We start from the raw sequence: 57,671 nt of genomic DNA, 5'->3' as shown, positions 1-57,671 counted from the left end.
CTCGCCGTTGAGCTGGACTAGATGTGCGCCGAAGCTGTCGCGAACCTCCGTCATGATCTCTTCGCCGTGGCGGAGCCGTTGTCAGTGAAGACGCCTCGCCGGTGTTTCGGTGGGAAGGCCAGGTGAGTGTGGAGGCTGTGAGCCACGTTGCGGTCTCGACGAATATCGGGGACTCCGCTCGCGGTGACCTGCGTCACACGATAATATGTTCGACTGTGAAACTGGTGGTGCAGGTGAAGCTCCTGCCGACGCCCGAGCAGGCCGAGGCGCTGGAGGCGACCCTGTACCAGCTCAACCAGGCCGCCAACCAGGTCTCCCAACTCGCCTTCGACATCCAGACCTTCGGCCTGTACGCCCTGCGCCGACGGTCGTGCGCGTTCGCTGGACCGGCCGACCACATCGCCGCGCTCAACGTCTCCCGGCGGGCCGGCGTGGTGTGGGCATTCGTCAACATGCCCAACGAGCCCGCCGTGGCAAGCGGGCTCAGTGCGTCCCGAGCCGATCAGCCAGACCGGACCGCGAGACGCAAGCCCAGGGCTTCAACCCTAGGTCGTTGACCGTAGCAAGGATTCTCCATGCGGCAGGCCGGTCAACGGCGGCTCGGCGGTGGGCGATGCGCAGGGCGCTTAGCGGATCGTTAGCGCTGCTTGCCAGGGTCGGCTGATGAGACATACGCGGATTCTCGCCCGCGTGGGCGCGGCGTTAGCCCTGGTCGTGCCGCTCTGCGCTGGGGCGGTGGCGGCTTGGGCCGCGGCGGGCGAGACGATCTTCACGGAGCATTTCAGCAGCCCGGTGGGCGGGCTGCCACCCGGATGGACCGGCAGCGGCAAGATCGTCACCGACACGGGATACGGCGAGCCGCGGTCGCTGCGCATCGACGACACGTCGGCCACCTCCTACCCGGGCGCGCGGAGCAAGCTGATCGCGGTCAAGCCCGAGTCCTTCTACGACCTGACCCTGTACACCCACACCGACCACGCCGGCGACGGCGGCGTCATCCGGGTGATCGTCGAGCAGTTCGCCACCACGCCGAGCCAGGCGGTGGGCGACCGCATCGGACTGCGCTGGCTGGACATCCCGGTGACTCGGACCTGGCGGCTCAACACGCTGAACTTCACCACCGCCGGCCGCGCCGCCTCGATCAGGATCGGGCTGTACCCGGCCTACGTCGGGGTCGAGCACCAGGGGCGGGCCTGGTTCGACGAGCTGACGGTCACGACGGCCGCGAGCGCGACCGACCCGCTGCTGGACGCGACCGGCGACCCGGTGACCGTCTCCTCGGTGGTCAACGACCCCCAGCCGATGTCTCCCGGGATCTTCTGGAACAGGATGCCCGAGGCCCCGGCCGACGCGGCGGTCAGCGAACGGTCGCTGTGGTCCTATCCGCTGCTGCGCCGTCACTTCCTGGCGCTGAACCTGGCCATGCCCCGGGTGGTCAGAGCCGCGCACGACACCATGGAAGCCAACGCGCTGACCACATCGAAGTACGTCCAGGCGCCGAAAACCGGAGACGTGATCACACCAGAGGCCCAGCGAGTGGTCGCCAAGGACATCAGATACCGGCCGATCGTCAGCCCGCACCCGTACAACACCGGCAAATACACCCCGGTCTACTATCCGCGCCGGACTCAGGACTACCTCGCCGACGACGTGGAGGAATCCCTGCTGCCCGTCATGACGCTGACCGGCGACGCCGCCTTCACCGCGAGAGCCGGGGAACTCGTGGCGTTCCTGCGCTATTCACAGTGGACGGCCGACGGCGACAACGACTTCAACCGGCTGGAATACCCGGCAGAATTCACCGCCACTCCGGCCTACCGGGGCGGCTGGGACTCGATGTTCAACTGGAGGTGGCTGGACGCCTACGGCTACACCTGGAAGCTGCACGAGCCCGACCACCACGTCAACGCCGACGTCGCCAAGGCGATGGTGCGCGCCTTCGAACTCACCGGCGATCGAACAGGCCTGGACGCCGCCACCGAGTTCGTGACCCACCAGATCCCGCGCTACGGCTGGCATACCGGTCTGTGGCAGGGCAAGCGCTACTACTGGACCGAGTACAACCCCTCGGGTGGGACCAACCCCAAGCTGGACGCCACCGACAACGTCCAGGCGCTGGTCGCGCGGGCCGCGGCCATGGTGGGTCACCACCGGCAGGACCGGCGAATGCTGGAGTACGCCCGCGGCCTGCTGTGGTACTGCGTCCGCGAGTGGGTCTCCGACGGGCGCTGGTACTACGACGGCGCGGAGAACCCGATGAACCAGCGCGCCGCCATCTCCCACGACATGGCGGTGCTGATCCCGCTGCTCGACACCGCCGCCTACCTGCTCAAGGCCGGCGTAGGACTGGACGACGCGTTGCCGACGCTGACCCGGGCGTACGAGTACTACCAGGAAGCGCGGGTGCACGAGGTCGGCAAGTCGCCGTTCCGTGCCGCGCCGTTCAACCGGATCCACGACGGGCAAGGCGCCAAGCTCGCCCCGGAGTGGGACGGCCAGGCCTGGAAAGTGACCGCCTTCTTCACCGCGAACCGGGCCGGTACCGGGCTGACGGTCGCCGACGTCCCGCCGGCGCTGTCTCCGGCCGGGTCCCTCCCTGGGACATTTCCGGTCACGGTGACCAAGCTGATCCCACCGCAGAGCACCACCGGCGAGTGGACGGCCGAAGAGCACACCTTCACCGCCACCCCCGACCAGCTACGCGCCGGGGTGGCCACCGGGCTGAGCATCCAGCCGGGCGATCTGTTCCGGCTGAGCTATCGGGTGCCGGGCGAGCCTGGTGCGTGGACCTCGATGCCGACCGCGGCGTTCGGCTTCCGGCTCGGCAACGAGACACGCACCGTGCGGACCACGGTGCCCAGCCCGGCGTTCCCCACCGTGGCGACCGCGGACACCTACATCAGCCTGGCGAGCCGGCTGTCGTTGCCCGGGCAGGCGTCCTTAGCGATTGGTTAGCGGCGCTTCGTACGCTCACGCCGTCTCGCGTGATGAGAGGGCCTGAGCATGAGCACTTTCGGCAAACGAGGGTTAAGACATCTAGCGGTCTTATCGGGGGTCGCGTTACTGATCGGTCTGCCTGTTCCGGCCTTGCCGGCACAGGCACGGCCGGTCGCCGTCTCCACCGCGAATTCCACGGTGGCCCCGCCGCCGGCCGGCGGTGAGGACTACGCGTCGGCGGCGGCGCTGGCCTACCGGTGGCAGAAGCCGATCGAGGTGGTTTCCGCGCAGTCCAGCACGACCCGGGAGTGGGCGATGCCCGACGGGTCGTTCAGCGCGGACGTGTATCTGGGCGACGAATGGGCGCCCGGCCCGATCGCCGGCAAGCCATGGAATCGGATCGACCTGACCCTGTCCCGGCGCGCCGACGGAACCATCGGGCCAGCGGTGGACACCCGCGGTCTGAGCCTGTCGGCTGTCCAGCCCGACGAGGCCGAGCATCTGGTGGCCACCCTCGGGGCGGGCACGCAGCAGGTGGGCATCGGCTGGCCGGGCGCGCTGCCGGAGCCGGTGCTGCGGGAGAACCTCGCTACCTACGCCGACGTACGGCCGGGAGTGGATCTGCTGGTGGAGGCCCTGGCATCGGGGTTCGAGTTCTCCATCGTGGTCAAGACCCGCGAGGCGGCGCAGGCGCTGGGCAGCGTCCGGCTGCCCTGGCGTACCGGGGAGTACACCCCGCGCAAGCTGGAGACCGGCGCGATCGAGTTGGTCGCCGCCGATGGGCAGGTCCACGGGGAACTGCCCACCGCCGACATGTTCGACGCCTCGCAGGCCCCGGAGACCGGTGAGGCCAGGCAGATCGGCACCATGGAGATGACACCGGCCGGCAGCGGCACCTCGCAGTCTCTGGTGCTGACCCCGGACACCGCGGCACTGGCCGACCCGGCCACCGTGTATCCGGTGAAGCTGGATCCGCCGGTGACCCTGCGGCCGGCGTTCGACGCGTTCGTGGCCACCAACTACCGCTCGGACCAGTCCGGGTCGAAGGATCTGAAGCTGGGCCATGTGGTCGACCGGGGCCAGTCCATCACCGCGCGCTCTTACCTGCGCTTCGACGGGCTGAAGAAGTACGCCGGGGCCGATGTGGTGTCGGCGGAGCTGTTCCTGTGGAACTACCACTCCTGGTCCTATTCCTGCGACAGCGCGGGCTGGGATGCCTACATCAGCCCGCACGTGGACAGCCGACTGCGCTGGACCAACCAGCCCGATCCCGGCGCCAAGATCGGACATTCGACGCTGACCAAGGGCGACGAGCCGCGCTGCCGCGGCGGCTGGGTCTCCATCCCGGTCAAGAACGGCTTCCAGGCCGGCTTCGACAACGGATGGAGCTCGCTGAGCATCATGCTCAGAGCCTCCAGCGAGTCCAGCCAGCTCGGCTGGAAACGGATGTACTCCTCTCAGGCGCCCAAGAACCGGCCGTACGTGTCGCTGCGGTACAACCGCAAACCGGGCACGCCGAACACCTTGAAGATCTCCGACTGCTACCAGGCGTGCGCCTCCCCTGCCATGGTGCGCGATCACACGCCGACCCTGTCGGCGAAGGTGAGCGACCCCGACGGCGGCACGGTCAAGGCGGTCTACGAGGTGTGGAACTCCACCGCCACCACCCGCAGGGCCACCTCGGGCACCGCGCTGACCGGCGTGGCCTCCGGCGCCGCCCGCCCCTGGAGCGTCACGCCGGCGCTGCCCGACGGCGCGTACAAATGGCGGGCGAAGGCCTGTGACGCCTACGGGTGCGGGGGCTGGTCGGGCTGGTTCTCCTTCACGATCGACACCACCAACCCCGGCCTGCCGCTGGTGTTCTCCACCCCATACGCCGACCGGTCGACCGGCACCTGGAACGGCGGCCCGGGGATCGGCGGCCAGTTCTCCTTCGGCCCCAACGGGACCAGGGACATCGCGGAGTACAAGTACAGCCTGAACAACGGCGCCGTGGTCTCGGCTCCGACCGGGCCGCAAACGGAACGGCTGACCGCCGATCAGCAACAGGTGAGCGCAGACCTCGACGGCTTCGCCACGCCGGCGGGGGCCACGCTGGCCCGTGACACCACACTCGACCACGGCGGCTCGGACAAGGCGTCATTGAAGATCTCCCCGGCCGCCGCTTCCACCGGCGTGCCCGGTGACTCCTTTGCCGGGCTCACCAGGACCAGCGGGTGCATGTGCCAGAGCATGACCACCGGGCACCGGTACATGGCCTCCGGGTGGATCTACGTGCCCGCCGCCACCGGTCTGAACCCGGCCCACGCCTCCCGGGGCCTGCGTATTGTCGGCTTCTACAAGGACGCCGGCGGGGTTTACCACGAGGTCGCGTCCAAGATGCCGACCGCCGTCGGCCAATGGCAGCAGCTGCACGTGGTGTTGACCGTGCCGGCCGGGGCCACCGAGGCGTTCTTCCGCCTCTACAACGGCATGGACTACGGCTCGGGCAAAGCCGTCTACTGGGACCACCTGTCGGTGGTGGAGGCCAAGGTCGTGCCGATCAAGCCGACCAAGGACGGGATGAACGTGCTGCGGGTGCAGGCCTTGGACAAGGCCGGCAACCTGTCCGACCCGCGGACGTACATGTTCCTCGTCAAGGCCAGCGGCGAAGCCTGGCTGTGGGGGCTGGACGAGGGGACCGGCACGACGGCGGCTTCCGTGCCGAACACCCGCCCGGCAACCTTCAGCGGCACCGGATTGTCCTGGACGGAGCCCCGGCTGGGAGACGCGGCCATCGCCTCGACCGGCGAGGGGTACTTGACCACTGGCAGCGCGGTGCTGAACACCCAGCATCCCTCGGGGTTCTCGGTGGCCGCCTGGGTGCGGCTGACCGACACCACCGTGCCACGGCGCACCATCGTGGCCCAGGAGGGGGCCAACGGCTCGATGTTCCGCCTGGAATACCGTCGCGACCTCGACTTCGACGCCGACGGAATCCTCGATCCCGCATGGTGCTTCACCGTCACCGCCTCCGACGCGCCGGGCGCGGCCGAGAGCCGGGCCTGCAGCCGGGAGTTCGTGGTGCCCGGGGACTGGATACCGCTGGTCGGCATCTACAAGATGGACAAGACGCTCGAGCTATACGTCAAGGGCACTCCGGATCTCGGGGGCGCCCGAGCCGCCGGGCCAGCGATCGACGGCTGGTCGGCGACCGGTCCGTTGTCGATGGGCAAGTCCCGCTCCGGCAGCGCCGCGGTGGCTCTCTGGTATGGCGACCTGGACGAGGTCGGGGCATACCAGCGGGAGTTGGTCACCACCGAGATTCTCACCTTCGCCTGCGGTCCCGACCTGAGCTGGTGCCTGGAGCCCTCATCATGAACGTGATCAAGCTGCCCTTATGGGCGCGCAACGCCATCTGCACAGTGGTGGTGGCCGTGGTGACTGTGCCGCTGGCGGGCCAGGTGCCCGCCACAGCCGCGCCGGAGTGGACGGCGCCCAAGGCGCCCCAGGTCAAGGGGTACGCGGTGCGGCCCGTCCATCCGGCGGACCGCCCGTCATGGACCGCCGACGACCATGTCGTACGGGGAGAGCCGAAGATCGCCTGGCCGAAATCCGCCCAGGCCACGGTCGAGCCGGGCCCGGCGGCCGCCGCTGCCCAGCACGGCCGGGCCACCGAGGAGCACAGCGGTCTGGTCCGCGCCGGAGACCTGCCGGTGTCGGTCGCCGTTCCCGCCGGCCGGCCGGGGACCGCTGACGCTTCGGCGGCGCACCAGGCGCCCGGCCGCGTCGCGGTGCAGGTGTATGACCGGGCCGCCGCCCAGGCGGCCGACCTGGACGGAATGCTGCTGTCGGTGGCCCGCACCGAGGCCGCCCAAGAGTCCGATGGCGGCCAGGCGGCAGCCCAGGCCGGCAGCCTCCAGGTGGAGGTGGATTACTCCTCTATCGCCGATGCCTACGGCGGCGACTGGGCCTCCCGGCTGCGCCTCATGCAGGTCCCCGCCTGCGCGCTGACCACACCCGACGCCCCAGGCTGCACCCAGGCCACCCCGCTGAAGACGGCCAACCACATCCAGCAGGGCCGGTTGACCGCAACCGTGCCGCTGGCCGCCGACCAGACGCCGACGGTGCTGGCCGCGGCGGCCGGCCCGGCCGGGGACAACGGCGACTACCGTGCCACGTCGTTGTCACCGGCCGGCACCTGGCAGGTGTCCCAGCAGACCGGCGACTTCTCCTGGAACTACCCGATCGAGGTCCCGCAGGCCCCAGGAGGGCTGGAGCCGGAGCTGGCGCTGTCGTACTCCTCGGGCAGCGTGGACGGCCGCTCCGCCGCAGCTAACACGCAGGGCTCCTGGGTGGGCGACGGATGGGGCCTGTGGCCCGGCTACATCGAACGGCAGTACCGAGGCTGCGGCGACGACAAGGATGCCGTGGGCGGACAGGATCCGAACAACAAGAGCGTGTACGGCGGCGACCAGTGCTGGTTCGACGACAACGCCACCTTGTCACTGAACGGGCAGGCCACCGAGCTGGTCAAGGGCAGTGACGGCACCTGGCACGGGGCATCCGACGAAGGGTGGCGGGTCGAGCGGCTCACCGGCGCGAGCAACGGGGACGACGACGGGGAACACTGGAAGGTCACCACGCCCGACGGCACCCAGTACTTCTTCGGCAAACAAACCGCCTCGGAGGCGGTGTGGACCGGGCCGGTGTACGGCAACCACGCCGGCGAGCCGTGCCACGCGTCGGCCTTCGCCGATTCGGACTGCTCCCAGGCGTGGCGGTGGAACGTCGACCACGTCGTGGACCCGCACGGCAACACGATGGAGTATTTCTACGGCAAGGAGACCGGCGCCTACGGCCGCGAGGGCGATGTGGCCAAGCGCACCACCTACACCCGCGGCGGCTGGTTGTCACGTATCGACTACGGCACCCGTGTCGGCTCCACGGCACCGGCCGCCGGGCGGGTGGTGTTCGACGTGGCCGACCGGTGCGCGCCGGGCGCGACCTGCGACGCCGACCATCCGGCGTCCTGGCCGGACACCCCGTGGGACCAGTACTGCAAGGCCTCGCCGTGCACGGACAAGGTGTCGGTGACGTTCTGGACGCAGAAGCGGCTGTCGCGGATCCGCACCCAGGTTTACAACGGGTCGGGCTACAGCGACGTGGACTGGTACACGCTGCGCCAGGAGTACCTGGATGCGGGCACCGGTGAGGGTAAGCCGATGTGGCTGCGCGGCCTCACCCACACCGGCAAGGTCACCAGCGCGGGAGGCGGCGAGGTGTCCGAGCCGGAGGTGGTGTTCGACCCCGGCCAGGACGCCCTGGCCAACCGGGTGGACGGGCCCGCGGACGGGCGTTCCGAACTGGCCCGATGGCGGATCGACACCATCACCACCGAGTCCGGCGCGCAGATCTCGCCGGAATACTCGGGCGACGAGTGCACCCGCACCGGCCTGCCGGCCCCGCACGCCAACACCAAGCGGTGCTTCCCGCAGTATTACGCGCCCGACGGTGAGGACCCGACGCTTGACTGGTTCCACAAGCGGGTGGTGACCCGGGTAGACGTCTACGACAACACCGGCGGATTCGAGCACGAGCAGACCAACTATGACTATCTGGACGCCCCTGCCTGGCACTACGACGACAGCCAGCTCGTGCCGGCCAAGAAGCGCACGTGGGGGCAGTTCCGCGGCTACAGCAAGGTCCGGGTGCGCCAGGGCCTCGAGTCCGGCACCCAGTCCGTCACCGAGTACCTCTATCTGCGCGGGATGAACGGGGACAAACAGCCGTCAGGCGTCAGGAACGTGGTCGTGACCGACTCTCAGGACGGAACCATCGAGGACCACGAGTCCTACAACGGGTTCCTCCGCGAAGAGATCACGTACAACGGCGTGAACGGGGCGGTCGTATCCGGGAAGATCCACACCCCGTGGCGGCGCGGACCTATAGCGACGTATGGCCCGCTGACGTCCTGGATGACCAGGACGGCCACGACCCGGACCCGCACGCCACTGTCCTCCGGGCGAGTCCGCTGGACCAGAACCGACACCTCCTACAACACCGAGGGTCTACCCACGCAGGTCGACGAGCTGGGCGACGAGGCAACCGCGGCCGACGACACCTGCGAGCGGACCGAATACGCCCGCAACGCCACCGCCTGGATTCTCGACGCGGTCAAGCGCGTGGAGACCGTCGGGGTCAGGTGCTCGGCCACCCCGGCCCGCCCCGGCGATGTGCTGTCGGACCAGCGGATCCACTACGACGACCTGAACGCGGCCTGGGGCACGCCGCCGACCAGGGGAAACCCGGTCAAGACCGAGGAGCTGGCCTCGTGGAACGGCTCCACCCCCGGGTACGTGACCACCGAAAGGACCGTCTACGACGCCGCCGGCCGGGTGATCGAGTCCTATGACGCGTTGAACCGGAAGACCACGACGGCCTACACCCCGGCGCTGGCCGGACCGGTCACCCAGGTGGTCACCACCAACCCGGCCGGCCACAAGACCACCGTGACCAACGCTCCAGCCTGGCAACTGCCGGTCAAGACGGTGGATGCCAACGACGCGGTCAGCGAGATGGTCTACGACGGGCTCGGCCGCCTGCTGAAGGTTTGGACGCCAGACCGGCCGCGAACTACCAAGACCCCCGGCCTGCAGTTCTCCTACGCCATTCGGAGCACCGCTCCGTCGGCTGTGACCAGCCAGATGATGCTGCCGAACGGCGATGCGTACAAGACCAGCATCACCTTGTACGACGGGCTGCTGCGCGAGCGGCAGATCCAGGTCCAGGCGCCGGGCGGCGGGCGGGTCGTCAGCGACACCGTCCATGACTCCCGGGGGCTGGTGGAGTGGACCAGCACGCCCTACTACGACATGTCCAACGCGCCGCCCTCGACGACGCTGGTCACCAGCGTCGGCACCCCGGAGATCCCGGCGATGACCCGCCACGTCCACGACGGAGCCGGGCGGGAGGTCGCCGAGATCTTCCTGATCAATGGGAACGAGCGGTGGCGCACCACCACTGCCTATGGCGGGGACCGGGTCACCGTCACACCGCCGGCCGGCGGCACGGCCACCATGACGATCTCCGATGCCCTCGGGCGCACCATGGAGAGGCGGCAGTACCACGCCCTGGGCTCGGCCGGCTCCGACGACCCGGCCACCTACGACAAGACGAGCTACTCCTACACCGAACGCAACGAGCTGTACAACGTCACCGACGCGGCGGGCAATGTGTGGCGCTACCACTACGACCAGCGCGGCCGAAAGTGGAAGGAGGAGGATCCCGACCACGGCGTCACCACCATGACCTACGACGACGCCGACCAGATGCTGACCTCCACGGACGCCCGGAACGTCACGCTGGGGTACACCTATGACGCGCTGGGCCGCAAGACCTCCATACGCGACGGGTCGGTGACCGGCCCCAAGCGGGCGGAGTGGACCTTCGACACGGCCCCGCACGGCATCGGCAGGCCGGCCAAGTCGATCCGCTACGACGGCACCAGCCAGTACATCGACGAGGTCACCGGATACGACATCGCCGGTCGCGAGACGACCGGCAAGGTGACCATCCCGGTCGCCGAGACCGGCCTGGCCGGCACCTATTCGTACGCCACCACCTACAAGGCCAGCGGGCAGGTCGAGTCGACGACCCTACCCGCCGCCGGCGGGCTGGGTGCCGAGACGGTGGCCTACACCTACGACGATGTGGGCAACCAGACCGGCATCCTGTCCGGCCAGCAGATCTACGTCCGTGCCGCCACCTACGACAAGCTGGGCAACCTGGCCATGCGCGAGCTCGGCCAGCATGGCAAGCGGGTGTATCAGGTCCGTGTCACGGATGAGCGCACAGGCCGGCTGATGATCGCCAACTCTGTCCCCGAGGAGCAGCCCGAGGTCTACAACTACGACTACAGCTACGACGACGCCGGCAACCTGACCAAGATCGCCGACACGCCGAACACCGGGCAGCCCGCCGACACCCAGTGCTTCGTCTACGACTATCTGCGGCGGCTGACCCGAGCCTGGACGCCTTCGACGGGGAGTTGCACCACCGCGCCCACCACGGCGGGGCTGGGCGGCCCGGCTCCGTACTGGCGTGATTTCACCTACGACGTGACCGGCAACCGGCGCAGCGAGGTGATCCACGCCTCCGCCGGTGACACCAAGGCCACCTACACCTACCCGGACGCGGGCGGCGCACGACCGCACGGGCTGTCCCAGGTGCAGACCACCGGGCCGGCCGGCACGCGTACGGACACCTTCGACCACGACGCCGCCGGGAACACCAAGTCCCGCAACGGGACCACGCTGACCTGGGACAACGAGGGCGAGCTCAAGACCTCGGGCGGCGACTCCTACCTGTACGACGCCGACGGCAACCGGCTCATCCGCCGCACCGCCCAGGGCAAGACCCTCTACCTCGGCGACGACACCGAGGTGTTCACCCCCGCAGCCGGCGGCACGGCGACCGCCACCCGCTACTACAACCACGCGGGCGACACCATTGCCGTGCGCACCTCGTCAAGTCTCACCTGGATCATCAGTGACCACCACAGCACCGGCGAGGCGGCGGTGTCCAGCACGAACCTGTCGGTGACGCGGCGGCGCACCCTCCCCTTCGGGGAACTCCGGGGCACGCCTCCCACCGCCTGGGCGGGGAACCGCGGCTTCGTCAACGGCACCCTCGACCCTGGCGGACTGGTCCACCTGGGTGCTCGTGCATACGACCCCGCCCTGGGTCGGTTCCTGTCCGTGGACCCGCTCGTGGACACCGCCGAGCCGCAGACCCTCAACGCTTATGCGTACGGCAACAACGCCGCGCCGACGTACTCCGACCCTGATGGTCTGATGATGGCCCACGACGGTGATGCGGCGGGTGGCGGCGGCAGGAGGTCCTCGCCTCCCGCCCGGCATCCCGTCGCCAAGTGCCGAGGCGACATCTGCTATTACCACGGGTCCACGCCTGGGGCATGGGACAGCATGAAGAAGAAGACCAGGCCGGTTTCCAAGCGGGCACCGGAGAAAAAGGCGGAAGTCAAGCGGCCGTGGTGGAAGAAGGCATGGGATCACACGGCGAAAGGCGTAAAGACGGCCAGTGATTGGATGTACAGGCACAGAGAGGAAATCCTCGACGGAGCCATCCTCATAGGCTCGATAGCGTCCTTGGCCTTCCCGGGACTAGGCGTAGCGGTGTTAGGTCTCAGCCTCATATCCGTCGGATTCAACGCCGCACAGGGGGATATTCCAGGAACACTGTTGTCCCTTCCCGGTATTGGCGTGGCCGGAAAGGCGATGAAAGTGGGCCGGTCTGCTTACAAATCCGGCTATAAACTAGCCACTTTAGAGGACGTAATGTCCCGTTCCACGAAAAAAACCAGTGGCCACTTGGCGCGTAAGCTGACTGCCAGGGGAATCCGCAGGCAACTTCCAAGGGACCTGGCGGCGGACCGTAAATGGACGAAGATCGACAGAGCCTCCAGCGCCGTTGGCACGGCTGTCCTGGGCGTCGACACCGCCCTCTCAGCCGAGTTCGGCGGAGGAAAAGCCTTTGGCGGACGATCGCGCCATGTCTGGACGCGGGAGCCCTGGATGTGACCCAGGAGACGGGTTCGGGCTGTTATATCAGCTGGTGCATGCCTCCCAGCTGACAGGGAGACCATCAGTGATCACGCCCGAACCCGACTCCGCCCCATGCCTGTACTACGTCACCCGTCGGCTGCCCGGCGTTGCGTCACTAAGCGATCTTCGTCGGAAGTCTTACAGGCCACAGACGAGGTCAAGGGCTGGCTGCGGAACAGTTCGTCCTCAAGCCAGCCGAATTGGCCGCGGTAGCGGACTTGGACGTCGCCCAGCTGCGGCCATCTGCTTGACGTGCAGGAAGAGCCGCTTCCAAGACCGCCTCCTACCGGCCCGGTGGTCAGGGTCCGGATCGTGCTGCGTCGATTAGCACGGCAACTCATGGCGGGAAGAAGCACCGGTGCTCTCCGCGCGGTAGATCGCGGCGGCGTCGGTGTCTCCCATGGCGGCGCAGATCGCGGCCAGCACCCCGGTGGTGGCCGCGATGCGGGACGGCGCGTTCACCTGCCGCCAGATGGCCAGGGCCTCGATGCCCGCCGTCAGCGCCGCCTGGGGGTCGCCGCGGTCGCGGGCGAGCCGGCTGAGGGTGTCGAGTGCCTTCCCCGCGGCCCATGGGCTGCCCTGGAGCCGCGCCTGCTCCAGTGCCGCGCGCGTCAGTTCCTCGGCCTCGCCATACCTGCCGTGGGTGGCGTAGACCAGGGCGATGTCGCCTGCGGTGTACGCGTTCGTGTCGAGTCCGCTGTCCTGAATGATGGCCCTGGCCTGGCGCAGGCACTCCACGGCCTCGTCAAAGCGCCACTGCTTGACGTAGGCCAGACCGGAGTTCTTGATCGCCCAGAGCGCGGACAACTTCGCGTCGCAGGCGATGAAGGCGGTCCGGGCCTCCTCGAACAGCGCGTGATAGCCGCCCCGGAGGCCTGCCGCGCGCCGGGTCATGACGAGGCGGTACGCCCCCCAGCCCACGGCCGGCGGGTCGCCCCGCCGGCGTGCCTCCTCGAGTTCGCGAGCCCGCTCGGCCACTTGCCCCGCCCCGGCCTCGTCCGGGCGGTCGCCGCCGCGGCCAAGCTCCGCCCTGGGCCCCGCCCCCGGAGGGGCTTCCGCCGCGAGCCGGGCGTAGGCCAGAAACGCCCGCTCCCCGTAGGCCAATGCCGTGTCGAACCGGTCCTTGTTGGCCTCCACGTCAGTGAGCAGTCCCAGCATGCAGGCGATGCCCGCGCCGTCCCCCGCCTGCTCCGCGGCCCGTAGGCCGTCGTGCAGGATCACCGTCAGCTCGTCATATCGTCCTCGGATGTCGAGATAGGTCGTGGCCCGTTGCGCCAGGGGCCAGGCCACTTGCGGCAATCCCTGATCGGCTGCCTGCCGGACGGCCGCGCCGAGTAGGTGTGCCTCCTCACCGAACCAGCCCATCGGGTCCGACGCGGCGGCCTGGCGGGTTGTGGCAGGGACTCGCCATTCCGGTTCCGGTTCAGGGTCGAGGCCGTACCAGTGCGGGAGGCGGGCGTCCGCGGCGGCGGCCACATCGTGCCAACCGTGCAGCACCCTGCTCAGCGCGGCCCGCCGTTCCTGCTCGGGCTCCTCCTGGAGGGCGAGTTCGCGGGCGACGAGATGGACGAGGTCGTGCAGCCGGTAGCGGGGGCCGGTGATCCCTCTTCCCGCGTGCTCGACGAGGTGGACCTCGACAAGGTCGTCGAGCAGCCGGTCGGCCGCCTCACCTCCGGCGTCCAGCAGCGCGGCGGCGGTCCAGCCGGTGAACTCGGGGGTGGCCGGCAAGCCGAGCCTGCGAAACAGCCGCCGCTGCCCGGTGCCGAGCTGCCGGTAGCTCAAGGCGATGCTGGCGCGTACCGCGACATCGCCGGCCTCCAGCCAGTCGAGGCGGTCCCTGCCGAGTTGGGCGGCCAGGTCGGCGAGTCGGGTCTGCGGGCGGTGCCGCAGCCGGGCAGCGGCGACGCGCAGCGCCAACGGGAGCCCGCCGCAGTGAGCCACGAGCTCGGCCGCCGCCTGCGGTTCGGCGTCGGCTCTGTCGTCGCCGAGGAGTTCGCGCAGCAGGGCCAGACTCTCGTCGGTGCTGAGGACGTCCAGTGGCACGGGACGTACGTCCTCGATCCCGGCAAGGCGGCGGCGGCTGGTCAGCAGCACGGCGCAGCGCGGGTCCGCGGGCAGCAGGGGGCGCAACTGCCTCTCGTCGGCCACGTCGTCGAGCACCACCAGCACCCGCCGATCGCTGACCACATCCCGGTACAGCTCCGCCCGCTCGTCGAGACCGCGCGGCAAGTCCCCGGGCGGGATGCCCAGCGCGCGGAGAAAGCGCGCGAGCGCGGCGCCGGGATCCGTGGGGTTCGGGGAGGTTCCGTGCAGGCGGAGGTAGAGCTGCCCGCCCGGATAGTGGTCACGTACGAGGTTCGCCACGTGGACCGCGAAGGCGGACTTGCCCACTCCCCCGGCGCCGGTCACCGCGACGATCGGCGGCGCCGTCCGGTCCACGCCGGAGGTGAGCAGCTCCTCCACCCCGGCGGCCAGCGGGTCCCTGCCGATGAAGACGGGCGGGGCCGGCGGAAGACGGCGCGGCACGCCCCGGCGGGACGGCCGTCCCTCGACGCTGGGGCGCAATCCGGCCTCCGCGCGCAGGATCCCCGCATGGATCGCGCGCAGGGCCCCGGACGGTTCGAGCCCGAGCTCCTCCGCGAGCAGGTGGTGTCCCTGGCGGTAGACCTCCAACGCCTCCGGCGCGCGTCCCGCGCGGGCCAGCGCGGTCATCAGGTGTCCACGTAAGCTCTCGCGCAGCGGGTGCCGGGCGACCAGCGCATCCAGCTCGTCGAGGAGCTCGGCCGACCGGCCGAGTGCCAGGTCGGCGGCGATGCGCTCCTCGACGGCGGCCAGCCGCAGCTCGTCGATGCGGCCCGCGGCCTCCCGTACGGAGGACAGCCCGATATCGGCGAACGGCTCCCCTCGCCACACGCTCAGGGCCTCGCGTAACGTGGCCGCGCCCGCCGCGGTGTGGCCGGCGCCGATCAACCGCCGCCCGGCGGACACTCGCTCGCGAAAATAGTCGAGGTCGCGGGCACCGGGCGCGATCTCCAGCAGGTAGCCGGGAGCTCGTGTCTTGATGGCGTTCCTGCCGAGCCCGCGCCTCAGCCCGGAGAGCAGGCCCTGTAACTGGACGCGGGCGGAAGGCGGCGGGCGTCCCTCCCACAGCCGGTCGATCAGCCCCTCCATGGAGATCACCTCGCCCGGTCGCAGGAGCAGCAGCGCCAGAACGGCCCGGGCTTGGGGTGGGCCGAGGGTGAGCGGGGCCCCGTCGAGGTCCACCTGTAGCGGCCCGAGCACGCGGAAGAAGAACTGCGGCTGGTCCCCCATGACAGATCCCTCCAGAGCTTGCGAACCGATGCCCGGACCCCGCGGATGTCACGGCTTCGCCGCGTTTCCCTGCTGAACGGAGATCCGCGTCGCGGCCCCCGGGCGACACGCCGTCATCATGATGGCGGCTCGCGGCCATGACAAGCGTCAGTCAGAAGAACGGAGCGTGCACGAGCCCCGGCCGGTTGGGCGTGCCTGTCGATCCGCTAAGCAGTGGGTGGAGCGCCTGCGATCGCGCGGCCCTCTTCAGCTCGGTAGAGCTCGGCGGCCTCGGCATCTCCGAGGTCGTCGCTGACGACGGCCAGGGCGCGCGTGGTGGCGACGATCCTCGACGGGACATTCAGCTGCCGCCAGACGGCGAGCGCCTCCAGGTAGGAGGCCATAGCGGCCTGATGGTCCCCGCGGTCGTGGGCCAGCCGGCCGATCGTGGACAGCGCTCTCGCGACGGTCCACGGATTGTCCTGGGTACGCGCCTGCTCCAGCTCGGCGCGCGCCAGCCGCTCGGCCTCGTCGAATCTGCTGTTGGCGGCGTACACGAGCGCGATGTCGCTGCCGGCCAGGGTGTGCTCACCCAGCTGGAATCTCCGTATGATCGCGCGGGCCTGGGCGATGCACTCCGCGGCATCGTGGAGCCGGCGCCGTTTGAAGTAGCTCAACCCGAGGTTCTTCACCGTCCACAACTCGGACATGCCGGCGCCGCACGCGGCGAAAGCCCCTCTGGCCTCCTCGAACAACGGCAGATAGCCGCCGCTCAGGCCGGCGTTGCGCCGGGCGAAGATCAGGTCGTATATGGCCCAGCCCACCGCCATCGGGTCGCCGCTCCGGCGCGCCTCCTCGAGTGCCCTGGTCCGCCGGGCCACTTCGGGATCGCCGGTGCGGTCCTCGTCGTCGAACACCGGCACCTCGCCGGGTGGCAGCTTGCCGTACGCCTCCAGGGCTCGCTCGGCGTTGGCCAGGGCGACGTCGTACCTGTCCCTGCTGCTCTCCACATCGGCGAGCAGCCCGAGCATGCACGCACTGCCCGGGCGGTCCCCTGCCTGCTCGGCGGCCCGTAGACCGTCCCGCAGGACGTCGAACCATTCGTCGTACCTGCCTCGGATGTCGAAGTAGGCGGAGACCCGCTGTGCCAGCGGCCATGCCACCTGCGGGAATCCCTCGTCGGCCGCCTGCCGCACGACACTGCCCAGCAGGTACGCCTCCTCATCGAACCAGGCCGGCGCGTTGGCCTCCACGGCGGTGCGGATCGCCGCCGGAACCTGCCATCCCGGGGCCGGCGCCGGGTCGAGGTCGTACCAGTGCGGAAGCCGTCCGTCGGCGACCGCGGCCAGGTCGTGCCAGCCGTGCAGCACCCTGCCCAACGCGGCCCGCCGTTCGCCGGACGGCTCCTCCTCGGCGGCCAGCTCGCCGGCCGCGAGGTGGATGAGATCGTGCAGCTGGTAACGAGGGCCCGTGACGCCCCGGTGCGCGGGCTCCACCAGATGGACCGCGACGAGTTCGTCGAGCAGTCGTTCGGCCGACGCCAGGTCGGTGTCCAGCAGCGCCGCGGCCGTCCAGCCCTCGAACTCGGCCATGGCGGGCAGCCCGAGCCGGCGGAACAGCCGCCGGCGCTGCCCGTCGAGCTGGCTGTAGCTGAGCGCGATGCTGGCGCGTACCGCGACGTCACCGACCTCCAGCCAGTCCAGCCGGTCGCGGCCGAGCCGGACGGCCAGGTCCTCGAGCGTCATCTCCGGGCGGTGTCTCAGCCGGGCGGCGGCGATGCGTAACGCGAGCGGCAGCCCTCCGCAGTATGCGGCCAGCTCGCCTGCGGCCTCGGGCTCGGCCGCGACTCTGGCGTCTCCGAGCACACCACGCAGGAGGTCGATGCTCTCCCGCTCGTCGAGCAGGTCCAGCGGCGCCGGCCGTACGTGGTCGATGCCCGCCAGCCGGCGACGGCTGGTCACGAGAACGGCACAGCGGGGATCAGCCGGGAGCAGCGGGCGCAGCTGGCTCTCGTCGGCGACGTCATCCAGCACCAGCAGCAGCGAACGGCCGCCGGCCAGGTTCCGGTAGAGCTCGGTCCGCTCGTCGAGGTCCGGCGGGACGGCGTCCACCGGCACGCCCAGTGCGCGCAGCAGGCGGGCCAGCGCGGTCGCCGGGCTGACGGGACGAGAGCGAGTTCCCTGCAGGTGCAGATAGAGCTGCCCGTCCGGGTAGGCGTCGCGGATCTGGGTTGCGAGGTGCACCACGAAGGCCGACTTACCCACACCTCCGGCCCCGGTTACCGCGATCACCAGCGGCACGGGCCGGGAACGGGCGGTGGTGAGCAGCTCGATCAGCTCTCGCGACTGCGCCTCCCGTCCGACGAAGACGGAGACGTCAGGTGGCAGCGTGTTCGGTACCGGTGACCGTCGCGGCCGGGCCGCCGACGGGGACAGCCCCGGCTCGGCACGCAGAATCCCGGCGTGTACGGCGCGCAGCGCCGCGGATGGTTGCACCCCGAGCTCATCGAAGAGCAGCTTGCGGCCCTCGTGGTAAATCTCCAGCGCCTCCGGCACCCGCCCGGAGCGCGCCAGCGCGGTCATCAGGTGGCCGCGCAGCCGCTCGCGAAGAGGATGTCTCGCGATGAGATCGCCGAGCTCTTCGAGCAGTTCGGGCGAGCCGCCAAGTCTCAGGTCCGCGTCGGCACGATCCTCGATCGCGGCCAGCCGCAGCTCGGCGAGCTGGCCGGCGGCCTCGCGCACGGCCGAGACCTGGATGTCGGCGAACGGCTCCCCGCGCCACAGGCCGAGTCCGGCCCGCAATCTGGCCGCGCCCGCCGCGGTGTGTCCGTCGCCGATCAGCCGCCGGGCTTCGGCGACATGTTGCCGGAACAGGTCCAGGTCCACGGAGCCGGGTGGGATGTCCAGCAGATAACCGGGCGCCCGGGTCACGATCAGCCCCTTCCCGAGCCTGCGGCGCAGGTCGGAGAGCAGCCCTTGCAGCTGGACCCGCGCCGACGGCGGGGGCCGGCCCTCCCACAGCTGGTCTGCGAGTCTCTGCATCGAGATCACGTCGCGCGGCCGGAGCAGAAGGAGTGCCAGCACGGCGCGCGCCTGAGGCGGGCCCAGCGCCAGCGGCATCCCTTCGACGTCGGCCTGTAAGGGCCCGAGAACACGGAACAACGGGCTCACGCTCGGGAACTTACCACCGGGCTTACAAGAGTGAGTTTCGCCGGAAAGTGCAACCTCGGCGCGACACTGCTGGGAGCGACGACGCCTTCCGAGAAGGGAGCCACCGCCCGTTGCCTACGCCCGGCGGAGGACGTCCTCCACCGCGGCCAGCGACAGGGTCTTGTAGCCGACCGAGTCGAACAGCACGGTGATCCGGTCATGCTCGCGGCTCATGACCGTCCCCGGACCCCACTTCTTGTGCGTCACCTTCGCCTGCACGGGGAACCCTTCTTTGCCGGGGTCGGGCACGCGCTCGGACGCCTCACCGTTCTCGCAGGTGTCGCACGAGCCGCACGTCCCGGCGTACGGCTCGCCGAAGTATTCGAGCAGGAACCGGCGGCGGCAACCCCGGGTCTCCGCGTAGCCGCGCATCATGTCGATGCGCGAGTCGTCGACGCGGTGCCGCGCCTTGTCCAGCTCGATCGCGCGCGCGGCGGCCTGCTCAGGCGTCAGCGTGCCGGAGGCGTACCGCAGGTCGCCGGTGTCGGTCACGGAGAGCGCGCCGGCCCGTTCCAGCAGGTTGACGAGTCTGGTGAGGTGGGACGTGCTCACTTTGAGCAGCGCGGCCAGCTCGGCCGCGGGCACCGTGCCGGCGTGCTCGCGCGCCAGCGTCGCCACGCGCAGCAGCGCCTCACCGTCGGCCCGGCCGCCGAGGAAGAACCGGCGCAGGCCCAGATCCTCCTGCCGGTAGAACAGCACCGCCGAGGCCGGCGCGCCGTCCCGGCCCGCCCTGCCGATCTCCTGGTAGTAGGCGTCGGGCGACTCCGGCGGGTCGGCGTGCAGCACGTAGCGCACGTCCGGCCGGTCGATGCCCATCCCGAACGCCGAGGTCGCGACGACGGTGTCCACGTCGCCCTTGGTGAACAGCTCGTGTACGCGGGTGCGTTCGGCGGTCCGCATGCCCCCGTGGTAGGGCTCGGCCCGGCGGCCCCTGCCGGCCAGCGCCGCCGCGTACTCCTCGGTCTCTCTGCGGGTGGCGACGTAGACCAGGCCGAGGCCCTCGCGGGAGGCGGCGTCCTCGACCAGCGCCTCGCTCTTGTCCTCCGCGCGGACGAACCGCCGGACCTCCAGCGAGATGTTCGGCCGGTCGAACCCCCTGACGATCTCCACCGGGCCGTCCAGTCCGAGCGAGCGGACGATCTCCTCGCGGACGTTCGGCGCGGCGGTGGCGGTCATCGCCACCACCGGCGGATGCCCCAGACGCTCGATGACCTTCCCGAGCCGCTGATAGTCGGGGCGGAAGTCGTGCCCCCACGACGAGACGCAGTGGGCCTCGTCGATCGCGATCAGCGACGGCCCGGCCTGCGCGAGCCGTTCGACGACGTCGGGCTTGGCGAGCTGTTCCGGGGACAGGAACACGAACGCCGCGTCTCCGGCCGTCACCTTCTCCAGCCCGGCCGCCACGGAGGAGGTCGAGTTCACCGCCACGGCGCCGCCCGCGCCGGCCTTGAGCAGACCGGTCACCTGGTCACGCTGGAGCGCGATGAGCGGCGAGACGACGATGGTGGGTCCGTCGAGCAGCAGGGTGGGAACCTGGTAGACCGCCGACTTGCCGCCCCCGGTCGGCATGACGAGCAGCACGTCACGCCCGCTGAGTAAGTGCTGCATCGCCTCCTGCTGGCCCGGCCGCAGCTTCCGCCAGCCGAAGCGCTGCCGGGCTGTGGCGCGCAACCGCCGCCCCTGCCGCCCGAACCGGCCCTTCAGCCCCATCCACAATCCCATGCCACCCACCCTTCCATCGGTGGGCGGTCATTACCCGCACTGGCGGACCGCATGCGCCCCCCACTGCGCGATCAGCTTCACGCAGCGGAGCGTGCGCGCACACCGAGCTGGAGGCCGGTGCGCCGGATCGATCGCCAGGGGCGCATATTGCTTGCGATGATCCGTCGGCGTAGGCGAGACTCATCGGCAATCGCGAGGTGGGGCGGAGGGGACGATGAGCACCGCTGGCAAGGGCAACGCCTATCTGGAGCAGGTCGTCGCACAACAGGCGGTGCTCGAGGACGACCTCAGGGCGCGGCGCGGCGCCCCCGTCGGCGAGTCGGCGCCCATGGCGGGCCCGCTGGTCAAGCGCGAGCGGGCCCTCGGTGGTCCGGAACCCGAGAAGGCGACGCCGGGCCCGGTGGACGTCCGGATCACCGGCTTCTGGCGCTGGAAAAACGTGCTCGTCCCACCCAACGCCTTCGTCGTGCACACGCGCCGCGGCCGCGAAAAGCCGTTACACATCGGCCTGGGCGTGTCCTTCCGCTTCAACCCCGCCACGGACTCATTCTTGGTAGTCCCGGGCGCCACCCAGACCATCCTGATCAACGCATACTGCATCTGCCGCGAGCTGCAAGGGGTCTTGGTGCAGGGATATGTGCAGTGGGGGATCCAAACCTTCCCCACCGCCTACCGCAAACTGGACTTCGGCGACCCTGAGGACCCCATGCGCCTGGTCAACATCCAGCTGCGGGAGCAGGCAGAGGCGGCCATCAAGGACAAGGTCGCGACCATGGGCGTCCGCGACGTGCTGAGCGACAAGCAGCCCATCATCGAGGAGCTGACGGCCCGGCTGCGCGCCGTGGCCGAGGGCGAGGACAACGGCGACCAAGGGCTCGGCCTGCGCATCGTCACCGTCCAGATCAAGGAGGCGGTCGTCAGCTCGTCGCGGCTCTGGGAGAACTTGCAGAAGCCCTACCGGGCCGAGCAAGGGCAGATCGCCCGGCTCGCCGAGCTGCAGTCCGAAGAGGCGATCTCCCAGCGCGAGATGGCGGCCGAGCGGCTCAAGGAGACTCAGCGCCTGGAGTATGAGCGAGAGCTCGCCGGCCTGCGGGCCCGCAACGAGGCGTGGCAGTTCGACACCGAGGTCGCTGAGCGGCTGCGGCGTACCCAGCGCAAGCACGACGACTCCAGGGCGGTGGCGGAGCTGGAGACGGAGACGACCCGGCACGCGCTGCGGATGGAGCGCGAACGGCACGCGGAGGAGGCCGAGACCGGCAGGCTCAGGATCGAGCGGGAGCGGGAGCTCAAGCGCCTGGAGCTCGATGGCGAGCTGGAGCTGGCACGCTCCCGGGCGCTGGCCGACCACGAGCGGGCGCTGCTCGACGTGGAGCGGGCGCGGATGCGGGCCGATATCGACAACCAGCAGACACCGGCCAGCCTGCAGGCCAAGCTGATCGGTCTGCTGCCCGAGATCATGGCGCAGCTCCCCAAGCCGGAGGAGTTGCGCATGGTGTCGATCAACGGCAGCGACCGGACCACCGTGTCGGGCCTGCTGGCGGAGCTCGCCGTGGTGGTCGGAGTGTTGCGCTCGGCGATCGACGGCGACAGGCCGGATTCCTGATCACTTCGGCGCGCGGTGGTTGTGCCGGCGCCGCCGGCACAACCACCGCAGCGGATCGTTCGCGGTCAGGCGCCGGCCGTGTCCAGCCGGGCGAGCTGTTCGTCGGTGAGCTTGACGTCGAGTGCCGGCAGGGCCGCCTCGTACTGCTGGAGAGTGCGCGGCCCGATCAGCGGCACGATCGTCGGTGCGGTCTGGTGCAGCAGCCAGGCGAGGACCAGCGCGTTCGGGGTCACGCCGGCCTCGGCGGCCACCTCGGCGACCGCGGCCAGCCGGGCGTCGGCGTCCGGCCCCTGGTACGAGTCCATCGCCCAGTGGCCCTCGCGCTTGACCGGGTCGTCGTAGATGCCCTTGAGGATCGGGGAGTACGCGACGAGGGTCAGGTCGTCGTGCGTCTGCAGGTAGTCCAGCTGCTCGTCGTCCACGATGGAGACGTTCCGGAGCCCGGCGCGGCGCCGCAGGTAGGAGTGCTGCTGCTGGAGCGCGACCGGCGCGGGCCAGCCGTGCTGGGCGCACAACTGGCGGATGCGCTCCAGCCGCCACGTGCGCACGTTGGACCAGCCGATGTAGCGGGCCTTGCCGGCCTGGACGATGCCGGCGAGCGCCTCCAGCGTCTCCTCCAGGGGCGTGGCCCGATCGTCGACGTGCACGTAGTACAGGTCGACATGGTCGGTGCCGAGCCGGCGCAGGCTGCCGTCGATCGCATCGCGCAACGTCTTCGCCCCGGCCCCGACGAACGTCCGGTACGCGACACCCCAGTCCGGCTGATCGTCGACCCAGACCGCGTCCAGGTCGCGAGGGACGGCGCTGCCCTTGGTGGCCAGGAACACCTCCTCGCGCCGGCCGGTCCTGGCCAGCCAGCGGCCGATCAGCTCCTCGCTCTGGCCGCCGTAACTGCCCCGGTGCTCCCACCAGCAGTAGCAGTCGGCGGTGTCCAGGAAGTTGCCGCCGGCCTCGACGTACCGGTCCAGCATCGTGACGGCCTCGTCCTCCGGCGTGACGGTACCCATGATCATGCAACCGAGGGCGAGCTGGCTGATCTGTTCGCCGGTACGGCCAAGCTGCACGGTCTTCACGTGACATCCCCTTCGTCGGCTCTCGAAGCACTTTCCGGCATGCCCTCGACGCTAGAAGCTTGAGCGCACTCCAGGTCAAGCCCGCTCGCGTGCACTTGTGAACCGACCGGTTGACGCGGTAGAAACGTCCGACACATTTTCCAGCCCTTGATACAAGCCTTACGTTGCGAGAGAGCGCTCTCTCAGTCCGGCCGATCTCTGGCCGCCCCTGCAGTGGAAAGGACGAACCGTATGACGACCCAGCCTTTCGGCGATGGGAGTCGCACGCGGCGGCGCCCCGGCCGCCCGCAGATCGGCCGGGCGTTCACGTTCGGTCTCGTGCTGGCGACCGCCGTCATGACGGCGGGAACGGCCACCGCCGCATCGTCGCCCCCCGGCGTCCCTGATCTCGGGCCGAACGTGACCGTCTTCGATGCGAGCATGCCGGTCGGCCAGATCCAGGCGACCCTCGACGCGGCACACGCCGCCCAGGTCGACAACGAGATGGGCACCACGCGCCACGCCTACCTCTTCAAGCCGGGAACGTACGGCACCGCGGAGCACCCCCTCCAGATCAAGGTCGGCTACTACACCGAGATCTCCGGCCTGGGCGCCTCCCCCACCGACGTCGTCATCAACGGCAAGGTCGAGGTCTACAACCGCTGCCTGGCGGACGGCGGAACCGGCAACTGCCTCGCGCTCGTCAACTTCTGGCGCACCCTGTCCAACCTGTCCATCAACGTCAACGCGGCCGGCCAGGACGGCTGCAGGGGGTCGGCGAACTTCTGGGCCGTCTCCCAGGCGGTGTCCCTGCGCCGGCTCGACATCAGCGGCGGCAACCTGTCGCTGATGGACTACTGCACCGCCGGCCCGCAGTACGCCAGCGGAGGCTTCATCGCCGACTCCAGGCTGCCGTCCGTCACGAACGGATCGCAGCAGCAGTGGCTGACCCGCAACAGCGAGGTCGCCGGCTGGTCGAACGGCGTGTGGAACCAGGTCTTCTCGGGCGTCGTCGGCGCGCCGGACGACGCCGCGTTCCCGAACCCGCCCTACACAACCCTCGACGCCACCCCCGTCAGCCGGGAGAAGCCCTACCTGTACGCCGACGCGCAGGGCAGGTACAAGGTCCGCGTGCCCGCCGCCCGGAAGGACACGCGTGGCATCTCGTGGGCCGAGGGCATGACGCCGGGCCGTACCCTGCCGATCAGCGACTTCTTCGTCGCCAAGCCGTCGGATTCGGTGCAGGTCATCAACAACCAGCTCGCGCGCGGCAAGCATCTGCTGCTCACGCCCGGCGTGTACGACATCGCGCGGAGCATCGAGATCAAGCGCCCGAACACCGTCGTCCTCGGCCTCGGGCACGCCACGCTCACCGCCGTCCGCGGCTCGACCCCGATCGACGTCGCCGACGTACCCGGCGTCGTCGTCGCCGGCGTGACCATCGACGCGGGCCTGGAGAAGTCGCCGGTTCTGCTGCGGGTGGGCAAGAAGCACGGGAAGCGCTGGAGCTCGCCGGACAATCCGGCGACCCTGTCCGACGTGTACTTCCGGGTCGGCGGACCGCACGTCGGCAAGACCGACATCGCCCTCGAGATCAACAGTGACAACGTGCTCATCGACCACACCTGGGTGTGGCGCGCCGACCACGGTGTCGAGGGCTTCACCGACACCCAGCGCTGGAACACCAACATCGGCCGCAACGGCGCCGTCGTCAACGGCGACCACGTGACCGCGACCGGCCTGTTCGTCGAGCACTTCCAGCAGTACAACACCATCTGGAACGGCGACGACGGCACGACGATCCTGTACCAGAACGAGCTGCCGTACGACCCGCCGGCCCAGGCGGACTGGATGAACGGCGGCGTCGAGGGCTGGGCCGGCTACAAGGTCGGCGACCGCGTGCGGACACACAGCCTCTACGGCGGCGGGGTCTACGTCTTCAACCAGAACAACCCGCAGATCCACACCGAGAACGGCTTCGAGGTTCCGCAGACCGCGGGCGTCAAGCTGCACCACATCATGACCGTCAACCTCAGCGCCGGGACGATCGACCACGTCGTCAACGGCGTGGGCGATGCGGCCGACACGACCAAGGTCGGCGCGCCGGTGTACGTGGCGGATTACCCGGCCCCGTAGGGCCCGTCCCGGTGGGCCGGAGTCTCCGTGCCCAGGCCCACCGTCACGCTGGACGCTCCAAGCCCGTCTCGCGCCGACGCAGCGTGACATGGTGTTCACGGATGACTGCGCAGGATCGTAGAGTGTCAGGATGACGGTTGAGATCACGTGGCCGGCCAGGCACACGGGACATGACCCGACCATCCAGCACTGACTCATGACAAGGATCACCCCCCATGTCTCAGATCAGTCCTCCCAGTCCTACCGAGGCCGGTAGCGACGGCCAGCCCAGTCTGAAGCGGGTGATGGGCCCAGGCCTGTTGCTGCTGTTCATCATCGGCGACATCCTCGGGACCGGCATCTACGCGCTGACCGGCCAGGTCGCCGGCGAGGTCGGCGGCGCCGCCTGGCTGCCGTTCGCCATCGCCTTCATCGTCGCGCTGATCACGGCGTGCTCCTACCTGGAGCTGGTCACGAAATACCCGGAGGCCGCGGGCGCCGCCCTGTACGTGGACAAGGCCTTCGGCAAACACGCCCTGACCTTCCTGGTGTGCTTCGCCGTGATGTGCTCGGGCATCACCTCGGCCTCGGCGGCGTCGCGGGCCTTCGCCGCGAACCTGGCCGCCGGATTCGGCCTGGACGTCGGAAACGGCGTCATCCTGCTGATCGCCGTGGCCTTCATGCTCCTGGTCCTGGCCGTCAACCTCCGAGGCGTCGGCGAGAGTGTCAAGGTCAACATCGTGCTCACCGCGGTCGAGCTGTCGGGGTTGCTCCTTGTCATCGTGCTCAGCATGTACTTCATCCTCGGCGGACAGGCGGACTTCTCCCGCGTCGTCGCCTTCGAGACCGCCGCCGACAAGAGCGTGTTCCTGGCGGTCAGCGCCGCGACGTCGCTGGCCTTCTTCGCCATGGTCGGTTTCGAGGATTCCGTCAACATGGCGGAAGAGACCAAGAATCCGACACGGATCTTCCCCCGCATGATGTTCACCGGCATTGGGATCACCGGGCTGATCTACGTGCTGGTGTCCATCTGCGCCGTTGCGGTGGTCCCCGTCGGCCAGCTCGCCGACAGTGAAACGCCCCTGGTGACGGTGGTGCAGACCGCGGCGCCCGGGGTTCCGATCGCCGACCTGTTGCCGTTCATCTCGATGTTCGCCGTCGCCAACTCCGCGCTGATCAACATGCTGATGGCCAGCCGGCTCCTCTACGGGATGGGCAAGCGGGGCGTGCTGCCTCCCTTCCTGTCCAAGGTGCACCCCTCCCGGCGCACGCCACATGCGGCGATCGTGTTCACCACCGTCCTGGCCATCTGCCTCATCACGTTCGTCTCGCTGGTTCCCGACAGCCCGGTCGTGGCGTTGCTGGGCGGTACGACGTCGCTGCTCCTGCTCGCCGTCTTCGCCCTCGTCAACGTCTCCGTTCTCGTCCTGCGCAGGGACCAGACCGCTACGGAGCACTTCAACGCGGGCCGCGTCCTCCCCGTGGTGGGCACGATCACGTGCCTCTACCTGGTCCTGCCGTGGTCCTCCGGGCGTCCGGCCGGCCAGTACGAGATCGCGGGGGTCCTGCTGGCGATCGGCGCGATCCTCTGGGTGATGACCTGGTTGTCCCGCAAGAGCAGGGCGTGACCGAGCGGCGACCGGCGCTGCGCCTCGGGCGGGGCGCCGGCGGCGGTCGCCGTGCTCAACTGCACCTTTCGGCCGGTGGCGGCGTCGTGGGCAGGGTGAGGCCGGTCTGGCCGAACCACTTCCGCAGCAGCTTCACGGCCGTGCCGTCCCGCCACATCTTGGCGACCGCCCGGTTGACCGCCTCACACGTGGCCTTGTCGCCCTTCTTCAGCCCGACCCCGTACCTCTCGTCGGTGAACGGGTCCTTCAGCAGCTTGTACTGGTCAGGGTTGTGGCTGGAGAGGCCGGCCAGCATCATGTCATCGGTCGTCACCGCGTCGAGGTCGCCGGTGCCGAGCTTGTACACGCACTCGGCATAGGTGTTCGCGCCGACGAGTTCGGCGGGCAGGCCGAGCTGCCCGTCCGGGGGCGGCTCGACGATCCGCTGGTAGGAGTTGGACCCCGGCACCTGGCAGATGCGCCTGTGCTTCAGGTCGGTCGCCTTGGTGAGGTCGGAGGCGTCGGCCCGCACCATGGTGTCCTGGTGGGCGATGACGTACGGCCCTCCGAAGGTCACGTAGTTCTTGCGGGCCGCAGTGATGGAGTACGACGCGACGATCATGTCCACCGCGCCGTTCTGGAGCATCGCCTCGCGGCTCGCCTGCCGCGACTCCCGCCAGGTGATCTTCACGTCCCGGCCGCCGGCGAGCTCTTTCACGAGATACTTGGCGACATCGACGTCGAAGCCCTCGGGATCGCCATGCCCCTGCTTCAGGCTCAGGTTCGGCTGATCCCACTTCGTGCCGATCGAGACCTGCCCGGTCTCTCTGATCTTCTCGGCAACACTGACATAGGTGTCCGCATGGTCGCATGCGGCCACGCCAAGCGCCGTGACCACGGCGGCGAGCAACGCCCCTGTTCGACGCATCAGCATGGTGGGGGACCTCTATCTGATCTCTTCGGGTCGTGTCCAATCGATAGAGCGTGCCACAGGCGACGCAAAGAGCACCCTGATCATTCGTATCGCTATGTCCATATCGTCCAAATATGCGATGTGCGCAGCCTCGCACGGGGCTGGAGAGTCACACGTGCCTGGTGAGGTTTCGCGGGGGCGCCCTGGATCAGGGGCCGACGACCGGGTGAGAGGCGCCTGGTCGCCGGTCCGGGCAACGAGTCCGGTGCTCACACCTTCCGGCCGACGCCGCCGTAGGCGTCGAGCTCGCGGCCGTTCGAGTGCCAGTGGTTGACCGTCACCACGCCCGGCTCGACCAGCTCCAAGCCCTCGAAGAAGCGTGCGATCTCCTCAGGCGTGCGCTGGATGTAGGCGACGGCGCCGCTGTCGTTGTACTGCTCCTGCGCCTCCACCCCTGCCGCACTGTGCACGTTGGTGCCGTCGTTGAGCGCCAGGTAGCTGCCCGGCGCCAAGGCGTCCATCAGCCGTGCGACGATCGACAGCGCCTCGTCCAGGCGGGCGATGTGGCCCATGATGCCGCTGAGGTTGAGCGCCACGGGCTTGCTGAAATCGAGCGTGTTCGCGGCGGTCTTCAGGATGGTGTCGGTGTCGCGCACGTCCGCGTCGATGTAGTCGGTGGCGCCCTCCGGCGCGCCGACCAGCAACGCACGGGCGTGGACCAGCACGAGAGGGTCGTTGTCGACGTAGACGATCCGCGACTCGGGGGCGATGCGCTGGGCGATCTCGTGGGTGTTGTCCACCGTGGGCAGGCCGGTGCCGACATCCAGGAATTGCCTGATGCCCGCCTCCTCGGTCAAGTACGTGATGGTGCGGACAAGGAACGCCCTCGACGCGCGGGCGAGCTCGACCACTTCGGGGAAGGTCTTCTTGTACTCGTCCCCCGCAATGCGGTCGACCTCGTAGTTGTCCTTGCCGCCCAGCCAGTAGTTCCAGATTCGGGCAGAGTGCGGCACGTTCGTGTCGATCATGGAGTTCTCCTTCCGGGGCTTCCGTCCAGGCACTCGCGCATCGTGCCCTGGGCCTGTCTCGTCGGCCTGTCCTCAAGTCTGCGATCAATTCTGATTCTCGTGGGGGACATTCCGTACAAAGAGACAGTGCTCCTCTTTGAGACGTGATGGAGACGGCATGGTGATCATGTAGCCCCGCGCGGCTCCGATCCGCCGAGACCGGCCCCGCCGGCTCGTATCAGGGACGGCCGGGCGCGCGGCGCTCCCAGCCCGCCGAACGCCAGGCGTCCGCGTGGAGCGCGGGACGCTAGCCGAGCAGGGCGCGGACGTACTCGCCTATCGGCTGGGTGGGGCGGCCGGTGAGCTCGCGCAGGGCGCCCGGGGTGTCGGCGAGCCAGCCGCGGGAGATGTTGACGTCCACGTCGGCCATCACGTCCGGCATCGGGGCCGGCAGACCCGCACCGGCCAGGACTCCCGCGTAGTCGTCCTTCGGCAGGTTCTGGTAAGCGATCTCCTTGCCGGTGACCGCCGAGATCTCGGCGGCCAGGTCGGCCAGGGTCCAGGCGGTATCGCCGGCCAGCTCGTACACCTTGCCCTCGTGGCCGTCCCCGGTCAGCACGGCGGCCGCGGCGGCGGCGTAGTCCGCGCGTGCGGCCGCGGCGATGCGGCCGTCGCCGGCGGCGCCGTACACGGCGCCGAGCTGGGGAGCCATCATGATCGACTGCGCGTAGTTCTCGTGGTACCAGTTGTTACGCAGGAGCGTGTACGCCACTCCGGACGCCTTGATGTACTCCTCGGTCGCCTTGTGGTCGGCCGCGAGGGCCGCTTCGGTGCTGTCGGCCTTGGGCGCGCTGGTGTAAGCGAGCACGGCCCCGGCCTCCTTGGCCGCGTCCACGACCGAGGCGTGCTGCCGCACCCGGTTGACCTCGAGGCCTGAGATGAGCAGCACCTTGGTGGCGCCCCGCAGCGCGTCCTTGAGCGTCTCCGGCCGGTCGTAGTCGGCTTCGCGTACCTCGACCCCGAGGTCGGCGGCCTTCTCCGGAGTGCGCGCCGCCGCGACGATCCGTTCGGCGGGAACGCGCTTCTTCAGCTCCTCGATCACCAGACGACCCAGATGCCCGCTGGCCCCTGTCACCACCATCATGATTACTACTCCCTAGTACCGGCGATTCAGTTAGTACTTTCTATCAGAAAGTGCTGCGAGCGCGTAAGCTGGCACCTATGGAGGAGGATTTCGAGAACCTGGTGGCCGACGTCTTCTCGCGCAGGTGCACCTCGCGCACGGTGCTGGAGACGATCACCAGCCGTTGGTCGATCCTGGCGCTGGCGGCCCTGTACGAGGGGCCTTACCGCTTCAACGCGCTGCGCCGCCGCGTCGACGGGGTGAGCGAGAAGATGTTGTCCCAGACCCTCCAGGCCCTGGAACGCGACGGCATGGTGCTACGGGAGGCCGAGCACACGATCCCGCCCAGGGTCGAATACAGCCTCACCGCACTCGGCCGCGAGGCCGCCGAGCAACTGATCCCGCTGATCTCCTGGGCGGAGGGCCGCATGCCCGAGGTCATGTCGGCACGCGAGGCCTATCAGGGACGCTAGGCCTGGTTCCGCACGTCTCCCGGGCCAGTCGCTTCATGGGTCACAGCGTGGCGCGGCGGCCAAGAGCCGCCGCGCCACAGGTGCGGTGTCGCGGGCGTTCGGTGGTCAGCTCGCGCTGCAGGAGACCGTCGGCCAGGTCGTGTTGCCGTTGTGCTGGATCGTCACACCCCAGTTGTTGCCGCTGCCGTTGGGCCTGGCGGTCAGCACCTGGGCGCTCGGGTAGCTGGCGCTGATGTTCCAGGAAGCGATGATCTTCGCTGGGGACGGCACGTTCATCGTCACGGTCCAGTTGCTCGAGCCGCTGACCGAGACGTTGAGGTTGTACCGGTCGCTCCATTGCTGGCCCGCGGAGAGCGTCGCGGTGCAGCCGCCGCCGGGGTTGCCGCCGCCGGGGGAGCCGCCCACCGTGATATTGGAGCTGCCGCTGCTTTGATATCCCTCTGTTGCGAGGATCATGTAGTCATGGCTGCCCAGGTTCATTCCATAACGGGCCCATGCGTCGAAGTGGTTGCCCGACGTTATGGTGCCGCCCGTCTTCTTGGACTGCCGGACGCTCCAGTACTGATTGAAGGTTCTCGTGCCCTCGATGGAGGGGGCGTTGTATCGCGTCGTCTGGTAGATGTCGTACGTACCACCATCGCTGGTTACCGTGCCCTTGTACGTCCCCGTGGGCCGATAGGTGCCCCAGTTGTCGACGATGTAATACTCCACGAGCGGGTTTCTCGTCCAACCATAGAGGGTCAGATAGGCGTTGCCGGACGGATTGAAGCTGCCTGAGTAATTCACGGCTCTGCGTCCGCCGGGGTTCCAGCCCTTACCGGCCACGAAATTCCCGGTGTTGCGCCATGAGGTGCTGTAGTTGCCGCCGGATCCCAGTTCCATGGAGACGGACCCAGGGCTGTCGGTCCAGAACGAATAGAAGTAGCCGTTGTTGGTGCCCGTTTGATTGGAGGTTATGGGGGCCGCGTTTGCGATGCCGGGCGGCATCGCCAGGGCCACGACCAGTGCGACGGCTAAGGCGCAGGCACGACCTAGGAGCAGCCTGACGCGGCCGCGTGCGCGGCTCTTCGGATGGGTGGGGGCGCCGTTCATGTGCGTGCTTCCTCCTCGTGAAGGCCGACGGGGCGGGCAGTTCGGTCCGGTGGGGACGAAACTATCGGTGCAGTGGCGAAAGTATCGGCCGGGCTCTCTAGCTTGTCAACCAACTCCGATAGCTATAGAGCCCGCGAGAGCACATTAGTCCTGACCAAGTGCGAGATTGACTGCTGAAATTTTCGCGTGTCATCCGAAACTTGCCACCCGAGGCGACGGTATGGGGCGAGATCAGGACCGGTTCGCCTCGCTCATCTGATCCGCAAGCACCACCGAGGGATATCTGGTGCTTTGCCGTACCGACATGCACCGATTTCGCTACTGTCACACCGACCACGCACGAGAGGAGTTCCCGGATGGGACGCTTATCCTGCGTTCTCGCCGCCGTGCTCACCGCGACCTCGCTGCTCCCAGCCCATGCCCTGGCACAATCCGCCCAGAGCGGGGAGAGCACCGCGGCCGTCCTCGTGCCCGCGAAGGTGATCAGAGGGAAGGCGACCTTCTACGAGCTCCAGTCCGGGGCCGGTAACTGCTCCTATCCGTCGCCTCCCGCCGGCAACCTCTACGCCGCGCTCTCCCCGCGCGAGTACGCCGCCGCGGCCGCCTGCGGCGGCTACCTGAACGTCACCGGGCCGAGGGGGACCGTCCGGGTCAAGGTCGTCGACCAGTGCCCGGAGTGCCCGGCGGGGCACATCGACCTGAGCCGTACGGCCTTCTCCCGCGTGGCGAACCCCGGCAACGGCATGGTGGGGGTCACGTACCGCCCGGTCCGCAACCCGCGCGTCGGCAGGCCGCTCTCCTTCCGCGTCAAGGAGGGGTCGTCGCAGTGGTGGCTGGCGCTGCTGGTCATCGACCATGGCAACCCGCTCACGTCGGTCGAGGTGAAGGCCGCCGGCGGCGCGTGGCGCAAGCTGGCCCGGGCCGACTACAACTACTGGATCGCTGAGTCCGGCATGGGCCGGGGCCCCTTCGCCGTGCGGGTCACCGACAACCGCGGCCACCGGGTCACGGCCAAACGCGTCCGTCTGGCCCCCACCGTCATCCAGCGCACCACCACGAGGATGTACTGACGACCCGGCCCTGCGCCCACATGCTGGCCGGCGCCCTCGCAGGAGGTGTACGACGACGAGGCGATCAGCCCATGCCGCCCAGGCGGCCTTCCAGCATCAGCAGGAGCTCGGACAGCAGGGCCGCGAGCTCCCGTTCGCGCTCTGCGGGCAGGCCGGACAGCAGGGCGGTCTCGTATTCGAGCTGCTGGGGCATCAGCCGCATGATGAAGTCGCGGCCACGCTCGGTGAGCGACAGGTGGGCCACCCGGCGGTCCCGGTCGTCGACGCGCCGGGCGACCAGGCCGATCTCCTCCAGGCGCTTGACCCGCTTGGTCACGGCCGCGCCCGAGGCGAACGTCTCGCGGGCCAGCCTGCCCGGCGTCAGCTCACCGCCCACCCTGAGCAGGGCGCACAAGAGGTCGAACTCCGCGCGGTTCACCCCGGCGCGGCCGAGTGGGGCGTCGGTGGCCTGCTGCAGCAGAGCGGCGCAGCGGTTGAGCCTGCCGATGACGGCGATGCTGTCGAGGTCGGCGTCGGGGAGGACCTGCCGCCATTGGCGCAGCACGATCGCCACGGCGTCCTCCACGCTCGATCCTCCCTGTCCGGGGTGTCCGATGGCACTGATCGTACGCGCCCGTCACCCGGGTCGGGCGATCAGCTCGGCCAGCCGGTGGTGACCGGCGCGCTCGGCGGCGGCGATGCGCTCCTGCGGCAGCGCCGCGCTCCACCACTCCCCCGCCGCGATGTCGGCGGCCGCGCAGGTCCACCAGCGCGGCCCGGAGCCGGTCGGCGGTGGCGCGCCATCCCGACCACCCAGGCCACGACCCCGCCCAGCACCCCGAGTCCCAGCTGCACGGGAACGTCGGCCAGTCGCTGCGGCACGAAGGCGGCGCCGGCGGCGACGAACGTCAGAACGACGTTGCCCGGCGGCCCGATCCGCGTCACATCACAGGCCGCCTTGTGCAGCCCGGCCAGCAGCGCGGCCACCGCCACCCGGATGACGACCGAGTCGGTGAGCGCGGCCGTGACGAGCGCGACGCCGGTGCTCGACGACATCCCCGCCACCACCCACCCCAGCGCCCTGGCCCGCGCCGCGTACGGCAGGCCGTGCCCGTACAGGGCGCACATCGCGCCGCCGGCGGCGTACAGGGCCAGGTCCAGCCGGCCCGCCACGAGCAGCGGGAGCAGGACGACGGCCATCGCGGCCACCGCGCTGAGCGCGGGCTTGTGCCAGATGTCACCGAGCGGCGCCAAACGCAGCGCGGCGCGTACGGGCGTGCGGACGCGCCACCGGAACCGGGGCAAGGGGATGGCACTCACCCTCAAAGTTTAACAGATGTTTTACCAGTGAATAATCCACGCGGAGTCGCGCATTCGGCCCGACAAACTCTGGCCCCCGGGCTACCGGTCTGCGAGATGCAGGGCGAGCTGGGTACGATCGCGCAGGCCCAGCTTCCGCAGCACGCTTGAGACGTGGTTCTTCACCGTCCCTTCGGTGATGAACAGGCGGGCGGCGATCTCCCGGTTGGTGGCGCCGGCGGACACCATCCGCGCCACCTCGAGTTCCCGGGCCGATAGCAGTTCCTGGCCGCGGAACGCGCCAGGCACGGGTGTCCGGCGCAGGTTGGCGACCAGCCGGGCGGCGACCGGGCTGCTCAGCACGGTCTCGCCGCGGCTCGCCCGCATGATGGCCGCGACCAGCTCGTCGGGCGAGCAGTCCTTGAGCAGGTAGCCGACGGCGCCGCCACGCAGCGCTCCGAAGATGTAGTCGTCCTCGTCGAAGGTGCTGAGCACGATCGCCGCCACTGAGGGATGCTCGGCCGTCAGCCGGGTGATCAGCTCCACGCCGTCCATCCGCGGCATCCGGGCGTCCACGAGCGCCACGTCGGGGCGGTTCTCTCGGGTCGCTGCCAGCGCGCTCACGCCGTCGGCGGCCTCGCCCACGACTTCGATGCCGTCCTCGATCTCCAGCAGCTTGCGCAGCCCTTGCCGCATCAGCTCCTGGTCGTCGACCAGCAGCACCCGGACCGGGCTCACGCCGGCAGCTCCGCGCGCAGCTCGAAGCCCTTGGCCGCGTTGCCGCTGGTGAGCGTACCCCCGAGGGCCTCGACCCGCTCGGCCAGCGAGCTCAATCCGAACCCATGGCCATGGTCGTGACCCTTGCCATCGTCGGCGACCACGAGCACGACCCTCCCCTTGCCGAACGTCAGTGTGCCTCGTACGGACTCGGCTTCGGCGTGCCGCAGGGCGTTGGTGAGCCCTTCCTGCAACACACGGTAGAGCACCAACTCGGCATCGGGCTCCAGGTGGCGTTCGGCCCCCGTCACCTCGAAGGTGACCGTGAGGCCGGTGCCGCTGAAGGAGTCCGCCAGCCGCTGCAGCGCGGCACTGCCCAGGTCACCGTTGAGGGCGAGCGGGCGCAGCGCGCGTACCCAGCGGCGGGCGTCGGCCAGCGCCGCCACGGTGAGCTCCTTGGCCTGGCGTACCTCCTCCCAGGCGGCTGCGGGCCGGCGGTCGCGGAAGCGCTCGGCGTTCTCCAACCCCACCTTGATCACGGTCAGGTGGTGGCCGATCGAGTCATGCATATCCGCCGCCATCCTGGTGCGCTCCTCGGCCACGGTCAGCTCGCGCACCCGCTCGGCCAGGTGCCGGGCTCGCAGCACCGCCGATGCCATGCCCATCGAGAAAGCGGCCAGCACCGCGACCACCGCCGTCTCGGCCAACGCGTACATGATGGTCCTGCCATAGAACAGCGGCACGACCACGACCGTGATCACACCGAACGCAGCGAGGATGGCAGTGGCGACCCGCATGCCGTACACGAAGGCGAGGTTGGCCACGCCGATGAGCAGCAGGGGCATCTGCGTGCCGACCGCCCCGGTGAGCCCCAGAACGAACGTGCCGGCCAGGAAAGCGGGAGCCACCAGACGACGTCCGCTGCCCGGCCGCCACGGCATCACCGGCCACAACCCGCACAGCAGCGCGACGTCGGCGAAAAACAGAACCCGGTCCCGCGCGCCGCTGGGCATCGCCAGGTTCGTCACGACCGTGGCGCCGAGCACCACCCAGAACACCACGCTGAGGAGAGCCGGACGATCGGGGTCCCGCAACCATGCCATGCGGACAAATCTACGATCCCGCCGAACGCCTGTGATCCCACCTCCGTCACCATGACGTTGGTCATGGCGATCTCTATCCCCGGCCCGATGCGCCCTGGACCTGCGCGTACCTACCGTTCATGGCGTGAAAACCCTCTGGTCCGTTGTCCTCGTCATCGTCGCCATGCTTGCCCAGGCACTCATCGGCTCCGCCCCCGCGTTACTGCTCCTCGGCCAGGCGAACCCGCTGCGACAGCCACTCGGCGCGCTCGGCATCACGCTCACCGCGCTCCTGCTCGCCTACCTCATCCGCCGCTTCCTCGACCGGCGGCCATGGGCGGCACTGGGCTGGCGGAACCCGTCACACATCCTGCTCGGCGTGCTCGCGGGTGCCGTGCCCGCGGTCGCGGCGAGCGGGCTCTCCCTCGCCGTGGGCGCGTCCACCTGGGTGCCGGTCGACGTCTCCCTCTATGCCGGGCTGCCCCTGCTCGCCGTCGTCCTTCTGCTCAATCAGGCCTTCCCGGAAGAGCTGCTCTGGCGGGGCCACCTCGTCGACACCCTGTCGGTACGGCTGTCGCCGCAGGCAGTCGTGATCATCTCCTCGGCCGGATTCGGCGCCCTGCACATCTTCTCCCAAAGTGACGCGGACACCCTCGCCGAAAAGCTGTTCTTCGTGGTCATGGCCACGGCGCTCGGCTTCGCGTGCACGGCGGCGCGGGTACGCGGCGGCGGGCTCTGGATGGCAGTCGGCGTGCACTGGGGCTTCCACCTGGGCATGCGCGTGCTGCCCCTCCAATCGGTGCACTTCGGCGTCACGCTCGTGCTGCTGACCGTCACGCTCGCGCTATCGGGAGCCATACTGCTCAGGGGTCGGGGCTCGATCTCACCTGATCCTCGGGTGAGCAACCGGGTGTCGACCTGACGGAGTCCCGGTCAGGGGCGGCGGAGATGCCAGGCCTCGTCCTCCGGATCGCCGGCAACTCGTCCATCCCTCGCGTCATCCGCCGGCCTCTCACGCACGAAACGTCCGTTGGGGGCACGGACGACACGGGGGCTTCCATGGAGATTCGATCCCTGCAGTATGCCGTGACGCTGGCGGAGGAGCTCCACTTCGGGCGCGCGGCACGGCGGCACCACATCGCCACGCCACCCTTCGGGCGGCACATCAGGCGTCTGGAGCGGGAGCTGGGCCGCACGTTGTTCCAGCGTTCGAGCCGGCGGGTGACGCTGACGCCGGAGGGCGAGCGTTTCGTCGACCGGGCCAGGGCCATCCTCGCCGACATCAACGAGCTGGCCGCCAGCCTGCGCGCGGACGGCGGGATGCCCTACGCCCGCGAGCCGCACCGCCACTCCGGTCCGCCAAGGCCCTGCTCGTGCTGGGGAGCCCGACGCCGGTCAACGTAGCGCTGGACGGCAGAAAGTTTCGGAACGCCAGGCCGGAGCAAGGCGAAAACATGTCGGCCGTCCGGATGCACCTGCGCCTGACAGTCGGCGCTCCCTGGCCCGCCCCTCACGAGTCCGGGTGGGCCGGGAGCCTGGCGCGTCAGGCCAGGACGACGCCCTGTTCCCGGGCGCGGAGAAGATCCCACCCTGTGATCAAGCGGCCATCCCAAAGGATATGACGCGCTGGATCGCTGGAAGAGGGCGTTCAAAGGACTCCACATACTCCTCGGCTTCGGCTCCACGATCATGTCCTCCGAGATCAGCGGTCAACGGCTGGCCGAGTACGCCGCGGAAGGCCAGCTCGTGCTCACGGCCTGGCTGCGAACGGGCCGGGAGATCCAGAAGACCACCAACACGAAATGCCCTCCCCAGGGCCCGGTCATCTGGGCCGGGGCGATGTGGGTGGAGGGAGGTGGCGCGAGTCCCGTGGACGACCATCTTTGGGGCTTCGGCTCGGTGTCTCCCGATCCGGTCACGCGGGACGCGGTCGTGGCCATGTGGACAAGCTGCTGATCAGCGGCCGGTGCGCAGGAGCACCGGACCGAACAGTCCCGTGCCGCGCTGGCCGGGGAAGACGAAATGGGTGGGGCTGACCTCGTCGAGGTACGAGGCCAGGGTGCCGAGGACGAGGACCTCGACGACGTTGCCGCCGTCGTCCAGCTCGACGTCGAAGACGTACGGCGAGCAGACCCTGATCCCGCAGGGCCGGCCGTTCACCGTGACCTCCGCCGTGCCCCTGACCCGGCCCAGGTCGATCACGCCCGGCCCGGCCTGGGCCGTGACGGTGACGCGGTAGCGGACGCCCCCGCTGTACCCCGCCAGGCCGTGATCCTCCCAGTCCCCCAGCCGCATCCGGCCCGGCCCGCAGGTGAACCGGACCGGCCCGGTGAACGCGGCTCCCGACTGCGTGCCGGGCACCGTGGTGAGGCTCAGCTCACGGCAGTCCCGGCTGACCTCGACGGGGACCGTCGCGTCCACCTCGACGCCGGTCACGCCTGGGGGCGGATCCAGGAGGAAACGTTCGCCGCGCGGGCGGCCGCCCGGCACGGCGAACGTGGCCGGCACGGCAGATGGCCGGCCGTCGAGCCAGCAGGTCTCCGGCAGCGGGTGCGGTCGGGGGCGCAGCCAGAGGGCGGCGGGGTCGCCGTGCTGGCGCCGGCGTACCCGGGGCCGGGGCGACCAGCCGGGACCGGAGACGGCCAGGCCGTCGACCAGGACCCAGCCGTCCGACTCGATCCTGATCGTGTTGCCGCCGGGGCGCAGCAGGGAGGACACGTCGTAGCGGCGCACACGCGGGATGTCGGCCTCCGCGTAGGGGTCGAAGCCGCCCTGCCTGCCCGCCTCCTCGCCGTTGACGAGCACCCGGCAGGACGCGGTGGAGGCCACCTGCAGCACCGGCGATCCGCCCGCCGGCACGGTCGTCTCCAGCGGCGCGCCGGCGATCCACTCCGGGCGGGCGGCGTCGGCGGGGTCGGCCGCCAGGCACGCGTAGGCGCGCAGGTCGTGCTCCTCGTCCGGGACGAGCAGCAGCTCCATCAGGTGCTCACCGGGCGGGAGCGGCGAGAGCGTGACGGCGGCGTAGCCGGCGTCGTCGAGTGGCTGCTCCTCGCCGTCGAGCCAGAGGGTCTTGGCGGCGCCCGCGCCGATCGCCAGCCAGGCGGGGGCGCCCGGAGCCACGGTGAGGACGCTGCGGAAACGGGCCTCGCCGCCCGCCGGGACCCGGCCGAACGCGAGGAACTCCACCGGGACGCGCCCCTTGGGGCCGAGCGTCTCCCGGTGGACGGGATCCTTCTGCAGGCCCCGTGAGGTCGACCACACCGAGGGCGTCCACGGGCCGTCGCCGACGCGCTGCTCTCCGCGCGGCCCGAACGTCACGTGGACGGGCTCGCCGGCCGGCGTACGCAGGGTCCAGCGTTCGACGCCCGCGCCGCCGCCGAAGTCCGACCAGGTGTCATCGAGGGTCGGAACGAGCTCGATGTCCCACTCGTCCCCGAGATCCACCTCCACCTGGTACGTCACCGGGGGCGCCGGCGAGGGGTCGGTTCCGTCGAACACCAGGAGCGCGGCGGGCCCGTCGTCGAACGGCACGACCACCTCCACCGTGTCGCCGTCGCGGGTGTGCGGCAACGGGACGGGGTCGCCGCCGGCGAAGGGCCGGGCGAGCAAGGGGGTGCCGGACACGCCTCTGATGGTGACGCGCATGTCGCGGGCGTACCTGGCGGGGTCGAAGTCGATCACGGCGTCCAGCCAGCCGAGCTCCACGCCGCGCTGTTCCGGCAGGGCGACGCCGATCGTGCCGGCCATCGGGAAGGCGGCCGTCAGGAACACCAAGGTGACGTCGCCGGCTTCGCGGACGAGCGCGGGCACCGGCGCCTCCACCCTGCGGGGCAGCCCGGCCAGCGCGTCGCCCAGGTCGGCGGCGTGCTCCACGAAGCGGACCCGGCCCGCGTCGGCGTGGGGCCGCAGGGCGTCGGCGACCGTCCCCACGGCGACCAGCAGCCCGCCGTTCGCGGCGAACTCGCCGAGCCGGGCGGCGACGTCGGCGTCGAGGACGGTGACGGCGGGCATGATGATGGCGCGGTACGCCTCCTCGGCCACGGCCATGCGCCCGCCCTCGACCGCGGCGCGCCGCACCGAGTCCTCGTCGATCACGTCGGCATCGAGGCGGAGGCGGTCGAGCACGCCTGGCTTGGTGGCGAACCACGCCATGTCGCCGACGATCTCCCGGTACACCTCCTGCGCCCGCCGAGCCGCGGCGCCCACCCCACCCGCCTCCGGCGCCGCAGCAGGGGCGCCGTCCAAGGGGGTGCTGTCCAACGGAGCGCCGTCCAACGGGGCGCCGTCCAACGGGGTGCCGTCCAACGGGGTGCCGGACTGGGCGGTGGCGGTGGGGAGAAGGACGGCGATGTCGCAGGCGTGGCGGCCCAGCGACAGCGCCGCGCACAGGCGGGTGACGGCGTCGGCGAAGACCCGATGGTGCCGCCAGTACGGCTGCCGCCAGTCCGTGGACGGCGGGGCCCACTCCCACCAGCCGCGCCGGGTCGTGTAGTAGACCGCATGCGGGTTGTACAGCGTGGCCCCCGCCCGCAGCCACGGCAGCAGCCAGTCGAAGGTCTCCTCCAGCGTGCCGCCCCACCCGCTGGAGTGGAACGCCTCGATCCAGGTGCGCGGCCGCCCGTACAGATGGGCGAGGGAGGAGTGCAGGCGGGCGTCGCCGTGATGGTCGGAGCCGGGCGCGCCGAACCAGCGGTGCGTACGCGCGTAGTCGGCGTACAGCGCCACGCCCTCGACGGGATGCCCGGCCCGGGCGGGATCCTGCTGGTCGCAACCATGAAGGAGCCCGTGCCGCTCGTGCCACTCGCTCAGCGGCCTGAAGAACGCCTCCTCGGCCAGCTCGGCGCGGGTGCGCTGGTACGCGTGCCAGTCCGGCTCGGCCGGCGAGAACTCCGCGCCCCGCCGGGCACGGTACTCCTCGGCGAAGCGGGCCGACCAGGTCGGCAGGGTCGGCAACTCGTCCTGGAACGACCCGGCGATCACCCGCCCGAACCAGTGTCCGACCCGCCGCTCGAACTCGCCGTGCACCCGATCGAGCAGCACCGCGCACGCCTCACGCGACAGGTAGTCGAACCCGCGCAACGTGACCGACCCGTCGGCGCCGAGCCACTGCCCGGCGAACGACGGATGTTCCTGGACCAGCCGGGCCTGCAGGTCCGCGCCGGAGAAGCCGATCTGGTCGTAGAACCACAGGTAGGCCCCCAGCTCGTACGCGTCCGCGCACACCCCGTCGAACAACTCCCACCACGCCTCGGACAGGAACGGCGGGTCGTCGGCGTCGGCCCCGAACGCCGGCCCGGACGGGGCGAGATTGAGCACGACGAGGTTGCGCACTCCCCCGGCCACCAGCCGCTCCAGCTGCCAGCGCAGCCGGTCCCGGCGCAGCGGCTCGCCGCTCCACCACCAGATGGCCGCCGGCGAGTACGCCCGGGGCGGGTCCCGGAAGACGCCGAAGACGTCGGAGGCGTTCACCCTTTGAGCCCGCTCGAGAAGCCCTTGATGACGTAGCGCTGCAACGCCAGGAAGACCACCACGATCGGCAGCGCGCCCAGCACCAGCCCGGCGAAGACGAGGCCGTGGTCGGAGACGTACTGGCCGACGAAGGCGAAGACGCTGACCGGGACCGTCTCGAAGCCGGACCCGCCGAGGTAGACCAGCGGGGTGAAGAAGTCGTTCCAGATGAAGACGGCGTTGAGGATCAGCACGGTGCCGGTGATGGGCCGCAGCAGCGGGAACACGACGCGGGTGAAGGCCGTCAGGTGCGAGGCGCCGTCGATCTGTGCGGCGCTGGCGTACTCGCGGGGCAGCGCCCGGATGAACCCGGTGTAGAGGAAGACCGTGAACGGCAGCTGGATGCCGGTGTAGAAGAGGATCATCCCGGCGTGCGTGCCGATCAGCCCGAGGTCGCTCACCAGCTCGTACAGCGGGATCATGCCGAGCTGGAAAGGCAGCACGATGCCCAGCAGGAACAGGATGTACAGCCCGTAGCCGAGCCGGCTCTGGACGCGCGCCAGGAAGTACGCGGCGAACGAGCCGAGCGCGATGAGCGCGACCAGGCTGACCACGGTGATCACGGTGCTGTTGACCAGGGACGGGCCGAGCGCCGCCGCCGACCACGCGGAGCCGTAGTTGTCGAACGTCGGCGGGTCGGGCAGCGCCAGCGGCGACCGGGAGATCTGCCCCGGGTCCTTCAGCGACAGCGAGACCAGGCTGTAGACGGGGAACAGGAAGGCCACCGCCACCGCGATCATGACGATTTCCAGCAGGAACGTCCTTCTCATGCGGTCACCTCCCGGCGGCGCAGGTAGTAGACCTGGACGAGCGAGACGGCGGCCACGAACAACGCCAGCACCAGCGCGACCGCCGTGCTGTAGCCGAACTTGCCGAAGACGAACGCCTGCTTGTACAGCACGGTCGACAGGGTCTCGGTGGCGTAGCCGGGGCCGCCGTTGGTGGCGGCGAAGACCTGGTCGAAGAGCTTGAGCCCGCCGATCGTGGACAACATCAGGTTGATCGTCACGGCGGGGGCCAGCAGCGGCCAGGTGACGTAGCGGAAACGCTGGAAGGTGCCGGCGCCGTCGATCATCGCGGCCTCGTGCAGCTCCCGGGGCACGCCCTCCAGCCCGGCCAGGAAGATGACCATGGAGTATCCGGCGTACTGCCAGACCACCATGCCGGCGATCGACCACAGCGCGACCGACGGGTCGCCGAGCCAGTCGACGTGCAGGCCGAGCAGGCCGTTGAGCCCGGCGGACGGGTCGGGGTTGTAGATGTACTTCCACAGGAACGCGACCATGACGGGGCTGACCACGACCGGCGAGAAGAAGATCACGCGGAGCAGGGCCCGGCTCTTGAGCCTGGCGTGCACGCCGAGCGCCAGCAGCAGCCCGACGCCGTTCTGGACGGCCACGATGGCCACGGTCAGCAGCAGCGTGTTGCCGATCGAGCCCATGGCCTGCTCGTCGCCCAGCAGGGTGCGGAAGTTGGCCAGTCCGACGAAGGACATGTCCTGGCCGATGCCGCTCCAGTCCGTGAACGCGTACACCACGCCGCTGACCGCGGGATAGAGCACGACCAGCGCGTACACGACGAGCGCGGGCGCGGCGAAAAACCACGGCGGGGCGGCGGCGCTGAAGCGGCGCCGCCGCCCGGCGTGGGCGGGGCGCGCCCGCCCGGCGGTCACAGGGGTCACTTCTTGTAGGCCTCGTCCATCTTCTTCAGCGCCTCGTCGATGGTCGACTTCCCGGCCAGCAGCTCCTGGATGACGGCGAAGTGCACCGGCTGCACCTCGGCGTTGGGCCACCGCTGGTCCATGAACGGCACCGCACGGTCCTTGGTGAACGGCAGGAACGACTCCACGGCCGGGTCGATGGTCGAGGAGGCGTCCTGGGTGAGCGGGATGGCGGCGATCGCCTTGGCCCAGGCGTTGATGCTCTCCTGCTTGCCGAGGTAGTCGATGAACGCCTTGGCCTCCTCGGCGTTCTTGCCCTTGGCGCTGGCCCCGAGGCCGACGACGACACCCGCCGGGATCCACACGGAGTTGGCGTCGTCGGCGCCCGGCACGGGGAACATCGACAGGTCGTCGGGCGAGGAGGCCGCCTTGCGGAAGTCGGGCAGGACCGCCGAGACCTGGATGGCCATGCCGGCCTTGCCGGTGGCCACCATGGACGTCTGCTGCTCGAAGGTGGTGCCGTTGGGGTTGTCGTTGAAGAAGCCGCGCTTCTGCAGCTCCAGGTACATCTCCATGGCGTCGCGCCAGCCGGAGTCGGCGAAGCTGGCCTGCCCGGCGAGCTGCTTGTCGTCGAACGCCGGGTCCTTGGCGTAGACGGTCGAGGGCACCAGCGCGTACGTGATGAGCTGGGTGACCCACGGCGTCTGGGCACCGAGCGCGATCGGCGCCACGCCGGCCTTCTTGAGCTTGTCGCAGACGGCGAGGAACTCGCTCCAGGTCGTCGGCGGCGCCTCGATGCCGGCCTTCTCGAAGACCTTCTTGTTGTAGACGGCCCCGATGACCGACGAGCCCGCGGAGAAGATGTACGTCTTGCCGTCGAGCTGGAAGGCGGGCTTGAACCCGGCCGGGATCGTCTGCGTCCACGCCTGGGCGGACAGGTCGGCCAGCAGCCCGGCCTTGGCGATCTGGGTCATCGACATCGCGCTGCCGTTGCCGGGGTACACCACGTGCAGGTCGGGGGCGTTGCCGGCGCCGAGCTGGGTGCGCAGCGAGGTCTGCACCTGGTCGGTGGGCGCGTACGAGGCGGTGATACGGACCGAAGGCTTGCTCGTCTGGTAGGCGGCCGCGAGCTGGTCCATCGGCGTCTTCTGGTCCGCCACGCCGATGAACTTCAACTCGGTCGCGGCCTGGCCGCCGCCCGTGGTCGCGGTGGTCTCCGGCCTGGTGGAGCAGGCGGTGGCGGCAGCCGCAGCGGCCAGACCGCCCATCATGCGCAGGAACTGCCCGCGGCTCAGCCTCGCGTCGCGCAGAAGGTCGGTCATGTCCCGCCCACCTCCATGAATTGATTGTTAACTTAACAATCATTCTTGTTAAAAATGTTGGATGTGGGGAGGCTACGAGTCGCCCCAGTGGGGTGTCAAGGGTAGGATTTCGCAGCCGTCCAAGAGGGTGAGAGGGCTTTGGTGGATTCGCGTCAGCACACCTCAAGCAAGGCCACCCGGTGGCGGGACATGGCCGACCACATCGTGCGGCGGGGCTCGGCCTCGGTGACGGAGCTCGCCGAGAGCTTCGGGGTGAGCGTGATGACCGTCCACCGGGACCTCGACGAGCTGGAGCGCCAGGGCATGGTGCGCAAGGTCCGGGGCGGGGTCACCGCCCAGGCCAGCAACGTGTGGGAGAGCAACATCGCCTACCGGCTCCAGGCGCACACCGCCGAGAAGGACGCGATCGCCCGGGTGGTGGCGGGGATGATCGAGCCGGGCAGCTCGGTCATGCTCGACGACTCGACCACGGCGCTGGCGGTGGCCCGCCAGCTGAGCGTGCTGGCCCCGCTGACCGTGGTGACGAACTTCCTGGAGGCGATCAGGCTCCTGGCCGGCAGCCCCGACATCCGGCTCATCGCGCTCGGCGGCGAGTACCGATCCACCCACGACTCGTTCCTCGGACTCGGCTGCGTCGACGCGGTCGAAGCGGTGAGCACCGACGTGGTCGTGGTCTCCACCTCGGCCGTCTCCGACCAGTACGCCTTCCACCAGGAGCAGGAGATCGTGCTGGTCAAGCGGGCGATGCTGCGCGCGGGCGCCCGCCGCATCCTGGCCGTGGACGGCTCCAAGCTCGCCCGCGTGGCGCTGCACAGGGTCGCGCCGCTCGACGACTTCGACGCTATCGTCGTGGACGCCGGCGCCCCGGCCGACCTGCTCCAGCGGCTGCGCGACCGGCACGGGAACGTGCACGTGGCACAGATGTAACGCAAATTGGCGTGATTTGTAACTTGAGTCTTGTTAAGAGCTCACCCGCTTGCTAGAAAGTGAGGGCTTTCGACCCCCAGCTCAGGAAGCAGCATGGATCATCCCTCACGTCGATCCTTCCTCGGCCTCGGCGGCGCGGCGTTCGCCTTGGCCTTCTCCACGAACCTGGCCGACCCCTGGACCGCCGAGGCGGTCGCACGCGGCGGCGACTACCCCTTCACGCTCGGCGTGGCATCGGGAGACCCGTTGCCCGACCGGGTCGTCCTCTGGACGCGGCTGGCCCCCAAGCCGCTGGAGCCGCTCGGCGGGCTGCCGTACAACAAGATCAGTGTTGACTGGGAGATCGCCGAGGACGAGGCGTTCGCGCGCCGTGTCCGCCACGGCACCACCTGGGCGAACCCGGAGTACGGCCATGCGGTCCACGTGGACGCCAAGGGCTTGCGGCCGGGCCGCGAGTACTTCTACCGGTTCCGCAGCGGCGGCGAGATCAGCCCGGTGGGCCGGACCAAGACCGCGCCCGCGCCGGGCAGCAGCCCGGAGGCGCTGCGGCTCGCCTTCGCCTCGTGCGCGTCGTGGCAGGACGGCTACTACACCGCCTACCGCCACCTCGCCGACGAGAACCCCGACGTGGTCTTCCACCTCGGCGACTACATCTACGAGTACGGCATCGTGCCGATGGGCGGCAACCGGCAGACCCCGGTGCCCGAGCAGTTCCGGGTGCAGTGCGACACCCTCGACCGCTTCCGCATCCAGTACGGCCTCTACAAGAGCGACCCGGACCTGCAGGCCGCCCACCAGCGCGCGCCGTGGATCGTCACCTGGGACGACCACGAGGTGCTCGACAACTGGGCGGGGCCGAACGGCCCCGGCGGCGAGGTGACCGCGGAGGACTTCCTGGTCATCCGCGCCAACGCCTTCCGCGCGTTCTGGGAGAACATGCCCGTCCGGGTGCCGGCGGTCGAGAGCCCGGACGCCCGGATCTACCGCAGGTACACCTTCGGCGACCTGGCCGAGTTCAACGTGCTCGACACCCGGCAGTACCGCGACGACCAGGTGTGCGGTGACGGGCAGCAGGTGGACTGCGCCGACCGCCTCGACCCGGCCCGGCAGATGCTCGGCGCCGAGCAGGAGCGGTGGTTGCTCGACGGCCTGGGCGCATCCCGGGCGAAGTGGAACGTGCTGGCCCAGCAGATCGCCATGATCCAGCTCGACTTCGACCCCGGCCCCGCCCAGCGGCTCAGCATGGATCTGTGGGACGGCTACAAGGCCGCCAAGGACCGCCTGATCACCGGCATGATCGACCGCGAGGTCAGCAACCCGGTCGTGCTGACCGGCGACATCCACTACAACCTGGCCGGCGAGCTCAAGGCGAACTTCGACGACCCCGCCTCCCAGACCGTCGGGACGGAGTTCGTGTGCACGTCGGTCAGCAGCGGCGGCAACGGCAACCCGGCCACCGGGTTACCCCCGGGCGGCAGCGACCCGGTCAACCCGCATCTGCGCTTCTCCAGCTACCAGCGCGGCTACGTCTCGTGCGAGGTCACCCGGACCCAGTGGCGGGCCGACTTCAAGGTCGTCCCGTACGTGGACCGGCCCGGCGCCCCGGTCTCCACCAGGGCGAGCCTCGTCACCCTCGACGGCGTCCCCGGCCTGCAGGCGCTCTAGGAGGTATGACCCATGATGCGTAAGCTCGCCGCCGCCGCACTCGCCGTCGCGCTCACCACGGGTGCGGCCTGGGATCCCGAAGAACCTCCGTCCTCGGCTTCCGTCAAGGTCAGGCCGGGCGTCTCCAAGGGCACCGGGAAACTGATCCCCCGGGCCGGCGCCGACCGGCTCGTCGCCCCGCTGGGCGTGGACCCCGCCTGCCCCGCCAAGATCGAGATCGGGATGCGCAGCGACGCCAAGAAGGCCGCGTACGCCACGATGAACGTCGAGATCGACGCGCCGCTGACCGCCTCCCGCACGATGCTGACCAGCTACCTGCCTGCCGGCTACGAGGTCGGCGCGAAGCTACTGGTCGCCGTCCCGCCCGAGGCGAAGGAGGGCACGTACGGGCTGAGCCTGCGCACGCCCGCCCAGACGCTGCGGGTGCCCGTCGAGGTCGTCGCACTCGACCGGCTCGACAACGGTGGCAACCTCGCGCTGCGCCGGCCGGTCGCCGCCTCCTCCCAGCACACCAACGCCAACTACCCGCCGTGCAGCGTGGCCGACGGCGACCGCTCCTCCAACGGCTGGGCCGGCGGCAACGGCTGGAACGACGCCACCGCCCGCGCCTGGCCGGACACGGTCACCATCGCGCTGGGCGGCCCGAAGCAGGTCTCCCGCGTGGACCTGTACACGCTCGACACCGAGCGCTACCCGGCCAGCCGGTACGGGGTGCGCGACTGGGACGTCCAGGCCCAGGTGAGCGGCCAGTGGCAGACGGTCGCCCAGGTGCGCGGCAACACCGCCGGCAACGTGCGGTCGGACTTCGCGCCCGTCACCGCGGACGCCGTCCGCATCGTCGCGCTCGCCTCGAACGGAGCCAACGACTACACGCGGATCATCGAGGTCGAAGTCCGCTGAGCGAAGGGAGAAGCCCGTGAACACGTTCACTCGCATCACGCCGCCCCGCACCAAGGTGGGGCTGGTCGCCGGAGGGCTGGGGGCGTACTGGCCGCAGTTCCCCGACCTGCTGCCCCAGCTCCAGCGCTCGTCCGCGCGGGTGGCCGAGCGGATGAAGGCGCTGGACTGCGAGGTCGTCGACGTGGGCTTCATCTCCGACGCCCAGGAGGGCGCGGCCGCGGCCGAGAAGCTGCGCGCGGCCGGGTGCGACCTCATCGTCGGGTTCCTCACGACGTACATGACGGCCACCATGCTCGTGCCGATCGCGCAGCGCAGCGGCGCGCCCGTGCTGCTGATCAACCTGCAGCCGACCGAGTCGATGGACCACGCCACCTTCGACACCGGCCAGTGGCTGGCCTACTGCGGCGCCTGCCCGCTGCCGGAGATGGCCAACGCGTTCACCCGCGTCGGCATCCCGTTCCGCTCGGTCTCCGGCTACCTGGAGGACGAGCGGGCGTGGGAGCGGATCGGCCGGTGGGTGCGGGCCGCGCACGTCCGCGCCACGCTGCGGCACGGCCGGCACGGCCTCATGGGCCACCTCTACCCGGGCATGCTGGACGTGGCCACCGACCTGACGCTGGTCAGCGCGAACTTCGGCGGGCACGTCGAGGTGCTGGAGTTCGACGACCTGCGGGTACGCGTGGAGAAGGTCACCGACAAGGAGGCCGCCGAGCGGGTCGCGCTGGCCCGCGACGTGTTCGAGCTGGCGGACACGGTCAACGAGGAGGACCTCGGCTGGGCGGCCCGCGTGTCGGCCGGCCTTGACCGGCTGGTCGAGGACTTCGAGCTGGACAGCCTGGCCTACTACCATCGAGGGCTCGACGGCGAGATCCACGAGCGGCTCGGGGCGGGCATGATCCTCGGCGCGTCCCTGCTCACCGCCCGCGGCATCCCGGCGGCCGGCGAGTACGAGCTCCGTACGTCGCTCGCCATGCTGATCATGGACCGGCTGGGCGCGGGCGGCTCGTTCACCGAACTCCAGGCGCTGGACTTCGCCCGCGGTCACGTGGAGATGGGCCACGACGGGCCCGCGCACCTGGCCATCAGCTCTCGCAAGCCGCTGCTGCGCGGCCTGGGCGTCTACCACGGCAAGCGCGGCTGGGGCGTGTCGGTGGAGTTCGACGTGACGCGGGGGCCGGTCACCGCGTTCGGGCTGCGACAGGACCGGGACGGCCGCTACGGGTTCGTGGTGTCGGAGGGCCAGGTCGTGGAGGGCCCGCTGCTGCAGATCGGCAACACGACCTCCCGGGTGGACTTCGGGTGCGACCCCGGCGAGTGGACCGACGCCTGGAGCGCGAGCGGCATCTCCCACCATTGGGCCCTCGGCACCGGCCACCGCCTGGCCGACCTCCGCGCGCTGGCCGACCTCCTGGAGGCGAAGGTCACGCACGTCCAACACTGAACGCGTGCTGCCGAGCGGCGAAGAAGCCGTCGGGGGCGCTCGGCCGGTCTGGCTTCCCGGCGGTGGGCGGTGCGCCGGGGAAGCCCTGACCAGGTCACTCGGGCGGCGAGGTGGCCGGGTCAGCTGGTGACGGTCAGGTCGCGCAGCAGGAAGTAGCTGACGGAGTCGGCCTGCTTGTAGAGGTGGAACTTCTCGGCCTTGGACTTGGCCGTCTTGTCGGCGGTGACGATCGTGACGATCACGTACTTCTTGGCCACGTTCGCGCGGATCTGCCCGTACACGAACGTGGCGAGGGCCATGTCCCTGCGAATGTTCACCGGGTCCGACGTGAGCTTCGCCATCCGCGTGGCGGCGGTCTTGGCGGCCTTGTCCGTCGGGAACGACAACATGACCTGCACCGCCTTGAGGTGCCCGCGGTACGCCGAGTAGGCGACCTGGACGGCGCGCTCGCAGTTGTTCTTGGCCAGCACGCCCTGGGCGTCCACCGGATCGCACGTGTCGTACGTCCAGCCGCCGACCTTCTTGGCGTCGAACTTGACGCCGCCCAGGTTGAACTTCCAGTCGTCGAACTCGGTGTGGGCGATCGGCGATCCAGGCGCGGCCCGCGACGAGGTCGGCGGGGTGTCCGTGGGCTCGACGGCCGGCTCGGTCGGCTCCTCCGACGGCGCGCCCGTCGGCTCCCCCGACGGCTCCCCCGACGGGGATTCCGACTGCCAGGGCGCCGTGGTGGGCAACGACGTCGTGGCGCCCGGCTGAGCGGCGGCGGGCTTGGAACCGGCGGAGTTGAAGTACGACACCGCTCCGACCGTGCCGCCGATCAGGAGGAGGACGCCCAGGCCGGCGGACAGCCCGATCATCAGCGTGTTGTTGCGCTTGGGAGGCAGACCGTAGTCGTAGTCGTACTGGGACATGCCGTACGGGTCGCCCTGGCCGTGCTGGTTCTGCGAACCGTACGGATTCTGGGGGCCGTAGGAGCTCGGCGGGTCGTAGGGACCCGGCGAGTCGTACGGGCTCGGCGGGTCGTAGGGGTACTGCGGACCCTGCGGGTTACGTGACCCGGGCGAGCCGTGCCGGCCCGCCTGCTGACCGAAGCCAGGGGGCGGGCCCCCTTGCCGCGACTGCGGGCCATGCCCGGGCCGGCCCGGCCCCTGGTCCGGGCCGGCGCCCCGCGGTCCGTAGCCGGGCCGCGGCGCTTGACCGGACGACGGCTGGCCGTACCCGGGCCGGCCGTGTCCCTGCGGTGCTCCCTGTGCCTGCTGGCCCCACGGATCTTCCGGGTGAGGCTGCTGTGGAGGGTATGCCATTGCCCCATTGTGGGATGGCTTATCGGCATTACTTCGAGGACCGCGCTATATGGCATAGGAATGAACCTGGCCTTTGGCCTCGTACGTACAAGACCAAAGACCATTCCATAAGCGGGATGAATTCGCCTTCTCTATTCTTTGTCGCTCTCCGCCGCACCGAGCAAATGCTTGGTAGAGTCGGTGCGTGCTACTGGAGGGCAACGTCGCGATCGTCACCGGGGCGGGCCCCGGACTGGGGCGAACTCTGGCGGGGGTGTTGAGCGAGGAGGGCGCCAGGGTCGTCGTGGCCGCCCGCACCGCGGCCACCCTGGAGAAGATCGCCGCCGAGGTGCCAGGCGTGCTCGCCGTGCCCTGCGACGTGACCAGGATCGACGACGTCCGGCGGTTCGCCGCCACCGTGATCGACCGGTTCGGCCGGGTGGACGTGCTGGTCAACGCCGCCTTCCCCGGATCGCACCGCGGGAACGTGCTCGACATGTCCGCCGACGATCTCGAGGCATGGCGCCGGGCCGTCGAGACGGGCGGCTACGGCACGCTGCTGGCCTGCAGGTTCATCGCACCGCACATGGTGGCACAGCGCTCGGGCTCGATCGTCAACATCACCTCCATGTCGTCCCGCAAGGGCTACGCCGGGCGCAGCGACTACGCCGCGGGCAAGGCCGCGGCGCACCTGCTGTCACACTGCCTGGCCGACGAGCTCGGGCCGTACGGGGTACGGGTCAACTGTGTCGCGCCCGGCTGGATCGCCAGCGACGTGCTGGATGAGTGGATGCGCACCCGGGCGGCGGCGGAAGGCGTGACGTTCGAGGAGATCCTCGCGCGCGACCTTTCGGCGATGGCGCTGCGTCGCATCGCCACCGAGGAGGATGTGGCCCGCGCCGTCGTCTACCTCGCCTCCCATCACGCCAGGGCCGTCACCGGGGCCACCATCGACGTCAACGGCGGCCAGCTGTTCGCGTGACCGGGCATGGGCGGGTCGGGCTCGTGGATCCCCGTACCCAGGCCGAGGAATGACGACGGCCCGCGCCGGTCCGAAAGCGCGGGCCGCCGGGCTCAGACCTCCAGCTTCTCCTCGATGCCGCGGAGGTGGTGCCTGGCCAGAGCCAGGTTGGCGCGCCCGCGGTCGAGCGCCAGGTAGAGGAACAGACCCTTGCCACCGCGCCCGGTGATGGGCCGGATGATGTGGTACTGGCCGCCCAGGGTGATCAGAATGTCCTCGATGCTCTCCTTGAGACCCAGCGAGTCCATCGTGCGCAGCTTGGCCTTGACCACCTCGGTGTTCCCGGCGGCGGCGACCTGGAGGTCCAGGTCCTTCGATCCGCCGAGGGTGCCCAGCGCCATGCCGCTGCCATAGTCGACGATGGCCGCGCCGAGCGCGCCGTCGATCGTCATCATCTCCTTGAGAGAGACGTCCATGCCCGCCATGTTTCCTCCCTTTCCTGCCGGGGATTGTTCACTGCTTGCGTGCTGCGACGGCGGCCACGCCGGCGGCCGTCTTCCTGCCCTCCAGCCGGAGGAGCCCGACGTTCGCGCCGGGCCCGGCCAGGACTGTGAGGACGATCGTGGGGCCGGCGGCGTAGAAGGCCACGAAACCCGCGGCGCCGGAGATCAGCGTCTCCTCCAAGGCGCCCTGGCCCGTCATGGCCAACATCCGCCTGCTCATGGCCAGCAGCGCCGCGGACAGGGCCGCGGCCTGGTCGCCGACGTTCTCCGGGAGGTCGCAGGCGATCGGCAGGCCGTCCACGGTGCACGCGACGCTGCCGCTCACGTCCGGCGTGCGCTCGCGCAGGAGCGCCATTTCCTCCAGAACCTCTTGTCGTAGCTCCACCGGTGGTGGCCTCCTCCTGAGTGAGGGGAACCTCACGACAGCTCCTCCAGCGCCTTCTTCAGCCGCGTCAGCAGCGCCAGATCGGTCCGATCCCCCGTCGTGGGCGGCCCGAGCGGCAGCGGGGCGGCCTCCCGGTCGTGCGGCGGGCGCGCCCGCTCCCCGCGTACCCGCTTCGGCAGCTCCGGCATCGGCGGGGCGAGCAGGCCGGCGGCCGCCAGCCTGCGGACCGCCAGCAGCACCGAGTAGCCCGACCGCCCGATCCGCTTGGCCACCTCCAGCGGCGTCGCCTGGTGATCCGCCCGGACGAGCACCTCCCACTGCACCCGGTTGAGCGTCACCGCGTGCCCCGGCAGCCGCTCGACCGGCCGTACCGGAAGCGAGTCCACCTCGGCCGAGGGCCAGATCTCGGCGAGCTGCGCCCGCCGCCGCGCGCACTCGCGCACCAGCCCGGCCACGTCGAAGAACCACTGCCCGCCCAGCCAGTGCTCCTCGCCCGGACGGAACTTGGGCCGCGTCCCGCTCATCGGCAGCAGGAAGAAGGCCGCGTCGAGCACCGCGCCGAGCACCGCGTACTGCAGCTCGCCTGGCGTGATCGACCCCTCCTGCAGCAGGCGGGCGCAGCCGCCGTCGGCCCGCAGCGCGCGCAGCGCCGTTTCCGTCATCCGGCCCCTGGCCGTGAGCAGGCGCTCGACGCTCGGGGTCTGCGCGCACTCCATGTACGTCACGCGCCCCTCGGACAGGAAGATCGTGCCGCTCCTGCCAACCCGGAGCGCGCCCGTCGAGCGCTCGCGGGCGAGCCCGGCCAGCAGCGTGTCCAGCTTGGTCATGGCTCACGTCGTCAGGCGGCTGGAGATGGACCGCAACCGGTGCCTGGCCAGTGCCAGGTTGGATCGTTCCAGGTCAAGGCGTACATAGATGACCAACGGCCCTTCGAAGAGGGTCTCCAGCGGCCGGAGCAGATGATGGCCCTTGTCCGTGGTGATCAGCATGTCGTCGATGCGCACGACGTCGCCGGGGCAGGTCCGGGCCAGGCCGTCGGTCGTGGCGCGCAACGCCTCCGTCAGGGCGGCGGCCGACCGGTCGGCGTCCACGCCCGAGTCGCTGCTGAAGGCCACCGCCATGCCGCTGGTGTGGTCCACCAGCATGGCGTCCAGAGCCCCTGGTATGGACATGACTTCAGCCAGGCAGGTGTCAATTCCGAGCACGTGACCTCCCTCGCCGCGGTGGGACGCAGTCAGCGTAGGGGTACGGAATCAGGCCGAAGCGCAAGCGGGCGCTGGAGTTAAGGTTTTGTACGGCTATGGCGTAGAAAACCATCACCACTGCGCATAACTGTGCGATTTATGAGCATTTTTCGCGGCTATGCGGAATCCTCCGGACGACAGCGATCGAGGTTCGTAGGCTCTCGTCATGCGAGTCTTCGTCGCAGGCGGCACCGGAGCGATCGGCGGTCACGCGGTGCCGGCGCTGCTCGCCGAGGGACACACGGTGACCGCCCTCGCCCGCACACCGGGCAAGGCGGCCGCTCTCGCCGAACGCGGCGCCACTCCCGTCGCGGTGTCGCTCTTCGACCGCCAGGCGCTGGCCTCGGCGCTGGCCGGGCATGACGCGGTGGTCAACCTGGCGAGCGCGATCCCGCCGATGAGCAGGTTCATGAGCACCAAGGCACAGCGCGAGAACCACCGGGTACGCGCCGAGGGCTCGGCCGCCCTGGTGGATGCCGCGCTGGCCGCCGGCGTCGGCCGGGTCGTGCAGGAGTCGGTCTGCATGCTCTACCGGGACCAGGGCGGGCGCTGGATCGACGAGGACGCGCCGGTGGACCGTTACCCGCTGACCCGCATGTGGCTGCGCGTCCCCGGCCGGGCCGCATGAACCGCCCCTCGACTCGGGCAGTGACCGGCGGACGGGTCAGGGCTTGCGGGCGATGCCGCCGAACATGAGGCGCCGGCCCACGGTCAACTCCTCGGGGAGGTCCGCCTCAGGGCGCCACAGGGGCAGCGGCACGACCCCCGGCTCCACCAGGTCGTATCCCTCGAAGAAGGCCGTGATCTCGGCAACGGTGCGGAACCTGCCAGTGCCGAGGAGCGCGAGGAACTTCTTCTCCGCGTCGCGGGAATCCTGGCTCGAGTCGCAGAAGTGGGTGATGAAGAGGTGGCTGCCGGACGGGACCGCCGCCATGTACGCCTCGACGATCCCCCGCGGGTCCTCGTCGTCGTGCAGGTGGTGCAGGATGCCGACCAGCATCACGCCGACCGGGCGGTCGAAGTCGATGAGCCGCTTGACGGCCTCGTCACCGAGGATCGCCGCCGGGTCGCGCAGGTCTGACGTGACCACCGCGGTCCGCTCGTTCACGGCCAGCAGAGCCCGCCCGTGGGCCGGCACCATGGGGTCGTTGTCGACATAGACCACGCGTGACTCCGGGTCGATCGACCTCGAAGTTGTCCTTGCCGTGCAGGACGACGTCATAGGCCCTGGCGATGCTGGGCCTGGTCGTGTCGATCGCGCTGTTCCAGTCGTCCGGAGTCTCGGCCACGGGTTTCTTCCTCGCGGAGTCGATCTCAAGATCATAGGGCGCGCTTGGCTCGACACATGTTCTTATCACCCTATAAATGCGCGCATTGTGCCCAGGTTTTCGGTGCCCGCAGAGGTCTTGTAAGGGAGTCCTGTCAGGATTACGATCTCACCACTCTTTAGGAAACTTTCCTAAATAAGGAGGCTGAACTCGTGGTCCGTCCCGGTACTCGCGGGAGCCTGGTGTTACTCGCACTCGCACTGATCGTCGCAGTCATGTCCCCGCCCGCCGCCGTGGCCCGCAGCGCGCCGGCCGCCTTCACGCATCCCGGCGTGCTCGTCAGCAGGGCCCAGCTCGACTTCGTCCGCTCCAAGGTCAACGCCGGCGCGCAGCCGTGGAAGGCCGCCTACGACCAGATGGTCGCCAGCAGCCTCGCGTCGTTGTCGCGTACCCCGAAGCCGCGGGCCGTCGTGGAGTGCGGCCCGTACTCGAACCCCAACCTGGGCTGCACCGACGAGCGCCAGGACGCGCTGGCCGCCTACACCGACGCGCTGATCTGGTACATCTCGCGCGACACCCGGTACGCGCAGAAGGCCATCCAGATCATGGACGCCTGGTCCGCCGTGATCACCGACCACACCAACAGCAACGCGCCGCTCCAGACCGGGTGGGCCGGCTCGTCCTGGCCCAGGGCGGCCGAGATCATCCGGTACACCTACACCGGGTGGTCCGCCACGGGCGTCAACCGCTTCGCGACCATGCTCAGGAACGTCTACCTGCCCGAGGTCATCAACGGCAGAGCCACGACGAACGGCAACTGGGAGCTCTCGATGATGGACGCCGCCATCGGGATCGCGGTGTTCCTGGAGGACAAGGCGGCCTACGACAAGGCGGTGAGCACGTTGCGGGCGCGCATGCCCGCCTACATCTACCTCACGAGCGACGGCGCCCACCCCAAGGGCCCGGCCGTCAGCAGCATCGACACGCGGTCCGAGATCGTCGCGTACTGGCATGATCAGGAGACCTTCGTCGACGGGCTCTCCCAGGAGACCTGCCGCGACTTCACCCACACCGGCTACGGCCTGGCGGCGATCGCGCACGTCGCCGAGACGGCCCGGATCCAGGGGCAGGACCTCTACCCCGAGATCGCCGACCGCCTGCGGCACGCGCTCGGCCTGCACTCCAAGTACCAGCTCGGCACGGCCGTGCCGTCATGGTTGTGCGGCGGCGGCCTCACGCTGGGCCTGGGCCCGGTCACCGAGGTCGGGTTCAACGCCCTGCACCATCGCATGGGCATCGGGATGACCAACACGCAGACCCTCACCGAGCGGCAGCGCCCGGCGGGCACCAACAACCTCTTCGTCGCCTGGGAGACCCTCACCCACGCCGGCAACCCGAACTGAAGCACACTGCCCTACGCCGGCCTGCCGCCGCTCGGCAGATCGGCACGGTCGGGCACCATTCGCGGGAGACCGCGTAGCCGCGGCTCCAGGTCCGCGGGCCACCGACGGCCCGCGGCCGGCCGCCGCGGCTGCTCCGCGCCCGCGCCCGCCGAGGCGTGCGCCGGCACGGCCCGCACGGGCGCCGCCCCCGCCAGTACGCCGAGCCACCAGTGCCGCCAGGTCTCCGTCACGCCACCCGCAGCGGGCGCAGGGCACCGCCCCACGCGAGCACCTGGTCGAGGACCAGGCTCAGCCTCTCCTCCTGGGCCGGGACGGGCTTGAAGGCCGTGAAGTTCTCGAAGTCGGTGTGGACAGAGAGCGTCACCTGAGCCTGCACGGTGGCCACGCTCACCATGGCGAGGATGTGCCGCAGGTGCTCGACCGCGCGCACCGCGCCGTCCACTCCGTAGCCGACGAAACCGGCCGCCTTGTTGCTCCACTCCGCGTACAGGAAGTCGATGGCGTCCTTGAGCGCGCCGGGGATCGAGTGGTTGTACTCGGGCGTCACGAACACGAACGCGTCGAAGGACGCGATCTTCTCCGACCACCGCTTGGTGTGGTCGTGCTGATAGTTCCCCATCGCCGGCGCGTTCGGCTCGTCCAGGTGGGGCAGGCCGTAGTCCTTCAGGTCGACCAATTCGTACTCGGCGTCACCGCGCTTGGCCGCCAGATCGTGCACCCACTGGGCCACCGCCTCGCCGTTGCGGTTCGGGCGGGTGGTGCCGACGATGATGCCAACCTTGGTCATGTCAGGTCCTCTCAGGAGACGCGTTCGGTAAAGGCGCGCAGACCCACCGTAGGAGTCGCCCCTGAGATAGCCAATGCGTGAACGGCTCGGCTTTTTGCGTGAGAGTCTCATGGCCAAGACTCCTCGGGTGGTGTGATCCTGCGCGGGTCGTGCCGGCTCATCCCGCCCGGCGGCGGCCCGAGCCCTGCCGCCGGCCATCCCCCAGCGCGCCGCCGGCGGCGGCGATCGCGCTGTGGAAGGAGACTTCGCTGAGCAGCCCCGGGGCGGCGACCATGTCGCCGGCGAGGAAGACGCCGTCGCCGCGGACGACGGCCGGCCGGTCCCGCCATGTCTGGCCGGGCAGGTCGAGCGCGCCCGTCCGGCGGTTGGCGAGGCTGTCGCGGTGCCAGGTGGTCCGGGTGCGCCAGCCGGGCAGAGCCAGGTCGACCATGGCCTCCAGGCGGGCCAGGCCTTCCTTCTTTCCCTCGTCCGCGCGCAGCGGCAGCTGGGCCTGGATCAGCGACTCGCCGGGTGGGGCG

Annotated in this window: 44 protein-coding genes and 2 pseudogenes (1 of these 46 running past the window's edge); 19 read left to right on the top strand and 27 right to left on the bottom strand. The window is 70.0% G+C overall.

Going from position 1 to position 57,671, the window contains the following annotated elements:
* Positions 1–54, bottom strand: a pseudogene (locus tag ETD86_RS59880) (IS200/IS605 family transposase); its annotated part reaches 120 nt to the left of the window's first position; the annotation flags it as partial.
* Between the two features lie 161 nt (positions 55–215).
* Between ETD86_RS59880 and ETD86_RS56635 the strand changes: the two are divergent.
* The 4 genes from ETD86_RS56635 to ETD86_RS02510 all read left to right on the top strand — a co-directional run bounded on the left by ETD86_RS56635 (position 216) and on the right by ETD86_RS02510 (position 12,518).
* Positions 216–557 (top strand): hypothetical protein, encoded by a 342-nt coding sequence (locus ETD86_RS56635; protein WP_211369786.1) that lies wholly within the window; start codon positions 216–218, stop codon positions 555–557.
* Positions 558–663: 106 nt separating this feature from the next.
* Positions 664–2,955 (top strand): hypothetical protein, encoded by a 2,292-nt coding sequence (locus ETD86_RS02520; RefSeq protein WP_138664435.1) that lies wholly within the window; start codon positions 664–666, stop codon positions 2,953–2,955.
* A gap of 132 nt (positions 2,956–3,087) precedes the next feature.
* Positions 3,088–6,297, top strand: a complete 3,210-nt coding sequence (locus ETD86_RS02515; RefSeq protein WP_138664434.1) for a DNRLRE domain-containing protein — start codon at positions 3,088–3,090, stop codon at positions 6,295–6,297.
* Positions 6,294–12,518, top strand: a complete 6,225-nt coding sequence (locus ETD86_RS02510) for an RHS repeat-associated core domain-containing protein (RefSeq protein ID WP_138664433.1) — start codon at positions 6,294–6,296, stop codon at positions 12,516–12,518. Before ETD86_RS02515 ends, ETD86_RS02510 begins: the two co-directional genes overlap by 4 nt.
* A gap of 348 nt (positions 12,519–12,866) precedes the next feature.
* Here the strand turns inward: ETD86_RS02510 and ETD86_RS02505 are convergent, their stop codons facing one another.
* The 3 genes from ETD86_RS02505 to ETD86_RS02495 form a co-directional block, all read right to left on the bottom strand.
* Entirely contained in the window at positions 12,867–15,854 is a 2,988-nt protein-coding gene (locus tag ETD86_RS02505; protein WP_138664432.1) for an AfsR/SARP family transcriptional regulator, read from the bottom strand.
* A gap of 206 nt (positions 15,855–16,060) precedes the next feature.
* Positions 16,061–19,003: an AfsR/SARP family transcriptional regulator gene (locus ETD86_RS02500; RefSeq protein WP_138664431.1), complete on the bottom strand. Its 2,943-nt coding sequence runs from the start codon at positions 19,001–19,003 to the stop codon at positions 16,061–16,063.
* A gap of 114 nt (positions 19,004–19,117) precedes the next feature.
* Positions 19,118–20,764, bottom strand: coding sequence for a RecQ family ATP-dependent DNA helicase (locus ETD86_RS02495; RefSeq protein ID WP_138664430.1), 1,647 nt, complete (start codon positions 20,762–20,764; stop codon positions 19,118–19,120).
* A gap of 214 nt (positions 20,765–20,978) precedes the next feature.
* Between ETD86_RS02495 and ETD86_RS02490 the strand changes: the two genes are divergently transcribed.
* Positions 20,979–22,367, top strand: a complete 1,389-nt coding sequence (locus ETD86_RS02490; RefSeq protein WP_138664429.1) for an SPFH domain-containing protein — start codon at positions 20,979–20,981, stop codon at positions 22,365–22,367.
* 65 nt (positions 22,368–22,432) lie between these two features.
* On the opposite strand, the gene ETD86_RS02485 is transcribed toward ETD86_RS02490, so the two are convergent.
* Complete coding sequence (locus tag ETD86_RS02485) at positions 22,433–23,440, bottom strand: aldo/keto reductase (RefSeq protein ID WP_138664428.1); 1,008 nt, start codon at positions 23,438–23,440, stop codon at positions 22,433–22,435.
* A 231-nt stretch (positions 23,441–23,671) separates the two neighbouring features.
* On the opposite strand from ETD86_RS02485, the gene ETD86_RS02480 reads away from it, so the two are divergent.
* Complete coding sequence (locus ETD86_RS02480; RefSeq protein WP_211369778.1) at positions 23,672–25,555, top strand: adenylyl cyclase; 1,884 nt, start codon at positions 23,672–23,674, stop codon at positions 25,553–25,555.
* A 215-nt stretch (positions 25,556–25,770) separates the two neighbouring features.
* Positions 25,771–27,162 carry an APC family permease gene (locus ETD86_RS02475; RefSeq protein ID WP_138664427.1) on the top strand — a complete coding sequence of 464 codons (1,392 nt, stop codon included), beginning with the start codon at positions 25,771–25,773 and terminating at the stop codon, positions 27,160–27,162.
* A 55-nt stretch (positions 27,163–27,217) separates the two neighbouring features.
* Here ETD86_RS02475 and ETD86_RS02470 read toward each other — a convergent pair whose 3' ends face one another.
* The 3 genes from ETD86_RS02470 to ETD86_RS02460 form a co-directional block, all read right to left on the bottom strand.
* The gene (locus ETD86_RS02470) at positions 27,218–28,075 is read right to left on the bottom strand and encodes a glutamate ABC transporter substrate-binding protein (protein ID WP_138664426.1); all 858 of its coding nucleotides are present in this window, start codon (positions 28,073–28,075) and stop codon (positions 27,218–27,220) included.
* A 248-nt stretch (positions 28,076–28,323) separates the two neighbouring features.
* The gene (locus ETD86_RS02465; RefSeq protein ID WP_138664425.1) at positions 28,324–29,082 is read right to left on the bottom strand and encodes an SAM-dependent methyltransferase; all 759 of its coding nucleotides are present in this window, start codon (positions 29,080–29,082) and stop codon (positions 28,324–28,326) included.
* Between the two features lie 286 nt (positions 29,083–29,368).
* Positions 29,369–30,205, bottom strand: a complete 837-nt coding sequence (locus tag ETD86_RS02460; RefSeq protein ID WP_138664424.1) for an SDR family oxidoreductase — start codon at positions 30,203–30,205, stop codon at positions 29,369–29,371.
* A gap of 77 nt (positions 30,206–30,282) precedes the next feature.
* On the opposite strand from ETD86_RS02460, the gene ETD86_RS02455 reads away from it, so the two are divergent.
* Positions 30,283–30,657 carry a winged helix-turn-helix transcriptional regulator gene (locus ETD86_RS02455; RefSeq protein WP_138664423.1) on the top strand — a complete coding sequence of 125 codons (375 nt, stop codon included), beginning with the start codon at positions 30,283–30,285 and terminating at the stop codon, positions 30,655–30,657.
* A 105-nt stretch (positions 30,658–30,762) separates the two neighbouring features.
* Here ETD86_RS02455 and ETD86_RS02450 read toward each other — a convergent pair whose 3' ends face one another.
* The gene (locus ETD86_RS02450; protein WP_138664422.1) at positions 30,763–31,749 is read right to left on the bottom strand and encodes a glycoside hydrolase family 11 protein; all 987 of its coding nucleotides are present in this window, start codon (positions 31,747–31,749) and stop codon (positions 30,763–30,765) included.
* Positions 31,750–32,105: 356 nt separating this feature from the next.
* Here ETD86_RS02450 and ETD86_RS02445 point away from each other — a divergent pair, with 356 nt between their 5' ends.
* Positions 32,106–32,819: an expansin EXLX1 family cellulose-binding protein gene (locus ETD86_RS02445; RefSeq protein WP_138664421.1), complete on the top strand. Its 714-nt coding sequence runs from the start codon at positions 32,106–32,108 to the stop codon at positions 32,817–32,819.
* A gap of 64 nt (positions 32,820–32,883) precedes the next feature.
* Here ETD86_RS02445 and ETD86_RS02440 read toward each other — a convergent pair whose 3' ends face one another.
* The 4 genes from ETD86_RS02440 to ETD86_RS02425 form a co-directional block, all read right to left on the bottom strand.
* Entirely contained in the window at positions 32,884–33,384 is a 501-nt protein-coding gene (locus ETD86_RS02440; RefSeq protein ID WP_138664420.1) for a MarR family winged helix-turn-helix transcriptional regulator, read from the bottom strand.
* 68 nt (positions 33,385–33,452) lie between these two features.
* Positions 33,453–34,118 carry a hypothetical protein gene (locus tag ETD86_RS02435; protein WP_138664419.1) on the bottom strand — a complete coding sequence of 222 codons (666 nt, stop codon included), beginning with the start codon at positions 34,116–34,118 and terminating at the stop codon, positions 33,453–33,455.
* An 81-nt stretch (positions 34,119–34,199) separates the two neighbouring features.
* Positions 34,200–34,835: a response regulator gene (locus ETD86_RS02430; protein WP_138664418.1), complete on the bottom strand. Its 636-nt coding sequence runs from the start codon at positions 34,833–34,835 to the stop codon at positions 34,200–34,202.
* Positions 34,832–35,917 carry a sensor histidine kinase gene (locus ETD86_RS02425; RefSeq protein WP_138664417.1) on the bottom strand — a complete coding sequence of 362 codons (1,086 nt, stop codon included), beginning with the start codon at positions 35,915–35,917 and terminating at the stop codon, positions 34,832–34,834. The genes ETD86_RS02430 and ETD86_RS02425 overlap by 4 nt, the downstream gene beginning before the upstream one ends.
* 124 nt (positions 35,918–36,041) lie before the next feature.
* Here ETD86_RS02425 and ETD86_RS02420 point away from each other — a divergent pair, with 124 nt between their 5' ends.
* From ETD86_RS02420 to ETD86_RS02410, 3 genes are all read left to right on the top strand, one after another.
* Positions 36,042–36,818 carry a CPBP family intramembrane glutamic endopeptidase gene (locus ETD86_RS02420; protein ID WP_138664416.1) on the top strand — a complete coding sequence of 259 codons (777 nt, stop codon included), beginning with the start codon at positions 36,042–36,044 and terminating at the stop codon, positions 36,816–36,818.
* Between the two features lie 137 nt (positions 36,819–36,955).
* Complete coding sequence (locus ETD86_RS02415) at positions 36,956–37,300, top strand: LysR family transcriptional regulator (protein ID WP_138664415.1); 345 nt, start codon at positions 36,956–36,958, stop codon at positions 37,298–37,300.
* 222 nt (positions 37,301–37,522) lie between these two features.
* On the top strand, positions 37,523–37,852 hold the full coding sequence (locus ETD86_RS02410) for a DUF6345 domain-containing protein (protein ID WP_281286861.1): 330 nt from the start codon (positions 37,523–37,525) through the stop codon (positions 37,850–37,852).
* Here ETD86_RS02410 and ETD86_RS02405 read toward each other — a convergent pair whose 3' ends face one another.
* From ETD86_RS02405 to ETD86_RS02390, 4 genes are read right to left on the bottom strand one after another with little or no spacing between them, the layout of a single operon-like run.
* Positions 37,853–41,365, bottom strand: coding sequence for a hypothetical protein (locus ETD86_RS02405; protein WP_138664413.1), 3,513 nt, complete (start codon positions 41,363–41,365; stop codon positions 37,853–37,855).
* Positions 41,362–42,174, bottom strand: a complete 813-nt coding sequence (locus ETD86_RS02400) for a carbohydrate ABC transporter permease (RefSeq protein WP_138664412.1) — start codon at positions 42,172–42,174, stop codon at positions 41,362–41,364. The genes ETD86_RS02405 and ETD86_RS02400 overlap by 4 nt, the downstream gene beginning before the upstream one ends.
* Positions 42,171–43,076 (bottom strand): carbohydrate ABC transporter permease, encoded by a 906-nt coding sequence (locus ETD86_RS02395; RefSeq protein WP_246147541.1) that lies wholly within the window; start codon positions 43,074–43,076, stop codon positions 42,171–42,173. The genes ETD86_RS02400 and ETD86_RS02395 overlap by 4 nt, the downstream gene beginning before the upstream one ends.
* Before the next feature lie 5 nt (positions 43,077–43,081).
* Positions 43,082–44,386, bottom strand: a complete 1,305-nt coding sequence (locus ETD86_RS02390) for an extracellular solute-binding protein (RefSeq protein WP_138664410.1) — start codon at positions 44,384–44,386, stop codon at positions 43,082–43,084.
* Positions 44,387–44,527: 141 nt separating this feature from the next.
* On the opposite strand from ETD86_RS02390, the gene ETD86_RS02385 reads away from it, so the two are divergent.
* The 4 genes from ETD86_RS02385 (at position 44,528) to ETD86_RS02370 (ending at position 49,319) form a co-directional block, all read left to right on the top strand.
* The gene (locus tag ETD86_RS02385) at positions 44,528–45,313 is read left to right on the top strand and encodes a DeoR/GlpR family DNA-binding transcription regulator (protein ID WP_246147540.1); all 786 of its coding nucleotides are present in this window, start codon (positions 44,528–44,530) and stop codon (positions 45,311–45,313) included.
* A gap of 93 nt (positions 45,314–45,406) precedes the next feature.
* A complete protein-coding gene (locus tag ETD86_RS02380) occupies positions 45,407–46,978 on the top strand; it encodes an alkaline phosphatase D family protein (RefSeq protein WP_138664409.1) in 1,572 nt (523 codons plus the stop codon).
* Between the two features lie 12 nt (positions 46,979–46,990).
* A complete protein-coding gene (locus ETD86_RS02375; RefSeq protein ID WP_138664408.1) occupies positions 46,991–47,878 on the top strand; it encodes a discoidin domain-containing protein in 888 nt (295 codons plus the stop codon).
* A gap of 16 nt (positions 47,879–47,894) precedes the next feature.
* Positions 47,895–49,319: an L-fucose/L-arabinose isomerase family protein gene (locus ETD86_RS02370; protein ID WP_138664407.1), complete on the top strand. Its 1,425-nt coding sequence runs from the start codon at positions 47,895–47,897 to the stop codon at positions 49,317–49,319.
* A gap of 119 nt (positions 49,320–49,438) precedes the next feature.
* On the opposite strand, the gene ETD86_RS02365 is transcribed toward ETD86_RS02370, so the two are convergent.
* Positions 49,439–50,623, bottom strand: coding sequence for an RAD23 family protein (locus ETD86_RS02365; protein WP_138664406.1), 1,185 nt, complete (start codon positions 50,621–50,623; stop codon positions 49,439–49,441).
* Positions 50,624–50,807: 184 nt separating this feature from the next.
* On the opposite strand from ETD86_RS02365, the gene ETD86_RS02360 reads away from it, so the two are divergent.
* The gene (locus ETD86_RS02360; protein ID WP_138664405.1) at positions 50,808–51,584 is read left to right on the top strand and encodes an SDR family oxidoreductase; all 777 of its coding nucleotides are present in this window, start codon (positions 50,808–50,810) and stop codon (positions 51,582–51,584) included.
* Positions 51,585–51,676: 92 nt separating this feature from the next.
* On the opposite strand, the gene ETD86_RS02355 is transcribed toward ETD86_RS02360, so the two are convergent.
* From ETD86_RS02355 to ETD86_RS02340, 4 genes are read right to left on the bottom strand one after another with little or no spacing between them, the layout of a single operon-like run.
* Positions 51,677–52,048 carry a hypothetical protein gene (locus ETD86_RS02355; RefSeq protein WP_138664404.1) on the bottom strand — a complete coding sequence of 124 codons (372 nt, stop codon included), beginning with the start codon at positions 52,046–52,048 and terminating at the stop codon, positions 51,677–51,679.
* Between the two features lie 28 nt (positions 52,049–52,076).
* Positions 52,077–52,451, bottom strand: a complete 375-nt coding sequence (locus tag ETD86_RS02350; protein ID WP_138664403.1) for a roadblock/LC7 domain-containing protein — start codon at positions 52,449–52,451, stop codon at positions 52,077–52,079.
* Positions 52,452–52,483: 32 nt separating this feature from the next.
* A complete protein-coding gene (locus ETD86_RS02345) occupies positions 52,484–53,278 on the bottom strand; it encodes a hypothetical protein (RefSeq protein WP_138664402.1) in 795 nt (264 codons plus the stop codon).
* 3 nt (positions 53,279–53,281) lie between these two features.
* Positions 53,282–53,656, bottom strand: a complete 375-nt coding sequence (locus tag ETD86_RS02340; RefSeq protein ID WP_138664401.1) for a roadblock/LC7 domain-containing protein — start codon at positions 53,654–53,656, stop codon at positions 53,282–53,284.
* A 205-nt stretch (positions 53,657–53,861) separates the two neighbouring features.
* On the opposite strand from ETD86_RS02340, the gene ETD86_RS02335 reads away from it, so the two are divergent.
* Positions 53,862–54,323, top strand: a complete 462-nt coding sequence (locus ETD86_RS02335; protein ID WP_138664400.1) for an NAD-dependent epimerase/dehydratase family protein — start codon at positions 53,862–53,864, stop codon at positions 54,321–54,323.
* Between the two features lie 36 nt (positions 54,324–54,359).
* On the opposite strand, the gene ETD86_RS02330 is transcribed toward ETD86_RS02335, so the two are convergent.
* Both ETD86_RS02330 and ETD86_RS57820 read right to left on the bottom strand, forming a co-directional pair.
* Positions 54,360–54,860 (bottom strand): SAM-dependent methyltransferase, encoded by a 501-nt coding sequence (locus tag ETD86_RS02330; RefSeq protein ID WP_246147539.1) that lies wholly within the window; start codon positions 54,858–54,860, stop codon positions 54,360–54,362.
* Positions 54,742–54,984: an SAM-dependent methyltransferase gene (locus ETD86_RS57820; protein ID WP_246147537.1), complete on the bottom strand. Its 243-nt coding sequence runs from the start codon at positions 54,982–54,984 to the stop codon at positions 54,742–54,744. The genes ETD86_RS02330 and ETD86_RS57820 overlap by 119 nt, the downstream gene beginning before the upstream one ends.
* 254 nt (positions 54,985–55,238) lie before the next feature.
* On the opposite strand from ETD86_RS57820, the gene ETD86_RS02325 reads away from it, so the two are divergent.
* The gene (locus tag ETD86_RS02325) at positions 55,239–56,366 is read left to right on the top strand and encodes an alginate lyase family protein (protein WP_138664399.1); all 1,128 of its coding nucleotides are present in this window, start codon (positions 55,239–55,241) and stop codon (positions 56,364–56,366) included.
* Between the two features lie 11 nt (positions 56,367–56,377).
* Here ETD86_RS02325 and ETD86_RS02320 read toward each other — a convergent pair whose 3' ends face one another.
* The 3 genes and pseudogenes from ETD86_RS02320 to ETD86_RS54765 all read right to left on the bottom strand — a co-directional run.
* Positions 56,378–56,596, bottom strand: a complete 219-nt coding sequence (locus ETD86_RS02320; RefSeq protein ID WP_138664398.1) for a hypothetical protein — start codon at positions 56,594–56,596, stop codon at positions 56,378–56,380.
* Positions 56,593–57,153, bottom strand: a complete 561-nt coding sequence (locus ETD86_RS02315; RefSeq protein WP_138664397.1) for an NADPH-dependent FMN reductase — start codon at positions 57,151–57,153, stop codon at positions 56,593–56,595. Before ETD86_RS02315 ends, ETD86_RS02320 begins: the two co-directional genes overlap by 4 nt.
* 157 nt (positions 57,154–57,310) lie before the next feature.
* Positions 57,311–57,671 (bottom strand): annotated as a pseudogene (locus ETD86_RS54765) (FAD-dependent oxidoreductase); the annotation flags it as partial.

The organism is Nonomuraea turkmeniaca (assembly GCF_005889735.1).
Taxonomy (GTDB): domain Bacteria; phylum Actinomycetota; class Actinomycetes; order Streptosporangiales; family Streptosporangiaceae; genus Nonomuraea; species Nonomuraea turkmeniaca.
Note: the sequence above shows the minus strand (reverse complement) of the source record. Positions and strands in the feature narration are given on the sequence as shown.

Bases quoted from the DNA above. Each gene is read 5' to 3' on its own strand.
- ETD86_RS02520 (WP_138664435.1), top strand. From the start codon at position 664: ATGAGACATACGCGGATTCTCGCCCGCGTGGGCGCGGCGTTAGCCCTG.
- ETD86_RS02510 (WP_138664433.1), top strand. From the start codon at position 6,294: ATGAACGTGATCAAGCTGCCCTTATGGGCGCGCAACGCCATCTGCACA.
- ETD86_RS02505 (WP_138664432.1), bottom strand. From the start codon at position 15,854: ATGGGGGACCAGCCGCAGTTCTTCTTCCGCGTGCTCGGGCCGCTACAG.
- ETD86_RS02495 (WP_138664430.1), bottom strand. From the start codon at position 20,764: ATGGGATTGTGGATGGGGCTGAAGGGCCGGTTCGGGCGGCAGGGGCGG.
- ETD86_RS02490 (WP_138664429.1), top strand. From the start codon at position 20,979: ATGAGCACCGCTGGCAAGGGCAACGCCTATCTGGAGCAGGTCGTCGCA.
- ETD86_RS02480 (WP_211369778.1), top strand. From the start codon at position 23,672: ATGACGACCCAGCCTTTCGGCGATGGGAGTCGCACGCGGCGGCGCCCC.
- ETD86_RS02475 (WP_138664427.1), top strand. From the start codon at position 25,771: ATGTCTCAGATCAGTCCTCCCAGTCCTACCGAGGCCGGTAGCGACGGC.
- ETD86_RS02470 (WP_138664426.1), bottom strand. From the start codon at position 28,075: ATGCTGATGCGTCGAACAGGGGCGTTGCTCGCCGCCGTGGTCACGGCG.
- ETD86_RS02465 (WP_138664425.1), bottom strand. From the start codon at position 29,082: ATGATCGACACGAACGTGCCGCACTCTGCCCGAATCTGGAACTACTGG.
- ETD86_RS02460 (WP_138664424.1), bottom strand. From the start codon at position 30,205: ATGATGGTGGTGACAGGGGCCAGCGGGCATCTGGGTCGTCTGGTGATC.
- ETD86_RS02455 (WP_138664423.1), top strand. From the start codon at position 30,283: ATGGAGGAGGATTTCGAGAACCTGGTGGCCGACGTCTTCTCGCGCAGG.
- ETD86_RS02450 (WP_138664422.1), bottom strand. From the start codon at position 31,749: ATGAACGGCGCCCCCACCCATCCGAAGAGCCGCGCACGCGGCCGCGTC.
- ETD86_RS02445 (WP_138664421.1), top strand. From the start codon at position 32,106: ATGGGACGCTTATCCTGCGTTCTCGCCGCCGTGCTCACCGCGACCTCG.
- ETD86_RS02425 (WP_138664417.1), bottom strand. From the start codon at position 35,917: ATGGCATGGTTGCGGGACCCCGATCGTCCGGCTCTCCTCAGCGTGGTG.
- ETD86_RS02415 (WP_138664415.1), top strand. From the start codon at position 36,956: ATGGAGATTCGATCCCTGCAGTATGCCGTGACGCTGGCGGAGGAGCTC.
- ETD86_RS02400 (WP_138664412.1), bottom strand. From the start codon at position 42,174: ATGAGAAGGACGTTCCTGCTGGAAATCGTCATGATCGCGGTGGCGGTG.
- ETD86_RS02390 (WP_138664410.1), bottom strand. From the start codon at position 44,386: ATGACCGACCTTCTGCGCGACGCGAGGCTGAGCCGCGGGCAGTTCCTG.
- ETD86_RS02380 (WP_138664409.1), top strand. From the start codon at position 45,407: ATGGATCATCCCTCACGTCGATCCTTCCTCGGCCTCGGCGGCGCGGCG.
- ETD86_RS02375 (WP_138664408.1), top strand. From the start codon at position 46,991: ATGATGCGTAAGCTCGCCGCCGCCGCACTCGCCGTCGCGCTCACCACG.
- ETD86_RS02365 (WP_138664406.1), bottom strand. From the start codon at position 50,623: ATGGCATACCCTCCACAGCAGCCTCACCCGGAAGATCCGTGGGGCCAG.
- ETD86_RS02355 (WP_138664404.1), bottom strand. From the start codon at position 52,048: ATGGCGGGCATGGACGTCTCTCTCAAGGAGATGATGACGATCGACGGC.
- ETD86_RS02345 (WP_138664402.1), bottom strand. From the start codon at position 53,278: ATGACCAAGCTGGACACGCTGCTGGCCGGGCTCGCCCGCGAGCGCTCG.
- ETD86_RS02335 (WP_138664400.1), top strand. From the start codon at position 53,862: ATGCGAGTCTTCGTCGCAGGCGGCACCGGAGCGATCGGCGGTCACGCG.
- ETD86_RS02325 (WP_138664399.1), top strand. From the start codon at position 55,239: ATGTCCCCGCCCGCCGCCGTGGCCCGCAGCGCGCCGGCCGCCTTCACG.
- ETD86_RS02315 (WP_138664397.1), bottom strand. From the start codon at position 57,153: ATGACCAAGGTTGGCATCATCGTCGGCACCACCCGCCCGAACCGCAAC.